A 40,855-nucleotide genomic window follows, 5' to 3' on the forward strand; every position below is an offset into this window, starting at 1 on the left:
TGCATGGCATTTAACTTTATTGATTTCTTAATTATTATTAAAAACTAAAAAACGTATTCGCGTGCTTTGAAATTATTTACCAACACTATTTGTAAAAGAACCAAAAAAAGCACAGATACCGAAGTACCTGCGCTAGGATGTTAACTGTCTGAATATTCGAAAGTGTCATAGCGACCTAAATTGGTGCAATAAGTTGCCCTAATTTAAGAGAAATTATTTGTTTTCTAAGTTGTAGAAAGCGTTTAGACCTTGGTACTCAGCTAAATCGCCTAATTCATCTTCGATACGTAATAATTGGTTGTATTTCGCCATACGGTCAGTACGTGATAATGAACCAGTTTTGATTTGACCAGCGTTAGTTGCAACAGCGATATCAGAGATTGTTGAATCTTCTGTTTCACCTGAACGGTGAGATACTACAGCTGTGTAGTTAGCACGTTTAGCCATTTCAATAGCGTTGAAAGTTTCAGTTAAAGTACCGATTTGGTTAACTTTAATTAAGATTGAGTTACCAACGTGGTTAGTAATACCGCGTTCTAAAATTTCAGTGTTTGTTACGAATAAGTCGTCACCAACTAATTGTACTTTTTCACCTAATTTTTCAGTTAATAATGCCCAACCGTCCCAGTCATTTTCATCCATACCATCTTCGATAGTAATGATTGGGTATTTAGCAACTAATTCTTCTAAGAATGCTACTTGTTCTTCAGCATTACGTTTAGCTCCGCCTTCACCTTCGAATTTAGCGTAGTTGTAAACGCCATCTTCAAAGAATTCTGAAGAAGCACAGTCGAAACCTAAGAACATGTCTTCACCTGGTTTGTAACCAGCAGCTTCGATTGCTTGGATGATAGTTTCAACAGCATCTTCTGTACCGTCAAAACGAGGAGCGAATCCACCTTCATCACCAACAGCAGTTTCTAAACCACGACCAGATAAGATTTTTTTCAATGCGTGGAAAGTTTCAGCACCCCAACGTAAAGCTTCTTTAAATGAAGAAGCACCAGCTGGAATAATCATGAATTCTTGGAAAGCGATTGGTGCATCTGAGTGAGAACCACCGTTTACGATGTTCATCATTGGTGTTGGTAATACTTTAGCGTTGAAACCACCTAAGTAGTTGTATAACGGGATGTTTAATTCATCAGCAGCAGCACGTGCAGCAGCGATTGAGACAGCCAAGATAGCGTTAGCACCTAAGTTACCTTTGTTAGCTGTACCATCTAATTCGATCATAGCAGCGTCAATACCGATTTGATCAGTTACGTCAAGTCCGATAATTGCATCAGCGATAGCGTTGTTCACGTTGTTTACAGCGTTTTGAACACCTTTACCTAAGTAACGTTCTTTGTCTCCGTCACGTAATTCAACGGCTTCATGTTCACCAGTTGAAGCTCCAGAAGGAACGATTCCTCGACCAAAACCTCCAGCTTCAGTGTAAACTTCAGCTTCTACAGTTGGGTTACCACGTGAGTCCAAGACTTCGCGTGCATAAATATCAGTAATTGCAGACATAATTTCTCTCCTTTAAATTCAAAATAATTTTTAAATTTGTTACATTCGTATTATACCATACCCACCGATTGGTAGACACGGATATTCATTGTTTAGCGCTTAATTAAAGTTTCACCGGTCATTTCATCTGGTTGGTCAACGTTCAATAGATCTAACATTGTTGGCGCAACATCGGATAAACGACCATCAGTGCGTAATTCAATACCTTTTTCAGTGACAATTAATGGCACCGGTACTGTCGTATGCGCCGTATTTGGTGAACCATCTTCATTTAATTCTGTATCCGCGTTTCCGTGGTCAGCAAAGATAATGGCTTTACCGTCTTTAGCTAATAAGGCATCCACAACGCGACCTAAACATTCATCAACAGCCTCAATCGCTTTGATAGTAGGCTCTAACATACCAGAGTGACCTACCATATCTGGGTTAGCGAAGTTTAAGATAATCGCATCTTGACGGTCATTTTCAATCTCATCAACTAATGCATCTGTTACTTCGTAAGCAGACATTTCAGGTTTTAAGTCGTAAGTCGCTACTTTAGGTGAGTTAATCAAAATACGTTTTTCACCTTCAAACTCGTCATTTGCCCCACCATTCATGAAGAATGTCACGTGAGGGTATTTTTCAGTTTCAGCGATACGTAATTGGTTTAAGCCGTTATCTGATAGCACTTGGCCAAGAACATTTTTCAATGCGATTGGTTTAAAAGCGATATCAGCTGGAATTGTATCTTTGTATTTAGTCATTGATACAAATTTAACGTTTGCTGGTACATTTCCACGATCGAAGTTATCCCATTCAGTTGCTGTTACAGCGTCTGAAAGTTGGATAGCACGGTCAGGACGGAAGTTAGCGAAAATGATAGCATCATTATCGGCTACTTGGCCTACTGGGTTGCCGTTAGCATCAACAATTACTGTCGGCTCAACGAATTCATCAGTAACGTCTTTAGCGTAATTAGCATTTACAACTTCAATTGCATTGTTGCCAGTTTCGCCTTTACCGTTAAAGATAACATCATAAGCTTTTTGTACACGTTCCCAACGGTTATCACGGTCCATTGCATAGTAACGTCCAGAAATTGAAGCGATTTGACCTAAGTTTTCTTCGGCCATTACTTTTTCAAGTGATTCAATATAACCTGGCGCTGAATGTGGATCAACGTCACGTCCATCCAAGAAAGCGTGTAGGTATAATTTTTCAACACCTTTAGCTTTAGCATCTTTAATCAATGCTTCGATATGACGTAAGTGGCTGTGTACCCCACCATCAGATAATAATCCGAAGATGTGTAGAGCTGAATGGTTGTCAGTTACATGAGTATAAGCACCATTTAATGCTTCGTTCTCAGCAAATTCACCATCTTCAATAGCTTTATCGATTCGAGTTAGGCTTTGGTATACAATACGGCCAGCACCAATATTTGTATGGCCAACTTCAGAGTTACCCATTTGTCCATCAGGTAACCCAACGTCTAACCCAGAAGCTTTCATTGTAGCATGTGGAAATTCATTCCAGTAACGGTCAAAGTTTGGTTTGTTTGCTTGTGCTACAGCATTACCATATGATTCTTCTCTCCAACCGAATCCATCTAAGATAATAATAGCTACGGGTGATTTAGACATGTGTTATTTACCTCCATTTAATAATGCGATGTAAGAAGTAACATCAAGACTAGCTCCTCCTACGAGCGCACCGTCAACGTCCTCTTTTTCAAGCAATTCAGCAATGTTAGCTGGTTTAACAGAACCACCGTATAAAATACGTGTTTGGTCTGCTGCTTCTTTACCAGCGATTTCAAATAATAAATCGCGGATGTGTGCTGACATATCTTGTGCATCATCAGCAGAAGCTGTTTTACCAGTACCGATTGCCCAGATTGGTTCGTAAGCAATTACAGCTTGTGCAACTTGATCAGCAGTTAAACCTTCAAGAGCAGCGCGGATTTGTCCACTAACCCATTCTTTTTCTTGACCAGCTTCACGAGTTTCTAAAGTTTCACCACAGCAAATGATTGGTGTCATGTTGTGGCTGAAAATGCTTGCTGCTTTTTTACGTACATCTTCATCAGTTTCACCGAATAATTCACGACGTTCTGAGTGACCGATGATAACGTAAGGTACGCCTAATGCTTCTAAAGCAAGCGGAGAAATTTCGCCTGTGAAAGCACCCTCATCTTCAAAGTGAACATTTTGTGCACCAATTTGGATGTCAGTACCTGCTACTTCTTCGATTAATTTTTCAATGTAGATTGCTGGTGGTGCGATTAAAGATTCAGCATCCGTTTGTGGGAAACCTTCTTTAAGTGCAGCAACAAATTCGTGAGCTTCAGCAGCTGTTTTATTCATTTTCCAGTTACCAGCGATTAATGTCTTACGCATATATTAAAAACTCCTTTACGAAAAGTTTTACTCAATTTATTTACGAAAATTATTTGTCCGCGATTGCAGCGATACCAGGTAATTCTTTACCTTCTAAGAATTCTAATGATGCCCCACCACCAGTAGAAATGTGTGAGAATTTGTCGGCTAAACCTAATTGGTAGGCAGCTGCAGCAGAGTCACCACCACCGATGATAGTTGTTGCATCAGTTAAGTTAGCGATAGCTTCACCAACACCGTTAGTACCTTTTGCGAAACTTGGCATTTCGAATACACCCATTGGGCCATTCCAAACAACAGTTTTAGCATCTGCAACTTGTGTTGCGTAGTACTCAACAGTCTTAGGACCTATGTCAAGTGATTGCCAGTCAGCCGGGATACCGTCAACATCAACAACATCAGTGTTTGCATCGTTGTCAAAAGCATCAGCTACAACAAAGTCTACTGGTAATACCAAACGGTCGCCTGCGCGTTCTATTAAGTCCTTAGCCAATGGAATTTTGTCTTCTTCAAGTAAAGAGCCACCAACTTCGTAACCTTGAGCTTTCATGAATGTATAAGCCATACCACCACCGATTAAGACTTTGTCAGCCTTGTTTAGTAATGATTCGATTACTGAAATCTTGTCAGATACTTTCGCACCACCTAAGATTGCAACGAATGGACGTTTTGGTTCGTTAACAGCGTCGCCTAAGAATTGGATTTCTTTTTCCATTAAGAAACCAGCAACAGCTTCGATGTTGTTTGAGATACCAACGTTAGAAGCATGTTCTCGGTGAGCAGTACCAAATGCATCATTAACAAATACGTCGCCTAATGAAGCCCAGTATTTACCTAATTCAGGATCGTTCTTGCTTTCTTTCTTACCGTCTACATCTTCGAAACGAGTGTTTTCAAACATTAATACTTCGCCATCTTTAAGGTTAGCGATAGCATCTTCTAATTCTTGACCACGAGTTTGCGCTACGAAAGTAACTTCTTTACCTAATTTTTCAGATAAACGTTCTGCAACTGGGCGTAGAGATTTAGAAGCTTTGTCTTCTTCTGTTTTCACTTTACCAAGGTGAGAGAATAATACTAAACGACCACCTTGCTCAAGAATATACTCAATAGTTGGTAATGCTTGAACGATACGGTTGTCATCAGTAATATTAAGGTCTTTGTCCATTGGAACGTTAAAATCAGCACGTTCTAAAACTACTTTACCTTTTAAATCGATGTCTTTTACAGTTTTCTTAGCCATTAAAATAGCACTCCTTATCTTAAGTTGTTAACCAATAAAAAAGGGCAGGAAGCGCGAAGCTTCCCGCCCAAATTCAACTGATTTTACTTTTAAACAATGAATTATTGTTTAGCAGCAAAGAATTCGATTAAACGTACGAATTGAGAAACGAAACCAGCTTCGTTATCGTACCAAGCAACAGTTTTAACTAATTGGCCATCTTCAGATTCGATAACTTTAGTTTGAGTTGCGTCGAAGATTGAACCAGCTGGAACACCAACGATGTCAGAAGATACGATTTCATCAGTGTTGTATAAGAATGATGGGTTAGCGTATTTTTCCATAGCAGCGTTAACTTCTTCAACTGTAACTTTAGTGTTTAATGTTGAGTAGAACTCAGTCATTGAACCAGTAACGATAGGAATACGGATAGCAGTACCGTCAACTTTACCGTTAACTGAAGGAATAACGCGACCTACAGCTTTTGCTGCACCAGTAGATGCTGGAATAGCGTTTTCTGCAGCTGCACGACCGTTACGGAAGTTACCTTTTTTACCGTTAGGTGCATCTTGTAATGATTGTGTAGAAGTGTAAGCATGGATTGTTGACATTAAACCATGTTTGATACCAAATTCTTTTTCTAACACGTTAACTACAGGAGCTAAACAGTTAGTAGTACATGAAGCACCAGAGATAATTTTATCTTCAGCTTCGATGATATCTTCGTTTACACCGTAAACAATTGTTTTAGTTTCAGCATCAGCAGGAGCTGAGATGATAACTTTTTTAGCACCAGCGTTGATGTGTGCTTGAGATTTTTCTTTTGTAGCGTAGAAACCAGTACATTCTAGAACGATATCAACACCTAAGTCACCCCAAGGTAAATCGTTTGCGTCACGTTCAGAGTATACAGTGATTTCTTTACCATCGATTGAAATACCATTTTCAGTAGTTTCGATATCGTGGTTGAAAGTACCGTGAGCTGTATCATATTTTAATAGGTAAGCTAAGAATTCGTTGTCTGTTAAATCGTTGATTGCCACGATTTCTACATTTGATTCATTTTCTTCCCAGATACGACGTAAAGTTAAACGACCGATACGACCAAAACCGTTAATTGCTAATTTAATTGCCATACTACAAAATTCCTCCTTAATGGAATACAAAATTATTTTAATGGGATTCCCCATTTAAAACCATATTTGAGGCACCTTGATCAGTTATAACGACTAACTGCTTAGGTGCGAGTTTCGCAAAAGCCTGTATTGCTTCTGCTTTTACACTGCCTCCAGCAATCAGAATTGGCAAATCAATATCTGCCAAGTCTTCAAGTTGAAGACCGATTCTAGGGATTCGATGCACTATGTTCCCTTCCTTATCAAAGAAACACCCGAACACTTCCCCTACAGCGTGGTTACTCTTAATCTTAGATGAACTTTCTAAATCAAGTCCCCTACGCCTTGCCATAATTTTAGCATTACCAACACTAAAAAGTAAAATGTTAGCCTCTTTTAACCGCTTTAAAGTTGATTGAATCACAGGATCATTCATTAAAGCCATATTTGCCACCTCTGATAAATTCTCAGGAGCATATAAGGAAATATTATGACCGTATAACTTTTGCGCTAGAATATCGCTAATTGTGTTGGCTTGGGTTGCTGAAGCATCTCCGATCCCACCCCTGGCTGCGACAACAGTAAAGTGTCTGTCAGCAGAAGGTGCTAATTGAACATGTTCACTCACCTCTAGCATAGTTGAACCACCAGTAACAGCAATCGTATGATTCCCCGCTGGTAAATTCGTGTCTAAGTATTTTGAAACTTGTAGACCCATTTCAAACAGAATATGTTGATCTTGGTCGATATCTCCTGAAACAATTCGAGCATCTGCTATGTTGAGCACATCAGCCAAATATTTTTCTTGTAGATGAATTTTATTTGTATCACGCCACAAGTCTTGACCTGTAGCAATTGCTCGTTCCCCTTTTGGCGTAATTGTCATACCTGCGGGAGAAGAATCAATGAGACCTTGTTGTTTCAAAACATCTGTAATTGTACGTAGCGGTCGTTCGGTAATTCCTAACTTTTCAGCTAGTCCCTTCCGACCAATCGGACCATCTTTGAAAATCCGCTGTAATACGCTAATTCTCTCAAAATAGGTCTTCTGAACTTCCGGCACTACTTCAGTAATACTTTTAAATAATTCGTCCATAGTCCCCACTTTCCTAGTACAAAAACGTTGAGCGCAAAAACACTTGGACTTTTATTGTCCAGCGTGTCTTTTTTTGACCACCCTCCGGTAAAAAAATTTGATTCCTTCGAATCACATCTCTTTACAAAAGTAATCATACCAATAAATTTATCCGCTTGCAAGCTTTTAAGCCCACTTTTCTCCTATACTGCAATGACAGCTATTACGCCTTACAAAGAATATATATTTAAGGACATTTCCACGGGCTATATCGAACGCCTTAAAGAAAAAGAAGCAGGTTTTACCCCACTTCTCTAGACTTAAAATTGATTAACTATTTTTCTAATTCATCGTTTTTAGTCATGATTTGATCTAATAAACCATATTCTAAAGCTTCTTCTGCAGTTAACCAGTTGTCACGGTCGGTATCGCGTTCAATCACTTCTACAGGTTGACCAGTCATTTCAGAGTATAGACGGTTCATTTTTTCTTTTGTTTTCAAGATGTGACGTGCTGCAATTTCAATTTCAGTTGCTTGTCCTTGCGCACCACCTAAAGGTTGGTGGATTAAGATTTCAGCATTTGGTAAAGCAAAACGTTTACCTTTGGTTCCGGCAGCCGCAATAAATGACCCCATTGATGCAGCCATACCCATTACAATTGTTTGTACATCTGCATGTACGAATTGCATAGTATCATAGATTGCCATACCTGAAGTTATAGAACCACCTGGTGAATTAATGTATAGGTAGATATCTTTATCTGGATCTTGTGCATCTAAGAATAATAATTGGGCAATGATTGAGTTGGCTAAATCGTCATTGAATTCCCCGCTCAACATAATAATACGGTCTTTTAATAAACGAGAGTAAATATCATAAGCACGTTCACCGCGAGAAGATTGTTCAATAACTGTTGGTACTAAATTCATTTAAATGTCCTCCTTTTAAACTTGTATATTGGTATTATACCTTTATGGTCAAAATTGGTCAACGAATATGACTTTTTTGATTTGCCTTATCATTTTAGCATAGAAGGTTCATTCTGCCCAATAGCTGGCCTTCATGACTTGAAAAACGAGACATTTTCTCTAGTTAATACCTAAGACATTATCAATTGTTAATAACAATTGACGCTACCAGATTCCTATAAACGCTTGAATTTGACTAAAAACTAGGCTATAATAATCCTGTTATTGTTTTTTAAGCAAAATATACAAAAATTTGCGCCCGTAGTGTAATGGATATCACATAAGATTCCGGTTCTTATGATGGGGGTTCGATTCCCTCCGGGCGCATTCAAATAAAAAAATTATTAGGTTGTTGCTATTTATGAGTTACAGCTTTTTTTTACCCTTAAACTATAGAATTCTTTAATTTCCCTTCTTTAGTGTTCATGTTTATATAGCTTAACATTGCACGTATTAATCCTTTGAAAATTCATAAAAATGTTTTATATTTAAAAAAAGAAGATTACTTCGTCAGTTAAGGGGAGAGATTAACCATGTCAGTTACAACAACTTTATTAACTCTTTTAGTCGCTTTAGAATTCTTTTATATCATGTATATACAAACTATTACTACCACGTCAGCCCAAACAAGTAGAATATTTAATATGGAAAGAGATGAGTTGAAAGGAAGTTCATTGAATACCTTATTTAAAAATATGGGAATATATAATGGTCTCATTGGTTTAGGGCTATTATATGCATTATTTTTCAGTAGCGCTTCTATTGAGATTGTTCGTATGATATTTGTCTACATTATTTTAGTGGCCACATATGGTAGCTTCACTAGTAGTAAAAAAATTATATTGACACAAGGTGGACTATCTATTTTAGCCTTATTCTCAACCTTTCTATAATAGAATGCACAGAGCAATACACGTTAGATAATCATTTGAATCCTAGTTTAACTCTCTATTTTTTTAACGCGTTATTCGTAAACAAATAATTAGGTGGTTTTTCTATTATTAGAACGATGAAACTCAACTAAACAAACCAATACTCTTTAATATCGATCTTGCAAAAAATAATAAACAAAAAAATCGGGAGCTCTCCCGATTTTTTTGTTTATTATATTTGAATTTAAATTAGAAGAATGTGTTTGTCACGCCGTCACCTGAAGCACGGAATGATTCAGCTGATGTAGTTACACCGTTAGTTAATACATCGTTAACAGCTTGGTAAGTTTGTTCTGATACTGTAGCGCTAGCTGCCATACCGTTTGAAACAACTTCAAATTGACCAGATGCGTTAACTACTGCCGATAATGAAGTACCACCCCAGTTACCTGAGTTTGCACGGTTAAGAATTACAGAGAATACTGCTGCTTTTTCAGAGTAGCTCGGACCAGCTTCAGTTTCTACTACTTGCAATACTTGGTAAGGGATTTCTTCTGCTGCTGAGTATGAAGAAGTTGAAGATGTTTCTTCAGTTGTTTCTTCTGCTTCATATGAAGTTGTTTGTACAGTTGCTGTTTCTTTTTCAGCTTCGTATGCAACTGGTTCTACAGTTGTTTCTTCTACTTCTTCAACTGTTTCAGTTTTCTCAACAGTTTCTTCCTCTACTTTATAAGTATCTTTTTTATTGTTTGTATCTTCTACGACAACTTCATTTACTTCACCTTCATCATTTTTAGTGAATGAGATAGAGTTAGATGGGAAGATTAAATCAGCATTTTCAATTTCGTTGATTTGTACTAATGTGTTCACATCAACACCAACTGCGTTAGCGATTACTGATAAAGTATCGCCATATACTACTGTATACTCAGAAGTTGTTTCATCAATTGCTTGCATATCAGCTGAAACTTCTTCAACGCTACGTGCTGTCCATTCTGCTGCTTTAGCATCTTCAGTGTTAAAGCCTGCTGTCGCAAATAATGCTGACAATGCAAATGTTGTTCCTAAAATAGTTTTGTTAAATTTCATGTTAAGTAAAACTCCTTATTTGTTTAGCTATTGCTTAGCTGTTTATTTAGCCACTGTTTCGACTACATGCAATATACTACACGGTATGGATTCAAAAGAAAACCCTATAAACCCATTCGTTAAGGGGCTTTAAATGGACTGAAATGTTTTGTAATTTTTAATATTTTCATCTCAATTATTACAATTCAACGTTTTCCCAGTATGACAACATTTACAGCACTTTCATCAATTCTTGCATATTTTAATAAGTTATAATTATGACATTGTATGTAACAATTTTTTTTTGAAAAATAGGTATATTTCACCACGCTAAAGGTCTATATATCAGCATTTTCCCACCACATTTCGAAGATTTATTCTAAAAATCAACCTCACAAACAACAAAAAAGGCCCCAAGAATTACAGCATACTTGCTATAATTCCCGGGGCCTTTCTACTTATTAATCGACTAACTTATCTGACTCAGCGTCAGACATGCTATCAAAATCGTCTTTTTTGTTTAATTGTGCTAGCAATTGGTCGATATGGTTACCATATTCAATTGAACGGTCACGTTCAAAGAATATTTCTGGTGTTTTATAGATGTTTAGGCGTTTACCAATTTCAGAACGAACTAAACCACTAGATTTTTCCAAACCTTTTTGCGCTTTTTCACGTTCACTGGCTAATTCACTCAATGTAGTGTAGAAAATAGTTGCTTGCTGTAAGTCACCAGTAACTTCTACATCAGTAATTGTAACACCTTCAACGCGGGGGTCTTTAACAGTCTTTCTCAATATGTCATTAACATCGCGAAGGATCTCTTGACTTACACGTTCAGCTCTAAATTTTGCCATTGTGTATCACCTCTATTTTTTCTTCACTTCAACCATACGGTATGCTTCAATTTCGTCATCTACTTTAATATCGTTGTAGTTTTCAATTGTAAGACCTAGTTCAAATCCACGAGATACTTCTTTCACATCATCTTTAAAGCGACGTAACGAACCTAATTGACCATCATAGATGACAATTGAATCACGGATGATACGAACTTGTGAGTTACGGTAGATTGTACCATCTAATACGTAACCACCAACGATTGTACCTACTTTAGATACATTGTAAGTTTCACGAACTTGTACAGTACCAGTTACTTCTTCAACGAATTCAGGATCTAACATACCTGTCATCGCTGATTCTACGTCATTAATTGCATCGTAAATGATGTTGTAAAGACGTACTTCTACTTCATCAGCATCTGCTTGTAATTTAGCTTGTGGTGTAGGACGAACGTTAAAACCAATGATTAAGGCTTGTGACGCTTGACCTAAAGTAATATCACTCTCGTTGATTGCACCAACTGCTTGGTGAACGATATTTACTTTAACACCTTCAACTTCGATTTTTTTCAAGCTTCCAGCTAAGGCTTCAACAGAACCTTGAACGTCCCCTTTGATAATGACATTAACTGATTTCAATTCGCCTTCTTGTAGCGTTTCGAATAAGTTGTCTAAGGTTACAGCATGGTTTGCTTGACGACGTTCTTGTAAGGCACGGCTCGCACGCTCTTCACCAACAGCACGGGCTGTTTTTTCGTCATCAAAGGCTACAAAGCGGTCACCAGCTTGTGGTGATTCTTGTAAACCAGTGATTTCAACTGGTGTTGATGGGCCAGCTTGCTTGATACGGCGACCAGTATCATTAGTCATTACACGGACACGTCCATGTGTATCACCAACAACAATTGGGTCCCCAACACGCAATGTCCCTTCTTGGACTAATAATGTCGCAATAGCACCTTTAGATGGGTCAAGACGCGCTTCGATTACAGAACCTAAAGCTAAACGGTTTGGTACAGCTTTATATTCTTCTACGTCTGAAACTAATAAAATCATTTCTAGTAAGTCACTTACATTTTGACCAAATTTAGCTGAGATATTTACGAAGATTGTGTCCCCGCCCCACTCTTCAGAAATTAGGCCATATTCAGTTAACTCTTGCATTACTCGATCAGGATTAGCTGTTGGTTTATCGATTTTGTTTACTGCAACGATAATTGGTACACCCGCTGCTTTGGCATGGTTAATCGCCTCAACGGTTTGTGGCATTACACCATCATCAGCTGCTACTACAAGGATAACGATATCCGTTACATCAGCACCACGCGCACGCATTGTCGTGAAGGCCGCATGTCCTGGTGTATCTAGGAAAGTAATTAAACGGTCATTTTCACGTACTTGGTAGGCACCGATATGTTGTGTGATACCACCCGCTTCGTCGTCTACAACTTGAGCGTTACGTAAGTAGTCAAGTAAAGTTGTTTTACCATGGTCAACGTGCCCCATGATGGTTACAACTGCTGGACGAGTTTCTAAATCTTCCTCGTCTGCATTCTTAGCTTCTTCAAAGTAATGTTCAAAGTCTGCTTGGTCAACAATAACTTTCTCTTCAGCCTTTACACCATATTCTTCAAGAATTAACTCGATAGCATCTTTATCTAACGCTTGGTTTTGTGTAGCTGGTATACCCATCAAGAATAGTTTTTTGATAATCTCAGCTGGCTCACGGTGAATTTTTTTAGCAATATCCGCTACAGTCATACCTTCAGTATATTCCACTTTTTCTGGAAGTGGCTTATTCTTTCTTGGTGGTACTGGGTTGCCTTGAGGGCGGTTTTGGTCATTATTAAAACGACCTTTTTTCCCTTTTTTGCCTTTACCTTTAAATCCGCCATTTTTGTTATTGCTATTATTTTTAAAATTATTTTTTTGATTATTCATATTTTTATTCTCTTTTGCTGGGTTATTGCGATTTTGCGACTTGTTTTGGTGCTGGTTTTGCTTAGCGTTTGCTTTAGCAGGTTCTGATTTAGCTGAACCTTTTTCTGCAGGCTTATTTTCAGCTTTCTTAGTTGGTTGACTTTCAGTTGCTTTCGCTGGCTGATTGTTGTTGTCTTCCTTACCTGCTGATTTATTTGCAAAGCTACTTTTTAGCTTGTTTACTTCGTCATCAGTCATTGATGCCATATGGCTTGAATATTCAAAACCTGCTTTTTCTGCAGCATTCAATAACTCTTTACTTGATATGCCAATTTCCTTAGCAACTTCGTAGACACGTTTTTTTGACATGTCATCACCTTCCTTATTCTACTAATCTCTCATACTTTTTACTCTCCTATTTGATGTAAAAATATACGTAAAAATCTAAATTATTTTTTAAAGCTTTTCACAAACCCGCGGTCTAAGAGGGCGACTATCGACCTCTTTTTACCTAAAGCAATTGAAATTTCTTCAGTTGTAAACATCTGAACATATTCCACTTCATAAAAAGCACATTTATTCTCTATGTTCTTTTTTGTTTGTTCGCTGACATCAGTAGCCATGACCACTAAAACAGCCGTCTCTTGCTGAATAGTTTTCATGACAGTTTCAGTACCTGAAACGAGTTTACTCGCTGCTTGCGCCAAACCTAACAAATTCAACTTATTATTGTTCATTTTCAAAAAGCTCTTTTCTGGCTTTTTGATGGGCAACATAAGCTTTCAATTCACTATAAAAATCATCCGAAATGGATACATTTAAGTGTCTATCTAACATGTGTTTATCCCAAGCCTTTTGTACAACTTCAGGATCGAGGGATACATATGCGCCGCGCCCATTTTTCTTACCTGTCGGGTCAATTTCAACAACCCCTTCAGGATTACGAACAATTCTAATTAATTCTTTTTTAGGAAACATTTCATTTGTCACAACACATTTTCGCATAGGAATTTTTCGTTGTTTCATGTTTGATCCCACCTAATCTTAGCCTTCTTCGTTTAAACGCTCTTGTTGGTCTAAATCTTCTTCGCCAATTAAAGGTTCATCACCAATAATGTCGTTGTCTTCGCCTTCAATATCATCAATCTGATCTTCAATTGCTTCTGGACCAACATTACCTTCTTCAAGGTCATCAATAGCTAATAAATCCTCTTCATCAATTGAAGTTGATCCTTCTGTCACTGCTTCGTAATCTTCAACAGTTTCAATATCTTCAGCTAAAATTGGATCAACGTCTTCGTCGACTAATTCTTTCTCAGCAAAACGTTCTGCGTACTCTTCTGTTTGTACGTAGGCTTCAAAGTCAGCTTCAGATTTGATATCAATCTTGTGGTTTGTTAATTTAGCCGCTAAACGCGCATTTTGGCCACGTTTACCAATAGCTAATGACAAGTGGTTTTCTGGTACGACAACCACACATGACGTTTCACCTGGTACAAAGTGAACAGATAATACATCAGCTGGGTTTAAAGCATTTGAAATAAAGGTTGCCATGTCGTCTGACCATTGAACGATATCCATATTTTCACCTTTTAATTCGTCTACAATACGTTGTACACGCGAACCACGAGGTCCAACACAAGTACCTACTGCATCGATATTCGCGTCGTTTGATACAACCGCTACTTTAGAACGATCACCAGCTTCACGGGCGATGGCTTTAATTTCAACAGTACCGTCGAAAATCTCAGGTACTTCTTGTTCAAATAGACGTTTCAATAGACTTGGGTGGCTACGAGAGACATAGACTTGTGGCCCTTTAGTCGTATTTTCAACACGTTCTACGTAAACTTGTACACGCTCGTGTGGTTGGAAGGTTTCATTAGGAATTTGACCTTCTGGTGGGATAACGGCTTCGATTTTACCTAAGCTAACGTAAACATAACGACGATCTTGGCGTTCGACTATACCAGTTAAAATATCATCCTCATAATCAATGTATTCGTTGTAGATAATTGAACGTTCAGCTTCACGAACTCGTTGCATGATCACTTGTTTTGCGGTTTGTGCAGCAATTCGACCGAAATCTTTAGGCGTAACTTCAAATTTGATCTTGTCGCCAATTTCATATGCACTGTTTAAGTCATGAGCATCTTCAAGCGATACTTCAAGTTGTGAGTCCATTACCAGATCAACAACTTCTTTCACTGCGAATACTTTTATACTACCTTTTTTTACGTCAAAGTTTACTTCGACATTTTGCGCTTGTTGGTAGTTACGTTTATAAGCTGAAACTAAAGCAGCTTCTAAAGCTTCTAAAATAACTTCTTTTGAAATGCCCTTTTCATCTTCAAGCGCTTCGAAGGCTCTTAACATTTCTTTACTCATCTAAATTCCCTCTTTCAAAAATGATAAATTTTAAAATTCAATGGCCAATCTGATTAACGATACATTTGATTTTTCTACAGTGACTGCCACTTTACGTGTTTTGTCTTTTGTTTCAACTTCATATGCATCATCTGATACAGAAAGTAGACGGCCTTGAATATTTTTTTGACCATCAATGGCTTGATAGAATGACAAGAATACCCATTCACCGATTGCAGCTTGCACATCGTCATCATTTTTCAATGGACGTTCTGCACCTGGAGAAGATACTTCAAGGTAATAAGCTTGTGGAATTGGGTCTGTTTCTAATTGATCAACAGCTTCAGAAATATGTTCACTAACTGTGACACAATCCTCTATTGCGATGCCACCACCTGGTTTATCCACGTAAATTCTTAGGAACCAAGATTTCCCTTCTTTAACGAATTCGATATCAAACAATATAAAGCCTAAGTCTTCAATTATTGGTTGAACGATTTCTTGCATTTGGTCTGTTACTTTAGCCATATTTCCCCTCGCTTTTCTTACTTTCACCTTATTACCATGAAAAAAGTGAGCGTCACCGCTCACTCCACCACTGTCTTCTTTCTACTTAGACAGTATAACATATGGGAGCTTGATTCGCAATAATTGTTGCTATCAAGCGATTTTTACAAGTTCTGAACCAAACCTGTAACTTGGTTAACTGGAATTGAAAAGACAACACCGCTACCTGGTTGATCTAAGTCCATTGCGGTACGAATACTTTCAGATACTGGATGGACTTTTTCAGCTTCAACTACTAACAGAACGATTTCTTTTTCTGGTTGAATTTCAATATTGAATAGTTTAGAGATTTCAGTTGTCCCTGTTCCACGACCGTGAAGAATGGTTGCACCTTTAGCGCCTTCTTTACGGGCAGCTGCAACAACATCATCACCTGAATCGCGGTCGACAATTGATACTAATAGTTGATACTCACTCATATTTTCACCTTTTTCTTCAAATGCCCGATTAAATAAACGACTACCACAAACGCTTGATGTATCTGCTGAGAACAGGATACCCAAGCCTTTCTTGTCTAATTTCATTTTCTCAGTGATTTTTTCGTGAATGTCACTTTCGAATTCCTTAGGAGCTAATGTAATCATCAATTCTTTCTTAGATTCATCAAGTCCCATCAAGTTAAGGAATTTATTTGGAATGGTGCCATCACAAAGGACTAAGGTGCCACCACCGGTTCCATGCTCTTTGGCAGTTTTAAGTACTTTTTGCCCAAAACCATGGTTTACAATAGCGAAAAACGCCACTGATTCTACAGTCATCAATTAACCCCCTTATTCACCAATTGCTTTATTGTTTTTAACGCGTAATTTATAGATTAAACCTAGGATTTGAACCATCAACACTGGGGTCATTGCCACCATTGCGATGATACCGAAACCATCTACTAATATATCTGCTTGCGGTAACGTATCGGCTACACCTTGAGCAAAGGCCAAGATAAATGTCGCTGTCATCGGACCAGATGCTACCCCACCAGCATCGAAGGCGATACCTGTAAACAGGTTGGGTACGTAAAAGCTTAATAATATTGATAAGCCAAATCCTGGCAATAGGAAGTGCCACAATTCAACGCCTGGTACCATAATACGAAGCATTGACATCATTACGGCTAACCCTACACCAATCGACAAGGAGAATAATAACAACTTATTAGGGATATGTCCACCTGTCACGTCTTCAACCTGGTCCCCAAGTACGTGTACAGCTGGTTCAGCTAATACAACAACTAGCCCCATCACAAGACCAATCCATGGTAGTAAGGCTTCGTGGTTAGTGGCTAATTCAGTCGCTAAGTAACGACCCATATCCATAAATCCTTGGTTAACCCCGATTAAGAAGAAAGTTAAACCAATCAAGACATAGACAACCCCAACAGCAATACGGCGTAATTCACCTTTATTGATTCTTCTATAAAAATAAATCACTATTGCGAATAGGATTAAAATTGGAATAAGTGAAACTACTGATTCTTGAACAGTATGACCAATATTTGCGATAAACGGACGGATAATCCCTTCAGTATATTGGTAAGCTTCATCAGAATTTTGGAAAGATGAACTTTGAACTAGTGACATAATCATCACGGCTAAGATTGGTCCTGTTGACATGGCACCTACTAAACCAAAGGAATCATCTTCAGCCCCTTTACCACCTTTTTTAGCGGAAACACTGGTACCTAAGGCCAATACGAATGGTGTAGTTAAGGCACCAGTCGTTGCACCAGAGGCATCAAATGACATCGCTAGGAAGGTAGAATCTACGAAAATTGATAATAAAGTAATGACCGCATAAACGGCTAGGAAGAACCACTTCAAGGCGACATCTTTCATTACCCGGTAAACAGCAAGGGCGATCATAACCCCCACACCTATTGATACAACGACAACAATGGTTTGTGACCCTAAAACGCCACCCGTTGCATCAGAAATTTGCTGGCCCAAAATTAATAGGTCTGGTTCGGCTACGGTAATCGAAAACCCTATAAAGAATGATAATAATAGTACGATTAAATGGGAACTTGATCGAATAATCGAATCACCTAAATAATTCCCAATTGGCGTCATACCAATATCTACCCCGAATAGGAAAATGGTCAGTCCTAGTGTTAATAGGATTGAACCAATTGCAAATCTCGCCATCATATCTCCTGGCACATCAACCAGGGTAAATGCTAGCGCGAATACAAGGATGACGATAGGTAAGACAGAAGATATCACTTCTTTAAACTTATCTAGCAATAGCTGCATAGAATTCCTCCTTTTAAATAATCAATATACATTGAAAAAAGCAACAAATAAACATAACACTGGCGTGTGATTTGTTGCGAATATTGCGGTTAAGCGAACGGATTCACTTAAAAATGATGCATACAATATTATGTTAACATAATCTGATAGATACAACAAAAAATAACGCTCAAAAAAACAGGATTACCTTTCAAGATGATAGGTAATCCTGTTTTGCGCTTTTAAAAATCAAATAGTGATAATTGGTTTTGGTCTGGTAAACCATCTAATACATGATTCTCTGTCATGTATTCAATCAATGATTTAGACACTTTACCACGAGTTTGTAAGTCTTCTTTTGATAAGAACGGTGATTCCTCACGTGCTGCAACAATAGATTTGGCCACGTTTGTACCCAAACCGTCAATGGCTCTAAAAGGTGCAATCAAAGTATTGTCCTCTTCAATAATAAATTCAGTTGCATGAGATTTATTGATATCAACCATTTTTAAGGTAAAGCCACGTTCCCACATCTCGTTTACAATCTCAAGGACTGTTAACAATTGTTTTTCTTTAGTAGAAGCTTCCATTCCTTTGGCATTGATTTCGTTAATTTTGGCCTTAGTCGATTCTTTCCCGTTCGACATGGATACAAGGTCAAAGTCACTCGCCCGTACTGATAAGTAAGCACAGTAGTACCAAATTGGATGTTTCACTTTAAACCAAGCTACCCGCATGGCATTCAATACATAGGCAGCGGCATGGGCTTTCGGGAACATGTATTTGATTTTTTCACATGAATCCATATACCATTCCGGCACGTCGTATTCACGCATGATGGCCTTATGTTCGTCAGATAACCCCTTGCCTTTACGAACTTTCTCCATTATTTGGAAGGCGTCTGATTCAGGTAGACCACGATGGATTAAGTAAACCATGATATCATCACGACAACCGATAACTTCACTTAGCGGTAGCCCTTTTTCACGGACAAGTACTTCGGCATTACCTAACCAAACGTCTGTACCATGCGATAATCCGGAGATTTGCAGTAGTTCGGCGAAGGTTGAAGGTTTGGTTGCTTCAAGCATTTGTCGGGTAAATCGGGTCCCAAACTCGGGAATGCCTAATGTACCAGTGTTGGAATAGATTTGTTCTTTGGTAACACCTAAAACTTCTGTCCCATTGAATAATTCATATACTTCTGGATCATCGATTGGAATTTCGGTTGGATTGATGCCGGATAAATCCTGTAATTTACGAATCATAGTCGGGTCATCGTGCCCAAGGATATCTAATTTCAAGACGTTATCATGGATGGAATGGAAATCGAAGTGGGTCGTCTTCCATTCAGATTCCACGTCGTCAGCCGGGAATTGAATTGGGGTAAAGTCATATACATCCATATTTTCAGGGATAACAATGATTCCCCCTGGATGCTGACCGGTTGTCCGTTTAACGCCTGTTGCACCCTTGGCTAAGAATTCTTTCTCGGTTTTTCGAAGATTTAAATTCTTATCTTGGTCGTAACCTAGTACATACCCGAAGGCTGTTTTATCCGCGACTGTACCAATTGTTCCCGCCCGGAAAACGTGGTCGTCACCGAAAAGGACTTTAGTGTAGGCATGGGCGCGGGCTTGGTATTCTCCAGAGAAGTTCAAATCGATATCAGGTACCTTGTCCCCTTTAAATCCTAAGAAGGTTTCAAATGGAATATCTTGTCCGTCTTTATCCAAGTTAGTCCCACATTCAGGACAAGATTTATCTGGCAAGTCGAACCCAGACCCCACCGATCCATCAGTAAAGAAATGACTATAGTGGCAATTCGGGCAAACATAATGCGGCGCCAGCGGATTTACTTCCGTAATCCCTGACATAGTCGCTACAAATGAGGACCCTACTGACCCACGGGAACCAACGATATAGCCGTCGTCATTCGATTTCTTCACTAGTTTTTGTGAAATCAGGTAAATAACCGAGAATCCATTGGAGATAATAGATTTCAATTCTTTATCTAAGCGAGCCTCTACGATTTCTGGTAGTTCTTTACCGTAGATTTCATGGGCTTTTTCAAATGACATATCTGTCAGTTCCTGTTCCGCCCCTTCAATTGTTGGTGTATACAATTTGTCTTTCAAAGGTTCCACAAACTCAATGCTGTCTGCAATGGCATTGGAATTTTCAACGACAATTTGGTATGCCGTTTCCTCGCCTAGGAAAGCAAACTCTCGCAACATTTCTTCAGTTGAACGGAAATGAGCTTCTGGGAAGTTTTTGGTCCGGTTAGATTTGATCGAATTAATTAAAATTTCCCGATACAATTTATCCTCTTCATTTAGGTAATGGACATCTCCTGTTGCAACAACAGGTTTGTTGACCGATTTCCCAATTTCAAGCATATCTTTCATGATTTTTTCAAGCGTTTCTTCATCTTGAATCAATTCATCTAAGATCAAAGGTTTGTAAACTGCCTTTGGTTGGAGTTCCAAGTAGTCGTAGAAGCCAGCTTTTTGCTCTGCTTCAACCTTCCCTTTTTGCATTAAAGCTTCAAATACTTCACCGCCTGCACAGGCTGAACCGACTAGCAAGTTTTTTCGGTGACTAGATAAGAGTGACCGCGGAATTCGAGGTACTCGGTAATAATAGTCGATATTTGACGCAGATACCAATTTGAATAGGTCTTTTAACCCTGTTTGGTTTTTAGCCAGCAAAATGGCGTGGAATGGTCGACCTTGCTTGAAGGCGTCCCCTTTACCAACATCTTTGTTCAACTCATCATGGTAGAAAATCTCATGGTCAGTGGCTGCTTCTTTGATAAAAATCCAGGCTAAGGCACCTGTGGTTTCCGCATCATATACAGCCCGGTGATGCTGCTCTAGGGCCACATTATAGCGTTTGGCCAAGGTATTCAAACGATGCGATTTCAGGTTTGGATGCAAGAAACGAGACATTTCTAAGGTATCGATTACGGCGTTATGGGACTTGTCAAAACCATGTCGGTTGTAAGCTGTATCAATAAAGCCCATATCAAAGCTGGCATTGTGGGCCACTAAAATAGCGTCCCCAACCCATTCTCTAAAGTCCGTAATCACTTCTTTTTCAGTCCGGGTATTGGCTAACATGGCGTCAGTAATCCCCGTTAAATCAATAATAGTAGCCGAGAGTGGTCGTCCTGGATTAATAAACTCCTCAAAAGTATCAATCACATTACCGTTCTGCATTTTAACGGCCGCTAATTCGATAATGTTATCGTAAATAGCTGATAATCCAGTAGTCTCCACATCGAATACGACATAGGTTGCTTCTTTTAATTCGATATGGTCCGGATTGTAGGCGATAGGGACGCCATCATCCACGATATTGGCTTCAACACCGTAAATCATTTTCAAACCAGTGGATTTAGCCGCCCCTGATGCTTCTGGATAAGCTTGCAGGGTTGCATGGTCAGTGACCGCAATAGCTGTATGTCCCCAATCTTTAGCTTGGTTGGTGAAATCGGAAATTGAATTAGTCGCATCCAACATGGACATATTGGTGTGAACGTGTAATTCAACCCGCTTCTTGTCAGCATTATCTTGGCGTTTAGCCTTGGTAATTTGCTCCAAGTCGCGAACATTTAGGACTAGGTCACGGGCAAAACGGTCATCCATTTGCAAATCACCGCGAACTCGCAACCACATACCCTTGCGGATGGCGTCAAAAATGGCGATATCTTCATCCGTTCTAGAAAACATTTGAATTAAGAATGCTGAGCTATAATCCGAAATTTTGGCATTTAAAATGCGACGGCCGGTTTTTAATATTTTAACTTCAACATCGAAGACTACACCTTCCATGGATACAAACCGTTGTTCTTCAACGTAAGTATTCATGGCTCTTAATTTGTCGTCAACGGGGATATGTTTGCCTAATTGAATTTTGTCCACTTTAATTGCTTGACCATTATTGCCAGCAACAGCCATTTCTTTTTGTTTTTCAGCTGCTTTTTTGGCCATTTCTTGTTGTTGTTCAGCTAATTCATTGGCCCGCTCTACAAAGACATCACGCCGGTCTTTGGCCGTTTCATCATCGATAATAATTTCAAACGGCACCTTAGGAAATCCGACCATTTGGTAATTTTGTTTGATAACTTCAAGGTAGTTTTCTTGAATGAGTTGTTTTAATGGTTGATTGTCCACGCGAATATAGTAGCGGTTATTTTCAAATGAGGGTAATTGCCCTTGGAAAGTGGCTTTAGCAATCCCGTTTGAAATACCAGACCGGTTAACTATGATTGGCCAGTAGTCTAGGACAGCTTGATTTGCTGGTTGGCTTTGGTCAGCAACCTCAATTGAAAAGTCCACTGCCCCAACATGGTCGAAACCCTTTTTCAAGTGTTCTTCAAAGGTTAAGAAAGTCGCGGCATCTATACGTGTTGGTAAGCCAATTTTAAATTGCCACAACCTTGATTTGGTATGGACCACGACATTTTCTAACCAACCATTTTGGATAGCCGTGTTTTCATCGTTCCAATGAATTTGTCCTAATAAGGCCTGAAATAAGGCTTCTTTAGATTCTGACATAGACTCAATTCCTTTCCTGTTTAATAACAAAAGGCCATCACTATGGCCTTCTGACTTACTGTTTTTAATTGTATTGATGCAATAGATTAATTAGCCAAACATGCGCATAATATCGTTCCAAGTAACTGCAATCATTAGGACAATGACTAGAACAGCACCTACGATATTGATCATACCTTCTGTTTTAGCTTGTAGCGGTTTACCTCGGACCAATTCGACCAGGTTCAAGACTATTTTACCACCGTCTAAAGCTGGTACAGGTAGTAAATTGACAATTCCCAAGTTAATACTTAAAGAAGCTAGCCAAGAAATAATACCTGTCATCCCAAAGGAAACGACTTGCGAGGTAGTTTGGTACATGTAAACTGGCCCACCAAAGTTGTTGATATCAAAGCCTGTTTTAAACATACCACCAATTATAGAGAAAATACCTGTAATCATGGTCCAAGCGCTTGTAAAACCAAAGGTGATTTTGGCCATAAATGACGTATCTTGCGCGCGTTGGGCCCCAATTACCCCAACTGTTTCACCTGATTCAGTCTCTGTTGCTTGTGGTGTCACCGAAACTTCTTGTTCTTGACCATCACGGTTGATGGTAAAAGTAAGTGATTGGTCTGGGTTTGATTGTATAATGGCTTGCATATCATCAAATGATTCGACCGCTTGATCGTCGATTGACACGATTTGGTCCCCGGCCTCTAGTCCTGCTGCTTGAGCTGCTGAGTCTGCTTGAACGGCACCTATTTCGGCTTCGTTTGACCATACACCGCCTTGCATGAAGGCTAGTAGGATGAAAGCTAAAACACCTAGGATAAAGTTGTTCATTGGTCCAGCGAAATTAACGATTAGTCGTTGCCAGATGTTGGCAGATTGGAATTGACGTTCTATGGGCGCGACTTTTACGATCGTTCCGTCAGATTCAACGATATTAGCTGTTTTTGACACTTGATAACGGACCTTCTCTTCGCTACCGTAAGGAATACCTTCAATGAACATGTCTTCTTCTAAGTCGGCTGCCCATACTTCTAAAGGTAAGCCTGCAAAATTTTGGCCCTCATTTTCCAACGAAATGGTGTCTACAATATCGTCTTCACCTTGTTCGATGACGACTTGCATGCCCTTAGTTAGGGTGTCTGACATTTCTTCTAATCCAGCCATACGGACGTAACCCCCGATTGGCAACATGCGTAGCGTGTATGTCGTTTCTTCAGCTTCGAAATGGAAAATTTTCGGTCCCATACCGATAGAGAATTCGCGGACTAAGATGCCCGCTTTCTTGGCAAAATAGTAATGCCCAAATTCATGGACAATCACGATAACTGAAAATATAAATATAAATGCAATAATGGTCGTCATAATGCGCTCCTTACTATGATAAAGCTTTATTAAAGCGATGAGACTGGTTAAGATCCTAAGAATGGAATCAAGAAATAAAACATGGGTAATACCATTAAGAGACTATCAAAACGGTCAAGGAAACCGCCATGACCGGGCATAATATTACCTGAGTCTTTGACTTGGTAAGTCCGTTTTATGGATGATTCTACTAAGTCGCCAATCTGTCCTAAAAAGCCTAAAATCACGGCTAAAATCAAATTATCCATGATTGATATGCCAAAGATGTTGTTAAAATAAAGGACAATACTTGAACATATAAAGGCCCCTATGATGCCGCCTAATGATCCTTCAATGGTTTTATTAGGTGATACTTTTGGTGCTAAGGGAGTTCGGCCAATTTGGCGACCGACTAAATAGGCAAAGGTATCGTTCCCCCAAATAATGATTAAAACGTAAATAACCGGCAAGAGCCCCATTAATCTCGTCTCAATTAATAAGTGAAAACCACGGCCAACGTATAAGGCCGCTAAACTAATGACCCCTACTTGTTCAAAGTTAATATCCTCTGGTTTGAAGACCATTATAATCAATAACATGGCTAAACCAGCGAAGTAAAGCGTCATATAGTCGATTTCTTGTGGCAGTAGTGCTAGATAATAAGACGGCAGTAGTTGTAACATCATGGTGATTAAACCGATAATCCCCCGCCATGAGGGGAATGGAATTTTTGCCATTTGTAAAATTTCATAGTAAGCAACCATTGCAATAATCGCTACCATCAAGTCAAAAGGACGACCACCCATAAACAAAAGTGGGATAAAAATGGCAAGAGCAACAATAGCGCTGATAACTCTTTGTGTCATGAGAACCCCTCTTTCTATTTGGTATCTATCGCTCCGAATCGACGGTTTCTACGTTGAAATTCGCCAACACATTCTTGCATGACAGCTTCATCAAAGTCTGGCCATTTCGTGTCAGTAAACACCATTTCACTATAGGCCAACTGCCACAATAAGTAATTCGATAAACGAACTTCTCCACTTGAACGAATCAATAAATCTGGGTCAGCATATTCACCTAATTGAGCTGTATATAAGTTATCTGAAATGGTTTGTTCAGAAATATCTTTCACTTTTAAGTCGCCATTTGCTACTGATGTGGCAATATTTTGAACGGCTTTGGTGATTTCATCACGTGAGCCATAGTTAAAGGCAATATTCAAAATTAAACCAGTGTTGTCTTTAGTACGATTCATGGCATTTTGAATATATTTCTTTGTCCCTAGTGGTACTTTATCGAAGTTCCCACTCATGCGAACTTGTACATTATTGTCGATTAAATCAGGTAAGATTTCATCGTTTAATACTTTGGGTAAGCCCATTAAATAATTTACTTCGGTAATTGGTCGCTTCCAATTTTCAGTTGAGAAGGCATATGCTGTCAGTACCTTCACGCCCATTTTATGTGCTGCAATGACCACACGTTTTAGGGCTTTTAATCCCTCTGAATGTCCGTCTGTTCGTTTTAATCCACGAGCCTGTGCCCATCTACCATTCCCATCCATAATCACTGCGATGTGATTTGGTATAGGTAATGCTGGATTATAGTTTACTTCTGTCACCATATTGAACCTCCATTTGTAATTCTAGACAATTGTATCAAAAATCTGGAGAAAAACCTATACTTATCCCCTAGCTTGGCAGTTCTTTATCTTTTGACCTAGTCCATAAATTTGTTAGTAGTGAGACAAGTTCAATACCATTGAGATTTGGAAAATGACAACCATCCTCAAAGCATGCGGCAAATAAAAGCCAGCAGGTCATCTAATAGGATGCCTGCTGGCTTTCTTTGTATTATTGTCTGAACAGATGCTAGATTAAACGTTCATGATTTCGTCTTCTTTATCAGAAGCGATTTTCTCAACGTTTTTAATTGCAGCGTTTGTTAAGTCTTGAATGTCACTTTCGTATGAACGTACGTCATCTTCAGTGATCTCTTTTGCCTTTTCAGCTTTTTTCGTTTCATCAATCGCGTCACGACGGATGATACGGATAGCTACTTTAGCGTCTTCCAAGTCTTTTCCAACTGTTTTACTTAACTCTTTACGACGTTCTTGTGTTAAAGCTGGGATAATCAAACGAATTACAGATCCATCATTTGTAGGTGGAATACCTAAGTCAGATTGTTGTAATGCACGGTCGATATCATTTAAAGAACTTTTATCGTATGGAGAGATTTGTAACATACGAGGCTCTGGAATAGTGATTGTTGCCAATTGACGTAAATCAGTTGGTACACCGTAGTATTCAACAGTAATGCCGTCTAGTAAAGAAGCATTGGCCACACCAGCACGGATACGTGCAAGCGTACGTGTAAATGCTTCTTCAGATTTCAACATACGGTCTTTTGTTTCTTTTAGTAAATTATCAATAGCCATTGAAAATTCTCCCTTACCCTTCTATTGTAGTACCAATTTCTTCACCAAGGATAACACGGCGGATATTGCCTTCTTCATTTAGGTTGAATACAACTAAAGGAATATTGTTGTCCATGCTTAATGATGAAGCTGTAGTGTCCATTACTTGTAGATTGTTGCTGATGACTTCTAAATGCGATAATTTTTCGTATTTAACAGCAGCGTTGTTCTTACGAGGATCGTCTGAATATACACCGTCTACGCCATTTTTCGCCATTAAAATAACATCTGCTTCAATTTCAGCAGCACGTAGAGAGGCTGTTGTATCTGTTGAGAAGTAAGGATTACCAGTACCCCCAGCAAAAATAACAACACGTCCTTTTTCTAAGTGACGCTCAGCACGACGGCGGATATATGGTTCCGCGATTTGACGCATGTCAATTGAAGTTTGTACGCGAGTTGGCACGCCAATGTTTTCTAAAACATCTTGTAAACCTAGGGCGTTCATGATTGTTGCTAGCATACCCATGTAGTCTGCTTGTGCACGTTCCATACCCATTTCTTCCCCAGTTTTACCACGCCAAATGTTACCGCCACCTACGACGATTGAGATTTGTACGCCTAAACGGTGGACTTCTTTGATTTCTTTAGCAATACCCTTCATTGTTTCTGGATCAATACCGAAACCATTGTTACCAGATAAAGCCTCACCTGAAAGTTTCAAAACAACGCGTTTGTATTTAGGTTCTGTCATTCTATTCTCCTTACTAAAAAGGTTGAGAAAGAAACCTTTCCCAACCTATTTTAAATTCCCTCTTCATTACTTCTCTATTTTAAGCAAATTCAAAAAGTCTATATCGGGATGTTGTTAAATTATTTACCCATTTGAGCAGCAACTTCACTAGCAAAGTCGTCTTGGCGTTTTTCGATACCCTCGCCGACTTCAAAACGGAAGAAACCTTTGATTTCAGCATTGTTTTCTTTTGCAACTTCTGCAACAGTTTTGCTGTCATCTAATAAGTATTTTTGATCAACTAAGCAGATTTCTGCGAAGAATTTACGTAAACGACCAGTAATCATTTTTTCAACGATTTCTTTTGGTTTACCTTCGTTTAATGATTGTTCAGTAAGAACTGCTTTTTCATGTTCGTAAACTTCAGCAGGTACAGATTCTTCGTTTAAGAATTGAGGTTTCATACCACCGATGTGCATAGACACCATGCTAGCAAATTCAGGGCTGTTACCGTCAATTAATGTAAGAACAGAAATACGTCCACCTTGGTGAGAGTATGTACCGAACTCTTGGTCATCTGTTTTTGTTAAAGTTTCAAAGCGACGTAATGAGATTTTTTCTCCGATTACAGCAGCTTTTTCTTTAATGTATGTATCTAAGTCTTTACCTTCAACAGTTACATCAGTTAAAGCAGCTTCTACAGTAGCAGGTTTTTGCTCTAAGATAGCTAATGCAACAGTTTCTAGTAATTCAACGAATTGATCGTTACGTGCAACGAAGTCAGTTTCAGAGTTAACTTCTACAATTACAGCGTCGTTCCCTTTAGCTACAGCTTTAGTTAAACCTTCAGCAGCAACACGGTCAGCTTTCTTAGCAGCTTTAGCGATACCTTTTTCACGTAGGAAGTCGATAGCTTTGTCCATATCTCCGTCAACTTCAACTAAGGCTTTCTTAGCATCCATCATGCCTACACCAGTGCGGTCGCGTAATTCTTTAACTTGTTTTGCAGTAATTGCCATTTAAAATTTTCCTCCTAATTGCATGCATTCTTTAAAAAAAGGCTATCTTAACTAAGAAGGAAAGCCGAATATAGCTTAGACAAACTTAATCAGATAGCCATCTACTGTTTATATTTTACTACTAATTGAAGTAATCTTCAACTAAAGCAATGCTTACTCAGCAACCTCGTCTAAAACTTCGTCACCTTTGAAGTCTTCAACAGTTACATCTTGTTCAGCTTCTTCTTGAGCGCCTTGTTTAGCTTCAAGAATTGCTTCAGCCATACCACCAGTGATCAATTTGATAGCGCGGATAGCGTCATCGTTTGAAGGGATTACGTAATCTACGTCATCTGGATCACAGTTAGTATCAACCATAGCGATAACAGGGATGTTTAATTTGTGTGCTTCTTGGATCGCAATTTTTTCTTTACGAGGGTCAACAACAAACATAACATCTGGAATACGTGGCATATCTTCGATACCGCCTAAGAATTTTTCTAGACGTTCTTTTTCTTTCAATAAGCCAACAACTTCTTTTTTAGGAAGAACGTCAAAAGTACCGTCTACTTCCATTTCTTTAATATTTTTTAAGTGTTTGATACGTTTTTGGATAGTTTCCCAGTTAGTTAAAGTACCACCTAACCAACGGTGATTTACGTAGTATTGACCTGCACGAGTCGCTTCGTCAGCGATTGAATCTTGTGCTTGTTTTTTAGTACCTACGAATAACGCGATACCATCGTTACCTACTAAATCACGCATAGCGTTGTAAGCTTGGTCTACTAACTTAACAGTTTTTTGTAAGTCAATGATGTAAATACCATTACGTTCAGTAAAGATGTATTTATCCATTTTAGGGTTCCAACGACGTGTTTGATGTCCAAAGTGAACACCAGCTTCTAATAATTGTTTCATGCTAATAACTGGCATGTTAAATTCCTCCATTTGGTTTTTATTTTTCCGCCCCTATTTCAAAGACTCGCCACTAGCGAGTACTAGCACCACGCGATTCCATCCATAAGGTGTGAAATATGTGTCATTTGACACTCGAATATATTACCATAATCCACCACCCTTTTCAAGCCATTATTTGAAAAAGGGCGAAACAGTCATGGTTGGGATTTATACTTATAAGGCTTGGCTCACGCCAAGGATAAATTTCAGGTCATCCAAGCTTAGACTTTGACTACCTGCTTGGTCACCGTCATCAAATAATTGTTCGAATAGGTAGCGCTTCTCTTCTTGAAGTTCAGCAATACGTTGCTCAATTGTCCCTTCAGTAATAAAACGAACAACTTCAACATCTTTCTTCTGACCAATCCGGTGGGCACGGCCAATAGCTTGCTCTTCAACTGCTGGGTTCCACCATAAATCATATAAGAAGATAGTATCTGCGCCAGTCAAGTTGATCCCTACCCCGCCAGCACGTAATGAAATCAAGAAGACTGATTTATCGCCGGTATTGAATTCGTCTACTTGTTCTTGACGGACTTTTTTATTGGTTTGACCAGTCATCATGTAGTAGTCAATACCCTCTTCAGCTAGGTACTCAGACATCACATCTAACATGCTCGTAAATTGAGAGAATACCAATACTTTACGACCTGATTCGATGGCACGTTTCAACATGACCTTGAAGTATTCGAACTTACCGGATTGACCAGTGTAGTCATTTTTCACTAAACGAGGATGGCAACAAATTTGACGCAATCGTGTAATCCCCGCCAATAATTCCATATGCATATGTCCTGCGTCCGACGAATCGTTGTTTAACTGGTCTTGAATTTTCTTCAGGTAGGCCAGGTAAATGTTCTTTTGTTCAGGGTCCAGCATACTAAATCTATCCGTAACAGTTTTCGTCGGTAATTGTAAGGCCACATCATTCTTGGTACGACGTAGGACGAATGGACTAGCAATTCGGGCAATTTCTCCTACTGATAATTTTTGGAACTCATGCTTATTCGGTAATAATCCAGGCACGATAATCTGCATCAAGGCCCAGAACTCATTCAAGTTATTCTCCATTGGTGTCCCTGATAAACCAATCCGCATCGCCGCCACTTGTTTCTTGACCGATCTATATAAGATGGTGTTGTCATTTTTGATGGCTTGTGCTTCATCCAAGACTAAAATGTCCAGATTCACTTTTTGATAGGCCTCTTGGTCATTTCGGTACGACTGGTAAGAAGTCAACCATATGTCGATAGTATCATCTCGGCGAATCGCCTCCCGTTCATCAATGGTCCCGTCAACTACTGCTACATTTAAGGATGGCGTAAATCGTTTAAATTCATGTGCCCAGTTATATAAAACAGACGCTGGCGCTAATACCAATGATTTTTCATGCGGATTATTTTCGATATAGTCTAGGATGAAGGAAATCGTTTGAACTGTTTTCCCCAGCCCCATCTCATCTGCTAATAGGCCGCCCAATTGGTATTTGGCAAGTCCTCTAAACCATTTCACTGACGTCTCTTGGTAGTCAGACAAGGTAGCCTTTAGGCTAGCTGATGGCGTGTAGTCTTTATCTTTAGCTCGTACGATATCGTCGTAGAATTCCTCAAATACTTCATTACCGTCCACCAAGGTTTGGAACCGCAGCGTTTGGAAAATGGGGACCACGTCCCCGTTTTGCCATTCGTTATTAGCTGCAGAGATTTGTTGAAGCATACGTTTCTGTTCGTCGTCCATGGTATTTTGAACGTCGATAATACGACCGTCACGTAAACGAATATATGCTTCATTTTCCATAATGGCGTTTAAAATACGGTCCACTTCAACTGGTTCAACGTCAGATAATTCAAAATCTACTGACAAGAATCGACTCCCGTCACTTGGTGTCATTTTCACAGTTGCATTGACTTTGTTGTCATAGACATTGCGCAGGAATTTACCATATTTAATGTCCCATTGGTCAATGAATAAACGACCGAAATTTTCAATATTGGTCATGACGTCAGTCAAGTTGTCGAAACGTTGGACGAAGGCACCTTTTTCCGAGACAAAGCCTAAAGCTTTCAAGGTGTTTTCAACCGATACTTCGCCCGAAAAGTCTCGGACTAAAATTGTGTTATCATCTGGTAATACTTGATTTTCTGCCTCATCTGATACTAAAAATTGACCGTACTGGTATTCAGGGGTCACGTACAAATCTGTCCCCTCAACATCAAGTGTCACATGCACTTGCAAGTCTTCTTGGTACAAATCAAAAAATTGGTCTAATTGGTCAATTTCACTGTAAGCCATCAGAGTCCGGCCAAATAAACTGATAAAGTAGGTCATTTCTTCTTCTGGCAAGGTGATTTGATAGTCATTCTCCGCAAAGAATCCTTGTAAAAAGCGCAAATCATCATAGAAATTGCTGTCTTGAGTGGTTTCATATAAGGTTTCATCTTGAATCAGTAAACCATATTGCGCCAGCCAATTGACTGATTGATCCCAAGTTAATTGATACAGGTCATTGTCTTTCTTCAGACTAAATACCAGGGCTTTATCATTTGAAAAGGTCGGTTTTATAGCATTACCATCTAATTTAAAGCGGATAGAAATCCGGTTATCCGCAAGATATAAATCTTTCAAGCGATTCAATTCCTCACTCATTAAATAAAAGCGTTGGGTATTTTTTTTATTTTCTGGTGTGTTCATGACTAGTAAAAGCCATTTATTTCGTAAGCTGTATGCATTGGCTAATTCAACTAGCAAGTCATAGGTATCTTGGCCTAGTGTTGAAGGCGATAACCAAATTTCTTCACGGTCACGATTTGGCAAAATATATAAGGTATCTTGGACAATAGCTTGGAAGAAATTATCCATATCTGTCACGTAGTACAGGTTGTTGACACCTACGCGAATTCGTAAGTAAGCAATATCTTCGTAAGAAATAATATAAGGTCTTACTTCATCAAATTGAATTTCTAGTGTCACTTTCACTCGACTAGTTCGCGGCAAACGTTTCACAGGACTGGTTACTTGACGATGACTTAAATAACCTTCAAGGACTTCATTCACTTGTAGTTCTGCTTCATCATCTACTTCTGGATAACGTTTCAATTCTTCATTAAATTGGTGGACGCGCGTCATGCCCATTTCTCTTAAGAAAAGTTCTACTGCAACTGTATGTTCGCAGTAGCCTTTTTTCTGAAAAACTTGGCACTGACAAACATCCTCTTCTTTAGCAGTTCCATCTAAGATCACGGTATACGTGTCATCATCAAGCACTTCTGCACGCCAAACAGTATTTTCTTCATCTGGTACTACTTTAAGCACCCGATTTTCCTTTACCAAAGCACGGCCTTGCTCGATTATCTTACTTGGAATACTCCACTTCATATCATACACCCCAAAATTCTGAATCTGTCGCTCATTAATTAATTCATTATATCAAACTTCTTAAGAAATTCATATGCTAAGCCACAGGATGGGAGTCAGGGCGTTCAGACAGGAGACACCGGATAAACATTGCCTTTGCATACAAAGTGCGGCGCAAACTATTTGAAGTGGACACCTGTCTGCCCTAGCGAGCTCAACTTCAGGATGTGAGCCAGGGCTTAAAGCGAGAAAGATTATTATAGTTAATAAGCTTTCGGCTTTGCTTTTTCCTATCATTGCCTTTAAAGCAGTGGGCATGCTAGGGAAACTTTAGCCTCGGCTACTCATAAACTGATGTAATATCCAAAACAAACTTGTAATTACATACACAACTAAACAGCATTATTCCTTGAATAAATTTTATTCTGCTATTGAAAATATATTCTCCATATGAATAATATTACCAATTGATAAAATGTTAACTTCATAAATCTGAATAGCAATAATCTTTGAATAATACGACGTATTCATCAATTTGAATTACAAACTGATTATCATTTTAAATCATGATTACTGAATCTTTTGCAAGTTATAAACGCTAGCAAAGCTTTCACATGTTTCTGAATCCCATTATAAATAAAAGAGACCTGCTTTTATACAGATCTCTCGTTTTGATTATTTCTCGTCATAGATTTCAGCGCGTTCGATTTCTTTTACTTGAAAATAGGCTGATATCAAGGGAATGACAATCCCCGCGACCATAACCCCAAATAAGTTAAAGGCGACGGTACACATTAATGTTACGACTATCGGCAACCAAAAAGGTAATTTTAAATCTTTACCGATGAGTAGTGGCTGCAAGATTTCGGTCAATAATTCAACACCCAGGTAAATAGCAAATAGCCACCAACCTACTTGGGTATCCCCCTGCAACCACTCAATCAATATCCAAGGAATGAAGACAACGCCTGCACCAATAACTGGTAGTAAGGCTACTAGACTAATCCCAATAGCCATTAACCAGGCCAAGTGAATGTCTAAGACCCAAAAACCTACACCATAAATGATGACGGTTAAGAGTAATAATTTGGCTTCTGCCCCCACATACAATTTAATGTTTTGAATGGTGTGCAAGAAAACTTGTTTCCAAAATGTGGCTCTTGTCATCTTATCATCCTTTCTGTAAAAATCTTTTTATGCCTTTGTTAAAGCTTATATTGCCGATTTATTTTTTGGCTTTTTTGGCTTTTTTAGCGTGTTTAGCATCACGCTTAGCGACTGCACCGGCTAAATCGTAGGTATAATTTGGATCTAAAATACGGTCATTTTCGATGAAAGCATCTTTTATGGCTTGATTGATCGCCTTATTGTCTTCATCGCTTAATCGTTTAACCTCCGGCAATTGAATAGGTCTACCAACACGCACTTTGGCACGGTTGGCCTTTTTCCAAGTGAATAAATCACGGATACCAACGGGCCCTTGGTAGGTAACGGGCAAGATTTCTGCCTTACCCATCTTGGCCATTGAAACGGCGCCGTCTTTGATTTCATCTGAGTAGCGAGAGCCTGTTGGGAAAAGTCCTACATATTTCTCGCCTTCTTTGATGGTTCGAACGGCTTGTTTAATGGTTGAGGCGCTTGGTTTTTCACGGTCAACTGGAATGATGTTGATGGTTGTGAAGAACCAGGTTAAAAACTTGTTGGCTAATAATTCTTTCTTCGCCATAAACGCCATTTGCTTAGGACGTAATGCCATGGCAATAAAGATTGGATCGAGGATTGAACGGTGAGGGCCAACTACTAGGTAATTGGCTTCTGGATCGAAGGCCTCATCAATATCAATCTTGGTTGGGCCATTAATTAACTGGATAAACCAGCATATTAAAGTCAGTAAAATATTATAAATCATCGGTTTCCCCTTCATCTGTATCTTGATGCGCATCCGAATAGGTCTGCAACTGATACATATTATAATATGTGCCACCTTGTGCAATCAAGTCGTCATGGTTGCCGTGCTCGATGATGTGGCCATTTTTAAGGACAATAATTTGGTCTGCATCTTTAATTGTCGATAAACGGTGGGCGATGATGATAGTTGTCCGGCCTAGTCGCATGTTCGCTAAACCAGATTGAATTTTCTGTTCTGTCTCGGTATCAATATTGGCTGTCGCTTCGTCTAGTACCAAGATTTTAGGTTCTCGTAAGATTGACCGAGCAAACGATAGTAATTGTTTTTGCCCTGTAGAGAATGCTGCCCCGCCTTCAATTACTTTGGCGTGATAGCCGTCTTCTAATGATTCAATAAAATCATCAGCTTTGACGAATTGGGCTGCAGCTCTGACCATATCACCAGAATAGTCTCCGTGCAGACGGATATTTTCAGCGATATCCCCGTAGAACATGAAGGAATCCTGTAAGACCAGACCGATGTCTTCCCGTAATTGGGTTATCGGAATATCTTTAATAGATTGGCCGTCAATTAAAATATCCCCTTGATTGAATTCATAGAACCGCATCAAGACATTGATAATCGACGATTTGCCTGAACCGGTTTGACCAACAAACGCTACTGTTTGACCTGGTTTAATATCGATATTGATATTATGTAAGACTTGTTTTTTCTCGTCGTATGAGAATGATAAGTCCTTGATTTGAATATGACCTTCAGACACTTTACCAGCTGCTCCTGGATTAGAAACGGGCGCCATTTCCGGATTGTCCAGTAAGGCCAATACTCGCGAGCCAGATACCATACCGTCTTGGAAGATTGATAGGGAGTCCATCATTTGACCCATAGGTTGGAAAAAGGATTTCGCATATGAAGTAAAGGCGTAAACGACCCCGACATTTATGGCTACCCCTTGCAAGTCTTGGAAACCAAAAATATACAAGACAAGGACCATGGCAATGGCTTCAAGTAAGTTGATTGCTGGTTGTAGTAACAAGGCATTCATTTTGAACATGCCTACACGCGCTCTTACATAAGTTTGGTTAACGTCATCGAATTCTTGCATTATACGATTTTGTTGACCATAGTTTTGAATGATATTCATCCCAGAAATAGACTCGCTTAATTTCGCGTTCAAAGTAGATAGCGCTACTCGCATCCGGCCATAAATAAAGGTCGATTGACGTTGGTAGATATAAATCAAAATTAACATTACTGGTACAAAGGCCATAAAGACAAGAGCCAAGCCAGCATCTAGCGTAAACATGGCATAAGTAATAGCCACAATATTCAATAAACCGTCGAAGAATGACAGGAATACTTGCCAAAATTCTTTAATGGTTTCGGTATCGTTAGTAACCCGTGAAACCACTGACCCGTTCGGTGTTTGGTCAAAGTACCGCATACCTAAGTGCACTACTTTTTGGTAGACAGTATTTCGCATATTGGCTACTGTTTTTTCTGCCGTCAATTTGAAGGTAAAGTCTCTAAAATAATAAACGGCTACTTTTAATAGGGTTAAGCCAAAATAAAAGGCTGCGACCTGTATAGTCACTTGTAGGGTTGCTGAATTGGTCCCCAACACTTCATCCAAATACCGTTGGATGATAATGGGTAGATAAGCTGAAATGGCTGCAACGATTGCTGTTGCCACAAAGGACAAGGCAAAGGGTAGCCAATACGGTTTACCAAAGCCGATAATTCCTTTGAAGATCCGCACTTGGTCAGCTAGTGAAAACTTTGTTTGACTAGATTTCTCCATCAGAATCACCACCTTCGCTAATTTTTCTTTGTAATTGTTGTTGGTTATAAGTATGGGCATACCAACCGTCTTCAAGGACTAATTCGTTATGTTTACCACGTTCAATAATCGTCCCTTTGTCCATGACAATGATTTCTTCTGCATGCATCACTGAAGACAGACGTTGAGCTGCAATAATCGTTGTTTTATTGGCACGTTCTTGCCGTAAATTGGTCAAGATATTTTCTTCTGTTTGCGCGTCTACCGCTGAAAGCGAGTCATCCATGATTAAGTATTCTGGGTCAACCGCTAAGGCACGAGCGATAGCAATCCGTTGTTTTTGCCCTCCTGATAGAGACACCCCACGTTCCCCGACTTCCGTTTGGTAGCCTTCAGGGAATTTCATGATGTCTTCGTGGATATCCGCTACTTTGGCATAGTGAATGACCTCTTCTTCAGATAGGTTTGGATTCCCAAAACGAATGTTTTCTAAAATCGTATTTGAAAATAGGAAATTCGTTTGCGGTACATATCCGATTGCTGAAGATAGTGTATTTAGACTGAAATCTTTGATATCTTTGCCGTCATAGGTAATTTGACCTTCGTATTGGTCATAATCACGCATCAACAACTTGAAGATTGTCGTTTTGCTAGACCCAGTACGACCAACTACACCAAGCATATTGCCCTCTTTCAGGTGAAAACGCGTATCCGATAATTTCGTCCGGCCATCATCTGGGTAGGCAAATTTCTGAACGTCAAAATGGATATCCCCTTGAATCGGCGTTGTAATAGCTTGATCAGCTTCAACGATAGCCGGCTGCTCGTTCAATAATTCAGACACCCGGTCCCACGATGCGTTACCACGCTCAAGCGTATTGACTAGGTGACCGACCGCAATTAAAGGCCAAGCCATCATAGACAAGTAAGAAATGTAGGCAATCAAGTCACCGACTGTTATCCGACCGTTTTGGATAAAGTAAGTCCCAAAGAAGATGGTCAATACATAAGTTAAACCAGTGATAATCTCAATCATTGGCGTGTAAGCCGCATCTGCTTGGTAAACTTTACGGTTCATTTCGACAACTTGGTCTGTTTTTGCAACGAAGTCTTGGTAGTAGTCTTCTTCTTCACCGAACGTTTTGATGACTTTCATCCCAGAAACATTTTCTTGGACTTCGTCATTTAAACTTGAAAAAGCTTCAAGCGATTTACGGAACCGCTTATTAATGATTCGACCTAGAACACGGGCCACCACAATTAGAATTGGGAATGGCAGAATAGTCACTAGGGTTAATTGCCAGTCGATTAAGACAAACATAGAGAACAAGGTCACGACTGAAATGGAGATAGAATCCGTTAAGGTCAGAATCCCCCCACCAGCAACAAAACGCAAGGCCGCTAAGTCGTTTGTGGCATGGGCCATCAAGTCACCCGTCCGATATTTATGGTAAAAGGTAGCGTCCATTTTTGTAAAATGACTAAACAAACGATTACGCATAATTGATTCTAGTAAAGTCGAATTTCCAAAAATAATTGTCCGCCAACCGTAGCGAAGTACATACATAATAATAGCCAATATTAAAATAAGGCCTGTTTGAGTGATTAATAATTGCCCAGTTAAAGAGCCTGCTGACAACTGGTCAACCATATTCCCTACAATTCTAGGGGTCATAGCTGATAGAATCGCACAGGTAACCAATGCCGTTATCCCAAAGGCATAGCTCTTCCACCGCAATTTAAAAAACCAACCCAATTTTTTAAAAATTGAAAACATTTCTTCCCTCCTAAATAAATTCTCACCTATTATCTAACAAATATTGACCAATTGCGAAAATTAACACCCGCATATAGATAAAAAATTTGATTAGACAACGAAACAGCCTCCGTATGCCTTATTAGCTACGGAGGCTATTGTTGATATTAAGCGCTTGGTGGCGCTTTAATCTCATCATTTAGATTTTTTGTTCGATTTCTTCATAGATTGTGTGATTTGACGCACACGTTTTTCTGAAGGTTTTTGACCCATTGACATCATCATTGAACGAATCATGTCATCAGAAATTGGTGGATTTTCTTCAAAATAGTTCACCATATATTTACGGGCGATAAAGAATCCCCCAACAGCACCTAAAATAGCTGCGATAATTACGATTAAAATCCAAGCTCCTGTACTTAGCATAGTCTATACACTCCTCTCATACGATTACAAGATAAAATTTTACTAAAGTATTGCCCCTTTTGCAAAGCTTTTCATTAATTATACACCCTTAAATGTCAACTGATGCAATACAGCCTGGAAATTATCAGGAATTGGCGCATCAAAAGCCATGTGTTCACCAGTTACCGGGTGGTCTAATTCTAAGCGGTGGGCATGTAATAATTGGCCATTATCACTGAAGAACCGCTCCTTATATTGTCTTGCGTACAAAGGATCATCCACGATTGGGTGGTTGATAAAATCAGCGTGAACACGGATTTGGTGGGTTCTACCTGTTTCCAGTTGGAAGTTTACCAAGGTATAGCCAACGTAACGGTGTTTGACCGTAAAATGCGTAACTGCATGACGACCAGCTTCGTTAGTTTCAAATTTCAACCGATCTTTTTCATGACGGCGGATTGGTGCATCAATGGTCCCGCCCGCTTCAAAAATTTCGCCATAAACTAAACCTGAATAAATTCGTGTCATTTGGTGGTTAGCCACTTGTTCAGTTAGATTTTCAAGGGCTGCTTGTGATTTAGCGACCACTAATAATCCGGTGGTGTCCTTGTCTAATCGATGGACGATACCTGGTCTAAAAGACTCGCGACCAACCGCTAGTTGCGACCCATTTTCCTGTACATGGTATAACAAACCATTCACTAGGGTATTGGTTGGATGGTTCACGGAAGGATGCACGACCAAATTGACTGGTTTATTGACCACTAAAATGTCGTCATCTTCAAATACGATATCTAAAGACATCTTTTCGGCTACTGGTTTAAATTCTTCCGCTTCAGCAGGCGCCGGTTTCTCAACTCCGATTAAATCTCCATTAACCAAGGATTGTGACGCTTTAGCCACCTTGCCGTTTACTGTGACCAATTTGTCTTTGATCCATTTTTTGATTGTAGTCCGGCTTTCGTCTGTAAATTGATTAGTGACGAATTGGTCTAAACGTAAGCCGTCCTCACCCGTATAAGTATAATTAAATACTGTCTTTTCTTCTGTCAAAATGACACTCCTCACTTGTTAGCGGTTCTTTTTTCCAATTGGTCTTCAGGTGTAATAATCATGTAGACAATCATCATAATGACACCAATGGTTAAACAAACATCCGCTACATTAAATATTGGAAAATCCATAAATTCTAATCGAAACATGTCGATCACGTAGTTTAAATGCAGGCGGTCGATAAAGTTACCCAAGGCTCCTGCAATCATAAAGGAAAGGCCTATAGCCAGTAGCGGCGCGCCTTTAGCTTCCTTGTGGAGCATATAGACGAGGACTGCCACAACAGCAACAGTAATGATATAAAATAGCCACATTTGCCCTGAGAAAATTCCCCAAGCAGCTCCATCATTTTGGATATAAAAGAAGGAAAGAATGCCTGGTATGAAATCTTGCCCTTCATTGACAGCAAAATTGGCCACTGTCCAATACTTCACGATTTGGTCAATACCAACTAAAATTGCAATTAATAGATAATTCAGTAACATAAATCCTCCTGAGCCGCTCGGCCGATATTGTTTAAATATATTTTACCATTATTCTAGCTTATTTATTAGCTGATTTGGCTTGGCGAATCCCGTCTTTAGCTAGTTGGTCAGCTTCCTCATTATATTGATTACCTGTGTGGGCTGCGATTTTCACAAATCCGATAGCTAGATTCTTGGCCTGCTCTTGCATATAGTCCTGATATTCCTTGGTATAATCATTTTTGGCCTGCCAAGATTTTAGGGCCCACTCAGCGATCCCCATATAATCATGGTAAATCACAAGATTCTTAACCCCTGATTTTTGTGCAATTTTAACCGCATGCATCGCAGCGATAATTTCACCGGCTACATTCCGCATTTTAGCTAATCCTTCCGTGTTACGACCACCCTTGTAAGTTTTGATCGTATCCTGAAATAAGACTACACCCCCGTAGCCAAAATAACCAGATTTTTTATCGAAAGAGCCGTCTACATATACGGACATGGTATCGGCATCAACCTGGCCGTTTTTACCGTCTTTAGTTAGCCAGCGGATTTCTTCCCCTTGACTCGTTTTAGACACCGGCTGCGACCCATTACCCATAAAGGCTTCTGCTTCTTCTAGGCTGGTAAATGACTTATAGACTGCACCCGAAAAGCCCTTAACTTGTTTCTGACAGTCAGGCCAGGTCTTGTAGATTCCTGGTGTTTTTCCTTTTTTCACTGCATAAAATTTTGCCATGGTTGGTCAACCACTCGCTTTCTATTCTTGTAAAATGATGATACTACTATATCTATCTGAATTGATTATACTGATTTTCAGACTTACTTTCTCAGTTTCTCTACTAATTTTAGCAAAAAAAAGTGAGACCTAAGCCCCACTTCCCTTCACTGGCTTTTGGAATACCACCAGCGTTCATTGTTTTATTATAAGCGGGTGACGAGAATCGAACTCGCGACGATAGCTTGGAAGGCTATGGTTTTACCACTA

General features: G+C 39.3%; 34 protein-coding genes and 1 tRNA gene. 2 read left to right on the forward strand and 33 right to left on the reverse strand.

The features are described 5' to 3' along the window. Positions 1–213: 213 nt before the first annotated feature. From eno to clpP, 7 genes are all read right to left on the reverse strand, one after another. Positions 214–1,515, reverse strand: coding sequence for a phosphopyruvate hydratase (gene eno / locus AC973_RS07300; RefSeq protein WP_016897452.1), 1,302 nt, complete (start codon positions 1,513–1,515; stop codon positions 214–216). A 92-nt stretch (positions 1,516–1,607) separates the two neighbouring features. Continuing rightward, positions 1,608–3,140 (reverse strand): 2,3-bisphosphoglycerate-independent phosphoglycerate mutase, encoded by a 1,533-nt coding sequence (gene gpmI / locus AC973_RS07305; protein ID WP_048729188.1) that lies wholly within the window; start codon positions 3,138–3,140, stop codon positions 1,608–1,610. 3 nt (positions 3,141–3,143) lie between these two features. Further along, on the reverse strand, positions 3,144–3,896 hold the full coding sequence (gene tpiA, locus AC973_RS07310; protein ID WP_003143084.1) for a triose-phosphate isomerase: 753 nt from the start codon (positions 3,894–3,896) through the stop codon (positions 3,144–3,146). 49 nt (positions 3,897–3,945) lie between these two features. After that, a complete protein-coding gene (locus AC973_RS07315) occupies positions 3,946–5,139 on the reverse strand; it encodes a phosphoglycerate kinase (protein WP_048729189.1) in 1,194 nt (397 codons plus the stop codon). 101 nt (positions 5,140–5,240) lie between these two features. Beyond that, on the reverse strand, positions 5,241–6,254 hold the full coding sequence (gene gap / locus AC973_RS07320) for a type I glyceraldehyde-3-phosphate dehydrogenase (RefSeq protein WP_016897456.1): 1,014 nt from the start codon (positions 6,252–6,254) through the stop codon (positions 5,241–5,243). Positions 6,255–6,291: 37 nt separating this feature from the next. Beyond that, positions 6,292–7,329 (reverse strand): sugar-binding transcriptional regulator, encoded by a 1,038-nt coding sequence (locus tag AC973_RS07325; protein ID WP_048729190.1) that lies wholly within the window; start codon positions 7,327–7,329, stop codon positions 6,292–6,294. Positions 7,330–7,642: 313 nt separating this feature from the next. Beyond that, positions 7,643–8,239 (reverse strand): ATP-dependent Clp endopeptidase proteolytic subunit ClpP, encoded by a 597-nt coding sequence (gene clpP, locus AC973_RS07335; protein WP_003140760.1) that lies wholly within the window; start codon positions 8,237–8,239, stop codon positions 7,643–7,645. A gap of 294 nt (positions 8,240–8,533) precedes the next feature. Here clpP and AC973_RS07340 point away from each other — a divergent pair. Beyond that, a tRNA-Arg gene (locus AC973_RS07340) sits at positions 8,534–8,605 on the forward strand. A 206-nt stretch (positions 8,606–8,811) separates the two neighbouring features. Beyond that, positions 8,812–9,171, forward strand: a complete 360-nt coding sequence (locus tag AC973_RS07345; protein ID WP_048729192.1) for a DUF1304 domain-containing protein — start codon at positions 8,812–8,814, stop codon at positions 9,169–9,171. A gap of 228 nt (positions 9,172–9,399) precedes the next feature. Here the strand turns inward: AC973_RS07345 and AC973_RS07350 are convergent, their stop codons facing one another. The 26 genes from AC973_RS07350 to AC973_RS07475 all read right to left on the reverse strand — a co-directional run bounded on the left by AC973_RS07350 (position 9,400) and on the right by AC973_RS07475 (position 40,606). Beyond that, positions 9,400–10,239 carry a cell wall hydrolase gene (locus AC973_RS07350; RefSeq protein WP_048729193.1) on the reverse strand — a complete coding sequence of 280 codons (840 nt, stop codon included), beginning with the start codon at positions 10,237–10,239 and terminating at the stop codon, positions 9,400–9,402. 440 nt (positions 10,240–10,679) lie between these two features. Further along, entirely contained in the window at positions 10,680–11,075 is a 396-nt protein-coding gene (gene rbfA / locus AC973_RS07355; RefSeq protein WP_016897460.1) for a 30S ribosome-binding factor RbfA, read from the reverse strand. A 12-nt stretch (positions 11,076–11,087) separates the two neighbouring features. Further along, a complete protein-coding gene (gene infB / locus AC973_RS07360; RefSeq protein ID WP_048729195.1) occupies positions 11,088–13,349 on the reverse strand; it encodes a translation initiation factor IF-2 in 2,262 nt (753 codons plus the stop codon). Between the two features lie 80 nt (positions 13,350–13,429). Further along, on the reverse strand, positions 13,430–13,717 hold the full coding sequence (locus AC973_RS07365) for a L7Ae/L30e/S12e/Gadd45 family ribosomal protein (protein WP_016897462.1): 288 nt from the start codon (positions 13,715–13,717) through the stop codon (positions 13,430–13,432). Beyond that, on the reverse strand, positions 13,707–14,006 hold the full coding sequence (rnpM, locus tag AC973_RS07370) for an RNase P modulator RnpM (protein ID WP_026465960.1): 300 nt from the start codon (positions 14,004–14,006) through the stop codon (positions 13,707–13,709). The genes AC973_RS07365 and rnpM overlap by 11 nt, the downstream gene beginning before the upstream one ends. Before the next feature lie 18 nt (positions 14,007–14,024). Further along, positions 14,025–15,368, reverse strand: a complete 1,344-nt coding sequence (gene nusA / locus AC973_RS07375; RefSeq protein WP_048729197.1) for a transcription termination factor NusA — start codon at positions 15,366–15,368, stop codon at positions 14,025–14,027. Positions 15,369–15,398: 30 nt separating this feature from the next. Continuing rightward, positions 15,399–15,875 carry a ribosome maturation factor RimP gene (gene rimP / locus AC973_RS07380; RefSeq protein WP_026465958.1) on the reverse strand — a complete coding sequence of 159 codons (477 nt, stop codon included), beginning with the start codon at positions 15,873–15,875 and terminating at the stop codon, positions 15,399–15,401. A gap of 143 nt (positions 15,876–16,018) precedes the next feature. Then, positions 16,019–16,672, reverse strand: coding sequence for a P-II family nitrogen regulator (locus tag AC973_RS07385; RefSeq protein WP_048729199.1), 654 nt, complete (start codon positions 16,670–16,672; stop codon positions 16,019–16,021). A 12-nt stretch (positions 16,673–16,684) separates the two neighbouring features. Continuing rightward, entirely contained in the window at positions 16,685–18,160 is a 1,476-nt protein-coding gene (locus AC973_RS07390) for a DUF1538 domain-containing protein (protein ID WP_048729201.1), read from the reverse strand. Positions 18,161–18,381: 221 nt separating this feature from the next. Beyond that, positions 18,382–22,701 carry a PolC-type DNA polymerase III gene (locus AC973_RS07395; RefSeq protein ID WP_048729203.1) on the reverse strand — a complete coding sequence of 1,440 codons (4,320 nt, stop codon included), beginning with the start codon at positions 22,699–22,701 and terminating at the stop codon, positions 18,382–18,384. Between the two features lie 90 nt (positions 22,702–22,791). Beyond that, positions 22,792–24,057: an RIP metalloprotease RseP gene (gene rseP, locus AC973_RS07400; RefSeq protein WP_048729205.1), complete on the reverse strand. Its 1,266-nt coding sequence runs from the start codon at positions 24,055–24,057 to the stop codon at positions 22,792–22,794. Between the two features lie 47 nt (positions 24,058–24,104). Further along, a complete protein-coding gene (locus AC973_RS07405; RefSeq protein ID WP_048729207.1) occupies positions 24,105–24,902 on the reverse strand; it encodes a phosphatidate cytidylyltransferase in 798 nt (265 codons plus the stop codon). A 14-nt stretch (positions 24,903–24,916) separates the two neighbouring features. Then, on the reverse strand, positions 24,917–25,663 hold the full coding sequence (locus tag AC973_RS07410) for an isoprenyl transferase (protein WP_048729208.1): 747 nt from the start codon (positions 25,661–25,663) through the stop codon (positions 24,917–24,919). Between the two features lie 252 nt (positions 25,664–25,915). Further along, positions 25,916–26,476 carry a ribosome recycling factor gene (frr, locus tag AC973_RS07415; protein WP_048729210.1) on the reverse strand — a complete coding sequence of 187 codons (561 nt, stop codon included), beginning with the start codon at positions 26,474–26,476 and terminating at the stop codon, positions 25,916–25,918. Positions 26,477–26,489: 13 nt separating this feature from the next. Further along, on the reverse strand, positions 26,490–27,209 hold the full coding sequence (gene pyrH, locus AC973_RS07420; protein WP_048729212.1) for a UMP kinase: 720 nt from the start codon (positions 27,207–27,209) through the stop codon (positions 26,490–26,492). A 119-nt stretch (positions 27,210–27,328) separates the two neighbouring features. After that, positions 27,329–28,207: a translation elongation factor Ts gene (gene tsf / locus AC973_RS07425; protein ID WP_026465946.1), complete on the reverse strand. Its 879-nt coding sequence runs from the start codon at positions 28,205–28,207 to the stop codon at positions 27,329–27,331. Between the two features lie 153 nt (positions 28,208–28,360). Further along, positions 28,361–29,119, reverse strand: coding sequence for a 30S ribosomal protein S2 (gene rpsB / locus AC973_RS07430; RefSeq protein ID WP_026465945.1), 759 nt, complete (start codon positions 29,117–29,119; stop codon positions 28,361–28,363). A 198-nt stretch (positions 29,120–29,317) separates the two neighbouring features. Beyond that, on the reverse strand, positions 29,318–32,518 hold the full coding sequence (locus AC973_RS07435) for an SNF2-related protein (RefSeq protein WP_048729214.1): 3,201 nt from the start codon (positions 32,516–32,518) through the stop codon (positions 29,318–29,320). Positions 32,519–33,172: 654 nt separating this feature from the next. Beyond that, a complete protein-coding gene (locus AC973_RS07440) occupies positions 33,173–33,664 on the reverse strand; it encodes an AI-2E family transporter (protein WP_026465943.1) in 492 nt (163 codons plus the stop codon). A 58-nt stretch (positions 33,665–33,722) separates the two neighbouring features. Then, complete coding sequence (locus tag AC973_RS07445; protein WP_225968960.1) at positions 33,723–34,406, reverse strand: lysophospholipid acyltransferase family protein; 684 nt, start codon at positions 34,404–34,406, stop codon at positions 33,723–33,725. Then, entirely contained in the window at positions 34,396–36,207 is a 1,812-nt protein-coding gene (locus AC973_RS07450) for an ABC transporter ATP-binding protein (protein WP_048729217.1), read from the reverse strand. The genes AC973_RS07445 and AC973_RS07450 overlap by 11 nt, the downstream gene beginning before the upstream one ends. Next, positions 36,194–37,963, reverse strand: a complete 1,770-nt coding sequence (locus AC973_RS07455; protein WP_048729219.1) for an ABC transporter ATP-binding protein — start codon at positions 37,961–37,963, stop codon at positions 36,194–36,196. The genes AC973_RS07450 and AC973_RS07455 overlap by 14 nt, the downstream gene beginning before the upstream one ends. Positions 37,964–38,137: 174 nt before the next feature. Then, the gene (locus tag AC973_RS07460; RefSeq protein ID WP_003141045.1) at positions 38,138–38,368 is read right to left on the reverse strand and encodes a YneF family protein; all 231 of its coding nucleotides are present in this window, start codon (positions 38,366–38,368) and stop codon (positions 38,138–38,140) included. 78 nt (positions 38,369–38,446) lie between these two features. Next, on the reverse strand, positions 38,447–39,400 hold the full coding sequence (locus AC973_RS07465) for an RluA family pseudouridine synthase (RefSeq protein WP_026465939.1): 954 nt from the start codon (positions 39,398–39,400) through the stop codon (positions 38,447–38,449). Positions 39,401–39,411: 11 nt separating this feature from the next. Then, on the reverse strand, positions 39,412–39,885 hold the full coding sequence (gene lspA / locus AC973_RS07470; protein ID WP_048729223.1) for a signal peptidase II: 474 nt from the start codon (positions 39,883–39,885) through the stop codon (positions 39,412–39,414). 58 nt (positions 39,886–39,943) lie between these two features. Then, on the reverse strand, positions 39,944–40,606 hold the full coding sequence (locus AC973_RS07475) for a viroplasmin family protein (protein ID WP_026465937.1): 663 nt from the start codon (positions 40,604–40,606) through the stop codon (positions 39,944–39,946). Between the last annotated feature and the right edge of the window lie 249 nt (positions 40,607–40,855).

Source organism: Carnobacterium sp. 1290_CSPC (assembly GCF_001053265.1).
GTDB lineage: Bacteria > Bacillota > Bacilli > Lactobacillales > Aerococcaceae > Aerococcus > Aerococcus urinaeequi.

Excerpts from the sequence above, each read along its gene's own strand:
- AC973_RS07460 (WP_003141045.1), bottom strand. The coding sequence starts at position 38,368 with ATGCTAAGTACAGGAGCTTGGATTTTAATCGTAATTATCGCAGCTATT.
- tpiA (WP_003143084.1), bottom strand. The coding sequence starts at position 3,896 with ATGCGTAAGACATTAATCGCTGGTAACTGGAAAATGAATAAAACAGCT.
- AC973_RS07405 (WP_048729207.1), bottom strand. The coding sequence starts at position 24,902 with ATGACACAAAGAGTTATCAGCGCTATTGTTGCTCTTGCCATTTTTATC.
- clpP (WP_003140760.1), bottom strand. The coding sequence starts at position 8,239 with ATGAATTTAGTACCAACAGTTATTGAACAATCTTCTCGCGGTGAACGT.
- AC973_RS07455 (WP_048729219.1), bottom strand. The coding sequence starts at position 37,963 with ATGTTTTCAATTTTTAAAAAATTGGGTTGGTTTTTTAAATTGCGGTGG.
- frr (WP_048729210.1), bottom strand. The coding sequence starts at position 26,476 with ATGGCTATTGATAATTTACTAAAAGAAACAAAAGACCGTATGTTGAAA.
- gap (WP_016897456.1), bottom strand. The coding sequence starts at position 6,254 with ATGGCAATTAAATTAGCAATTAACGGTTTTGGTCGTATCGGTCGTTTA.
- eno (WP_016897452.1), bottom strand. The coding sequence starts at position 1,515 with ATGTCTGCAATTACTGATATTTATGCACGCGAAGTCTTGGACTCACGT.
- nusA (WP_048729197.1), bottom strand. The coding sequence starts at position 15,368 with ATGAGTAAAGAAATGTTAAGAGCCTTCGAAGCGCTTGAAGATGAAAAG.
- tsf (WP_026465946.1), bottom strand. The coding sequence starts at position 28,207 with ATGGCAATTACTGCAAAACAAGTTAAAGAATTACGCGACCGCACTGGT.
- AC973_RS07390 (WP_048729201.1), bottom strand. The coding sequence starts at position 18,160 with ATGCAGCTATTGCTAGATAAGTTTAAAGAAGTGATATCTTCTGTCTTA.
- AC973_RS07475 (WP_026465937.1), bottom strand. The coding sequence starts at position 40,606 with ATGGCAAAATTTTATGCAGTGAAAAAAGGAAAAACACCAGGAATCTAC.
- AC973_RS07385 (WP_048729199.1), bottom strand. The coding sequence starts at position 16,672 with ATGACTGTAGAATCAGTGGCGTTTTTCGCTATTGTAAACCATGGTTTT.
- rimP (WP_026465958.1), bottom strand. The coding sequence starts at position 15,875 with ATGGCTAAAGTAACAGACCAAATGCAAGAAATCGTTCAACCAATAATT.
- AC973_RS07345 (WP_048729192.1), top strand. The coding sequence starts at position 8,812 with ATGTCAGTTACAACAACTTTATTAACTCTTTTAGTCGCTTTAGAATTC.
- lspA (WP_048729223.1), bottom strand. The coding sequence starts at position 39,885 with ATGTTACTGAATTATCTATTAATTGCAATTTTAGTTGGTATTGACCAA.
- AC973_RS07350 (WP_048729193.1), bottom strand. The coding sequence starts at position 10,239 with ATGAAATTTAACAAAACTATTTTAGGAACAACATTTGCATTGTCAGCA.
- AC973_RS07435 (WP_048729214.1), bottom strand. The coding sequence starts at position 32,518 with ATGAAGTGGAGTATTCCAAGTAAGATAATCGAGCAAGGCCGTGCTTTG.
- gpmI (WP_048729188.1), bottom strand. The coding sequence starts at position 3,140 with ATGTCTAAATCACCCGTAGCTATTATTATCTTAGATGGATTCGGTTGG.
- AC973_RS07445 (WP_225968960.1), bottom strand. The coding sequence starts at position 34,406 with ATGATTTATAATATTTTACTGACTTTAATATGCTGGTTTATCCAGTTA.
- AC973_RS07410 (WP_048729208.1), bottom strand. The coding sequence starts at position 25,663 with ATGGTGACAGAAGTAAACTATAATCCAGCATTACCTATACCAAATCAC.
- rseP (WP_048729205.1), bottom strand. The coding sequence starts at position 24,057 with ATGACGACCATTATTGCATTTATATTTATATTTTCAGTTATCGTGATT.
- pyrH (WP_048729212.1), bottom strand. The coding sequence starts at position 27,209 with ATGACAGAACCTAAATACAAACGCGTTGTTTTGAAACTTTCAGGTGAG.
- AC973_RS07450 (WP_048729217.1), bottom strand. The coding sequence starts at position 36,207 with ATGGAGAAATCTAGTCAAACAAAGTTTTCACTAGCTGACCAAGTGCGG.
- AC973_RS07325 (WP_048729190.1), bottom strand. The coding sequence starts at position 7,329 with ATGGACGAATTATTTAAAAGTATTACTGAAGTAGTGCCGGAAGTTCAG.
- rnpM (WP_026465960.1), bottom strand. The coding sequence starts at position 14,006 with ATGAAACAACGAAAAATTCCTATGCGAAAATGTGTTGTGACAAATGAA.
- AC973_RS07315 (WP_048729189.1), bottom strand. The coding sequence starts at position 5,139 with ATGGCTAAGAAAACTGTAAAAGACATCGATTTAAAAGGTAAAGTAGTT.
- AC973_RS07440 (WP_026465943.1), bottom strand. The coding sequence starts at position 33,664 with ATGACAAGAGCCACATTTTGGAAACAAGTTTTCTTGCACACCATTCAA.
- rbfA (WP_016897460.1), bottom strand. The coding sequence starts at position 11,075 with ATGGCAAAATTTAGAGCTGAACGTGTAAGTCAAGAGATCCTTCGCGAT.
- AC973_RS07365 (WP_016897462.1), bottom strand. The coding sequence starts at position 13,717 with ATGAACAATAATAAGTTGAATTTGTTAGGTTTGGCGCAAGCAGCGAGT.
- AC973_RS07395 (WP_048729203.1), bottom strand. The coding sequence starts at position 22,701 with ATGTCAGAATCTAAAGAAGCCTTATTTCAGGCCTTATTAGGACAAATT.
- infB (WP_048729195.1), bottom strand. The coding sequence starts at position 13,349 with ATGTCAAAAAAACGTGTCTACGAAGTTGCTAAGGAAATTGGCATATCA.
- rpsB (WP_026465945.1), bottom strand. The coding sequence starts at position 29,119 with ATGCCAGTTATTAGCATGAAACAATTATTAGAAGCTGGTGTTCACTTT.